The following is a 56,424-nucleotide window of genomic DNA, read 5'->3' as shown; positions in this document are numbered from 1 at the left end:
GCCAAGCGATTAGGGCTTCCAGGCGAGTTGGCAGCCGAGTTCGCCGGAACGATGATCTTGATCTTGTTCGGCGTCGGAGTTGTGGCGCAGGTTGTGTCCGGCGGGAGCGGTGGGGGTCTCGGCGGACACGACAGTATCGCGTGGGCCTGGGGACTCGGCGTCATGTTCGGCATCTATGTCGCAGGCCGGGTGACGGGTGCTCATCTGAACCCCGCAGTGACCTTCGCCTTTGCGATCTTCCGGGGATTCTCCTGGCGCAAGGTCCTGCCCTATACGCTGGCGCAGACCGCTGGAGCCTTTGTCGCGGCCCTGATCGTCCGGTGGAATTACAACGACATGCTCAATGCCATCGATCCCGGACACACAACGGCGACTCAGACGATCTTCTCGACGATGCCCGGAAACGGAACGCTCCCGGTCAGTCTGGGATCAGCGCTGATAGATCAGATCATCGGCACGGCGATCCTGTTGTTCCTCATCGTTGCGGTGACCGATACTCGGGGAACTCCGCCGCTCGCGAATCTTGCGCCCTTCGTCATCGGTTTGATCGTGGTGGCAATCGGATTCGCATGGGCGACCAACGCGGGTTACGCCATCAATCCGGCCCGTGACTTCGGTCCGCGGCTGGCGTCGTATCTCACCGGTTACGGCAGCGCCTGGCGAGATCAGTACGGGAGCCTGTATTTCTGGGTGCCCATCGTGGGGCCGCTGATCGGCGCTCCGATCGGGGTGTTTCTCTACGACAAGCTGATTGGTCGATTCCTGCCTGACGAGTCGGTGGAGAAGGCAGCCGAGGAGCCGGCCACGATACCGGCCTGATGGCGAATCATCATCTCTGACAGTAAATCTTTCGCACTTTCTTCGACACCAAAGGGGTAGCACGATGGCGCAGTTCGTAGCCGCGATAGACCAGGGAACCACCTCCACGCGATGCATGATCTTCGATCACAGTGGGCACGTAGTCGCTGTCGAACAGCACGAGCACACACAGATCTTTCCGCAGGCAGGCTGGGTCGAACACGATCCGATCGAAATTTGGGACAACGTCCGCAACGTCACCGCGGGCGCCTTGGCCAACGCAGATCTGACCGCGGCCGACATCGCATCCGTCGGCATCACCAATCAGCGTGAGACGGCAGTGGTCTGGGAACGAGCAACCGGAAAGCCCGTTTACAACGCCATCGTCTGGCAGGACACACGCACCGATCGAATCTGTACTGCACTCGCCGGCGAAGACGGCCCCAGGAAGTACACCGAAGTCACCGGATTGCCGTTGGCCACGTACTTTTCGGGCCCCAAGGTCAAGTGGATTCTCGACAACGTCGAGGGCGCGCGTGAGAAGGCCGAAGCAGGCGAGTTGTGCTTCGGCACGATGGACACCTGGGTGCTGTGGAACATGACCGGCGGCGTCGACGGCGGAGTGCACGCTACCGACCCCACCAACGCGTCGCGCACTCTGTTGATGGATCTCGACACTCTCGCTTGGGATTCGGCGATCTGCGCCGACATGGGCATCCCCGAATCGATGCTCCCCGAGATTCGCAGCTCGTCCGAAACTTTCGGATTCGTGCGCGAACGCGGAACGTTGTCCGGCGTGCCGATCGCCGGAATCCTCGGCGATCAGCAAGCAGCGACTTTCGGTCAGGCCTGCCTCTCGCCCGGAGAAGCGAAGAACACCTACGGAACCGGCAACTTCGTGCTCCTCAACACCGGCACCGAAAAGGTGATGAGCAAGAACGGCTTGTTGACGACGGTCTGTTACAAGATCGGTGAGCAGCCAACGGTTTACGCACTGGAAGGATCGATCGCCGTGACCGGTTCGCTGGTCCAGTGGCTTCGGGACAACCTCGGCATGATCGACAACGCGGCCGACATCGAGGTGAACGCGCGCTCTGTGGACGACAACGGTGGCGCGTACTTCGTGCCCGCGTTCTCGGGCCTGTTTGCACCGCATTGGCGCGCGGATGCACGCGGTGCGATCGTCGGTCTGACAAGGTTCGTGAACAAGGGGCACCTTGCCCGGGCGGTGCTCGAAGCGACTGCGTACCAGAGTCGTGAGGTGATCGAGGCGATGAACCTCGACTCGGGTGTCGACTTGAAGGTTCTCAAGGTCGACGGCGGAATGGTCGCGAACGAACTCCTCATGCAATTCCAGGCCGATCTGCTCGACGTCGAGGTGATCCGCCCTGTCGTTGCGGAGACCACGGCATTGGGCGCTGCGTACGCCGCTGGTCTCGCGGTCGGGTACTGGGAGAGCGAGGACGACATTCGCAGCAACTGGGCGAAGGACAAGAGCTGGACGCCGTCGATGGATTCGGCCGAGCGTGAGCGCCTGTATGCAGGCTGGCAGAAAGCCGTCACTCGGACACTCGACTGGGTCGACGCAGACTGATCGCGGCGCCCCCATTTCTACCTATTTTCAAGTGAAGGAACAGTTTTCATGAGCACAGCACAAGCATTGAGTCCGTCCTCGCGGGCGGAGTCGCTGAAGAAGTTGGAAGAAACCGAACTCGACGTCCTCGTTATCGGCGGTGGCGTGGTCGGAGCGGGTAGCGCGCTCGACGCCGCAACTCGCGGTCTGAAGGTGGGCTTGGTGGAGGCTCGTGACTTCGCGTCCGGAACCTCGAGCAGGTCGAGCAAGCTGTTCCACGGCGGACTGCGTTACCTCGAGCAGTTCAATTTTGCGCTCGTGTTCGAGGCACTGCGTGAGCGGTCGCTGGTTCTGAATTCGCTGTGCCCGCATCTCGCGAAGCCGGTGCCGTTCATCTACCCACTCGAGAAGTTGATCGACCGGCCTTACGTCGGTCTGGGCATCGGCGTCTACGACGTGATGGGCGCAGGCCGCGGGGTTCCCTCACACCACAAGCATGTGGGCAAGAAGAAGACTCTCGAATCGTTCCCGTCCGGAAAGCGCTCTGCTATCCGGGGTTCGGTCAAGTTCTACGAGGGTCAGGTAGATGACGCCCGCCACACGATGATGCTGGCGCGCACGGCGGCCGAGTACGGCGCGCTGTGCGTCAACAGCACCCGCGTAATCGGCTTTCTCCGTGAGGAGGACCGCGTAGTCGGGGTGAAGGCCGTGGATCTGGAAACAGGTCGCGCGTTCGAGATCCGTGCTCGTCAGGTCATCAACGCCGCCGGTGTGTGGACTGACGAGATTCAGGAAATGGTAGGTGGTCGAGGACAATTCCAGGTTCGCGCTTCGAAAGGTGTGCACCTGGTCGTCCCGCGAAACCGCATCAACTCCTCTACCGGAATCATCACGCGGACCGAGAAGAGTCTGCTGTTCGTGATTCCGTGGGGAAGCCACTGGATCATCGGCACGACGGACACCGACTGGAACCTCGACCTCGCCCATCCGGCAGCGAGCCGAAGCGATATCGACTACATCCTCGGACATGTCAACAAGCTCCTTCAAGACGAGTTGACGCACGAGGACGTCGTCGGTGTGTACGCGGGGTTGCGTCCGTTGCTGTTCGGCGAATCGGATTCGACCAGCACTCTCTCGCGTGAGCATGCGGTGTCGAGTCCGGTCCGAGGTTTGACGGTGGTCGCCGGTGGCAAGTACACCACTTACCGCGTGATGGCCAAGGACGCTGTCGATTCCGCGGTGCACGGATTGGAACAGAAGGTGCCGAAGTCCTGCACCGAGCGTATCCAACTTGTGGGTGCCGACGGCTACTTTGCCGCGCACAACAATCGGCATCTCACCGCTGAGCGCACGGGACTGCACGTTTCGACCATCGAGCACCTACTGGGTCGGTACGGCACTCTGGCTGACGAGTTGTTCGAACTCGTCGCGGCGCGAACGGAACTGGGGCAGCCGTTGGACTCCGCCCCCGAGTACCTCAAGGCGGAGATCCACTACGCTGCGAGCCATGAGGGTGCGCAGCATCTCGACGACATCCTCACCCGTCGTACCCGCATCTCCATCGAGGTTACCGATCGCGGCGATGCGGCAGCTGCCGAAGTGGCGGAACTGGTTGCGCCGGTGCTGGGTTGGACTCCCGAGCACATTGCCGAGGAGATCGAGCACTACCGGTTGCGCGTCGCAGCCGAGCGGGAATCTCAGGAGCAGCCCGATGACCTCACAGCTGATGCGGCGCGCCTCGGTGCACCGGACGTTCGCACCGGAGTCACTGTCGGACAGGTTTGAGTCCGGGACACCAATGATCGGCCGGGACGCTGTGTCCCGGCCGATCGACCGAACTGCCTCGGTGTCAATCGAACTCGTCTGCCGAACATTCAGGGAGGTCGATCGTCACAACCGCGCCCTCGTTCGGATGGTTCGCGAAGTCGATACGAGCGCCGATGACCGCCGCTTGTCCCACTACGATCGTCAAGCCGAGGCCCAGGCCTGAGTTCGGGCCGCGTTCGACGGAGTTGGTCTGAAATCTCTTCGGCCCCTGGCGAAGCCACTCTTCAGTGAACCCGACGCCCCGATCTCGGACCGTGATGCGGGAGTGGTCGACGTGGACATTGATCGGCGACTTTCCGTGATTGCGAGCATTCAAGATCAGGTTGGCGATGATCCGCTCCAGTCTGCGCGCGTCGGTGTACGACACGGGGGTGCCGTGAACACTCACTTCACACTCGACTCCTGTGGTGGAAATCGCGTGACGCACCACCGGCGCCAGTTCCACCGATTGGATGTCTGCCTGCTCGGAGGTGGTGTCGAGGCGTGCCACTTCGATGACGTCCTCGGCGAGCCTCCTGAGTTTATGGACGCCGTCGCGCACCAATTCGGTTGGCCTACCGGGTGGCAGGAGCTCTGCGGCGCCGACCAGTCCGGAGATGGGCGTCCTGAGATCGTGCGCGATGTTGGCTGTCACGCGCTTTTCGGCGTCCAGTTGTCCCCGTAGAGCATCGGACATCGCGTCGACTGCATCCGCCAGTTCGGTGATCTCGTCGTCGAAGAGTGACCAGGTGACCGAGCGGACGCGGATGTTCGCTCCGGTAGACACTTTGCGGGCCGCACGGGCGGCCGAGCGCAATCGATACGACATCGCGAGTCCAAGCAGCACACCCAGGACGGCACCCGCTGCGATCACTGCGACGGTGGCGTTGCGAAGTGTCCGATCGACGCTGGCGATCGATTCCCGCTGCGCGGTGTACGGGACGCGAATCGCCACCACCTGAGTGTTGACGTCGGCAGCAGCCCAGACGAATGGCTGGTCCCCGCTGTCGACAAGGTTGGTGGCACGTTTGCCGCCCGCCACGGCCTCGCGCAACTCTTCCGGAACGTCGAGACCATCTGTGGTGGCGCGGAACAGCGCACGCATGCTGCCCGTTTCGTCCTGCAGCACCAGTTGGAGATTGCGATCAGCTGCCGCCCGCGCTGCATCCTCTTGGTTGTGTGAAAAGGTTTGATGCATCACGGTACTGAGCGTGATCGAGGCGACGGCGATCACGAACGTGATGGCCGCCGCGATCTTCCACTGAAACGACAACCGCCTCCCGGTGGACGGGAGCTTGGCGGCGAGATCCCGCGATCTCACCGATGGTTGTCCATCGTGTAGCCGAACCCCCGGACGGTCCGGATCTGTTCGGAGCCGATCTTCGTGCGCAATCGCTGAACGTGAACGTCGACGATGCGCGTATCGCCGCCCCAGTCGTAATCCCAGACGTCCGAGAGCAGTTCGGAGCGAGACCAGACTTTGCGCGGCACACTCACCATGACCAGGAGCAGCTTCATTTCGGTGGGCGTGAGAGCCACTTCGGCGCCCGAACGCGTGACGGTCACCAACTCGCGATCGATCTCCAGATCGCCGAGAGTCACGATGTCTTTCTCCGTACCGGAATGGGATTCGACCCGCCGGAGCACACTTCGGATACGGGCCACCAGGACACCGCTGTCGAAGGGCTTGGTGACGTAGTCGTCGGCACCGGCTTCCAATCCGAGAACGATGTCGACCGGGTCGTCGCGCGCGGACAGCATGATGACCGGCACCGACAGTTCCTCACGAATGCGCCGGCACAGGCTGATTCCGTTCAGGTCGGGAAGCATCACGTCGAGGACGGCGATATCCGGCTTGGCGTCGAGCGCCATATCCATTCCGGTCAACCCACCCGATGCGGTGATCACCCGAAACCCGTTGCGTTCGAGATTCAATTGCGTTGCTTCGCGGATGACAGCGTCGTCTTCGACCAGCAAAATCAACGGATCGGTCATCGGCCTTCGCTTTCATGGGAACGGAACACTCTCAAACCCTTCACCGGTCCACTTGTATGCAGTCGACGATTGACAGAACTCCGGAATGCCGGGGTCTTTGCACAGGTCGACCATGACCGACAATCCTCCGGTTGAGCCGACGACGTAGCGTCCTGGGTCTTGCACTCCGAAGACTTTGTGAGCGCCCGATTCGTCGATCTGGTAGACGAATCCGGCGACCATGAAGCTGACCGGTGGGGCCGGTCGTCCCCAGATGCCGACAGACTCGCAGGTGAAGACATTGACGACGGCATCTTGCCAAACGGCGCCTGTCACGGGGGAGTACCGGATTTCGTAGGGGAAGTTCGCATCACCGCACAGTCGGAGACTGTCCTTGACCGCATCGGACACTTCCGGGTCTGCTCTGAGGAGGGCAACAGGATCGATGCTCAAGCCCTGTGAGAGATCCGAGGGGTCGAGTGATGCTGCGATATTCGGAGTGGGTTCTGATTCAGGCTCGGTGGAACAGGAGGCGAGAGCAAACGCGACCGGCAGGCAAACACCGGCGAGCATCGCGCGGCGACGGCGATCAATCACGGATGAACTCCATTCCATCCCAGTGGAACTCGGTCCGAAGTGGTGGACGGGGGCAACATTCGAACTCCGGTGGCCGCGGATCCGTTTCCAGGACAGACAAACTCGCGGCGCGTTGACCGCTGACGATGAACTTTCCGCGCTCTTCGACGGAGAACAGGCGCTCACCCAGTTCGGGATCGTCTTCACTCGAACCGGCCTTGCCGCTGCGGTAGACGTAGCCGGCAAGGTTGACCGAAATCGACACTCCGGTCCCGGGTTGGTGGGCCGGTTGGCACGGATACACATTCATGACGACGAGTTCGGTCTCCGGCACGATACGCGGTGCGCCTGGATCGAGAAGGATGGACCCGACCGAGATCGGATACCAGTCAGGGCACGACCGAAGTTCTGTCTTCACTCCCTCGGACACCCCAGGATCGTCGAGGAGCGCCCGGCCCAACCTCGAGTTTTCGGCAACCCGTCTGGCCAGGTCTGCAGGTTGTGTGACGGGCAACCCGGTGGAAGCGACATCGCCTTCGATCACAACGCCCTGGGTGGACGCGCAGCCGGTGATCACGGACGCTCCGAGGGTTGCTGCCGCGAGCGCTGTACCGAACAGGCTGCGAGTACGGTCTGATCGACCGCCGCAGATGTCACTCCGATACAACACGTTCCCCTCCCCGGTCGCTGCGAACCCTCTCATCGGCATGTGCGTTTTCATACGATCACAGGTGATCTCGATATCGGAGTTTTGCCACCCACCGTTACGTAATCGTATGAATGTCAGGACCGTCGAGAGTTGGTACGCGACCGACGGAATTCTGTTACGAAACCGATGGAATCAGGCTCCTAGAGTGAGTCACGTCGGTGTTCACCGCTTGGGCGGAACGAGCTGATCCGCGTATCGAGGAGTGTGAGAGCAAATGCCTGAACTATTGCTGACCAACAAGACTCGGCGTCTGCGAGTGCTGCTCGCCGTACTGACGATCGGGGTGGTGTGCGCGATGACAGGGTGTTCGAGTGATGACAACAGCGCTCCAGGAGACGAACCGACGACTACATCGGTGGTTGCGGCGTCTACGACCCCACCGCCGCTGACCGCAGCGACCACTTCGGAGACAGTCGAAGGCTCGAACTCGGTGGGCGGCGGTACGGACGCATCCACCCCCGGAGTCCCGGCGGGCGGAGCAGCGCCGGCCTGGACCCCGGTCTCGACCAGCGCGGCTGCCCCTGCGACCCCTGGTCCGGCTACCGAGTCGACCAAGTGCACCGATCAGATCAACTATGTGGGTGACCCTCGTTCGAATGCGGAGATCAACAGCATCGCAGAGCAGATGGGTTCATGCCCGGCGCCGCTCCCGCCCGATGCCGTCGAGCCCTCCGAGAAATGCACCGACCAGATCAACTACGGCGCTGACCCTCGTTCCAACGCCGAGATCAACATCATCGGGGAACAAACCGGGATCTGCCCCGAGCCGATACGCCCCTAGCGACTTCAAAACCTGAGCAGTAGTCGGGAATTCGACCAAGAGCCGAAGCAGGGGGAGATCGGAATGACAAGCAGGGCAGGTGGACGTTCGATCGACAGTGTTGCCGACGATGCGTCCCGAGGGGATCGGGACGCGATTGCAGAACTCCTTCAACGCATCGTGCCTCTGGTGACGCGGCGCTGCCGTGCCGAACTGCGACCGCTCGACGCTGATCGTATTGCCGTCGGTATCTGCCGATCCGTCCTGTCCGACATTCGGCGACGTAGACGTGCCGGAGAAGCGTTCCTCGCGCATCTGTACGACGCGATCAGTCGCGAAATCGATTCGCTACCTGCCTCCAGTCGACTCACTCTGCCCTTCGGTGATCTGTCGGCCGCAGAACGCAACGTCTTGGTAGCTCGCATCGTTGTCGGCTTCGACGTGCGCGAGACGGCGCTGTCACTGAGAACGACAACGAGCGCCGTCGAACTCGCCCAACACCGCGCGCTGGCCAAGATCAGACGCGACAGCCTGAGCGGCGCCTGAATCAACGCTCGAAAGTCAACAGCTGCAACCCTTCGCAACTCCCGGCAACCTCACGCAACTCTTTCCCTTCGCCCGTGACCTACACGACACTGCATGGCGACGAGTGATCGAGAACGAGGAGTGTGACTGTGGTTCAACGGACGGCGCAGAAGCCGACAACCCCAGGATCGAAAAGGACCGGCGCCAAGCCTCATTCAGGGCTGGACCGGGATGCATTGCTGAAGGCGTACGAGAAGATGTCGCGCATCCGTGCGTTCGAGGATCGACTGCACGAAGAGAATGCAACCGGTGACATCCCCGGCTTCATTCACCTCTACTCGGGCCAGGAAGCCATCGCGGTGGGAGTGTGCGAGAACCTGAGCGACGCCGATTACATCGGATCCACTCACCGCGGTCACGGGCACTGCATCGCCAAGGGCTGTGATCTGAACGGCATGATGGCCGAGATCTTCGGCAAGGACGACGGCCTGTGTCGCGGTAAGGGCGGCTCGATGCACATCGCCGACCTGTCCGTGGGAATGCTCGGCGCCAACGCGATTGTCGGCGGAGCCCCGTCGTTGGCGATCGGTGCAGCACTGAGTGGTAAGACGCTTCGAAACGGTGTCATCGCAGCGTCGTTCACGGGTGACGGTGGATCCAACCAGGGAACCGTCTTCGAGGCGATGAACATGGCTGTGGTGCTGGACCTTCCGATCGTCTTCGTGATCGAGAACAACGGATTCGGTGAGGCCACCGGAACCGACTACGCAGTTGGTGCACCCGACATCGCCGCGCGCGCCGCATCCTTCGGCATGCCTGCCGTCAAGGTGGACGGCACCGACTTCTTCGCGGTCTACGACGCGATGGCGGAAGCATCGGAGCGCGCCAGGACCGGCGGTGGCCCCACCACGATCGAGGCGGCGGCATTCCGTTGGCACGGCCACTTCGAGGGTGACGCGCAGCTGTACCGCACGGCGGAACAGGTTGCGCAACTACGGGAAACCAAGGATCCGCTCAAGAATTTCCGTAGCAGCGTGGATGTGAAGAAGGTCAGCACCGCTGATCTGGACGCGGTGGACGAGCAGTCGCGAGTGCTGGTGGACGAGGCGGTAGCGAAGGCGCGTGCCGCGGCGTATCCACCCGTCGAGAATCTGCTGACCGATGTCTACGTGTCGTACTGAGGAGCCCGAGATGACAAGCGTGGAAGCCGAGAACGTGTCGAAGAAGACCTACCGCGAGGCCGTCAAAGAGGCCATCGCCCAAGAAATGCAACGCGACCCGAGCGTCGTTCTCATCGGTGAGGACGTACGGGGTGGGCATGCCGGTACCAATCCCGATCTGGAGACGAAGAAGATCGAGGCATTTGGCGGTGTCCTGGGTGTCACCAAGGGATTGTGGACGGAGTTCGGATCGGAGCGTGTAATCGATACCCCGATCACCGAATCCGCGATCATCGGAATGGCTGCCGGAGCCGCACTGACCGGACTGAGGCCGGTCGCCGAGCTGATGTTCATGGACTTCTTCGGAGTCTCCTACGACGCGCTCTACAACCAGGCTGCCAAGTTCCGCTACATGTTCGGTGGCAAGGCCAGAACCCCGCTGGTGGTGCGAGGCATGATCGGCGCAGGGTTCTCCGCCGCTGCGCAGCACTCTCAGTCTCCGTACAACGTGTTCGCGGCGGTGCCTGGCCTGAAGGTAGTCGCTCCGTCCAACGCCTACGACGCCAAAGGCCTTCTCATCCAAGCCATCCGGGACGACGATCCCGTCGTCTTCTGTGAGCACAAGGTTCTCTACGACCTCAAGGACGAAGTGCCGGACGAGCCGTACGCGATTCCGTTCGGCGTCGCCAACTACACCAGGCAGGGCGACGACGTCACGATCATCGCGTTGTCCGCAATGGTGAACCGCGCCAACGACGTAGCAGACAAGCTGGCCGCCGAGGGTATTTCGGTCGAGGTTGTCGATCCTCGTACCGTCTCACCATTGGACGAGGACGGCATCCTCGAATCCGTCGCATCGACCGGACGCGTCGTGATCGTCGACGAATCCGCCGCCCGCTGCGGTTTCGGGCACGACGTAGCCGCGCTGATCGCCACCAAGGGATTCAACTACCTGAAAGCGCCGATCGAACTGATCACTCCGCCGCACACGCCGGTTCCGTTCTCCCCGACCCTCGAAACTGCCTGGCTGCCTGACGCGGCGCGCATCGAAGAGTCGGTTCGCAAGCTGGTGAGAGCCTGATCATGGCTGACATCAAAGCTATCGACATCCCCAAATGGGGGCTCTCCATGGAGGAGGGGTTGGTCAACGCCTGGCTCATCGGGGAAGGTGACTCGTTCACCAAGGGCCAGTTGATCTGTGAGATCGAGACCAGCAAGATCACCAACGAGCTGGAGGCGCCGTTCGACGGTGTTCTCCGCAAGATCGTCGGCACACCGGGGCAGACTCTGCCCGTCGGCGCCGTGATCGGTGTGTCCGCCGATGCGTCCGCGACGGATGCGGAGATCGAGCAGTTCCTCGCCGCCCGCGGCGCAACCGCGCCGGCGGAAGAGCCGGCACCGTCACCAGCTGCTGCGCCGGCGGCTCCCGTGACACCTGCGGCTACACCGGCTGCGAAGGTGGTTGTTGCAGCGAAACCTGCACCAACCGGTTCCACCGTCGTACCGAGTGTTCTGCAGGGCACGACGCAGAGCGACGTGTTTGCGAGTCCTCGCGCACTCCGACGTGCCGAATCGCTCGGAATCGATCTCGCCGCCGTAGTGGGTACCGGTCCCCTCGGGCGGATCAGTGTCCGCGACATCGACGACGCGATTCGTGACGCCGGTGGCACTGTTGCGCCGGTAGTGCCGGCCGCGAGATCCGGCCTCCCGCTGCGATCGACCGCCGACGACAGTGCCGTGCCTGCCACCCCGGTCGCACGCAGAACTGCCCGATCACTGGGCGTCAACCTGCATGACTGTCGTCCGACGGGTTCGCGGGGGCGCGTCTGCGTCGCCGATGTGCACGACGCCGCTCGTTCCGCGCAGCTCCTGCCCGAGGCGGCGGCTGAGACGGGAACCATTGCCGTCGAACCCGAGTACGACACAATTCCGTTCACGCCCATGCGATCGGCAATCGCGGGCAGGTTGCAGGCGTCCAAGCAGCAGGCTCCCCATTTCCGGCTCACGGCGGATCTCGAGCTCGATGCGCTCCTCGCTCTGCGCAAGGAGATCAATTCGACTGTCCCGGCGGTCAAGCTGTCGGTCAACGACTTCATCGTGAAGGCCTGCGCGGCTGCACTGATGAAGGTGCCGGACGTGAACGTCCAGTTCGATGCCGCGAACGACTCGGTTCTTCGATTCGCGTCGGCGGATGTCTCGGTGGCAGTTGCACTTCCGACCGGGCTGATCACGCCCATCGTGCGTAGCGCGAATACCAAGTCGTTGGCGGACATCTCGGGTGAGGTGCTCTCGTTGGCCACCAAGGCGAAGACCGGCAAACTTCGTCCCGAAGAATTCCAGGGCGGAACCTTCACGGTGTCCAACCTCGGCATGTTCGGGATCAAGGCATTCGACGCGATCATCAATCCGCCCCAGGGAGCGATCCTTGCCGTAGGTGCGGGGGAGAAGCGCGCGGTGGTGGTCGGTGACAGTGTTTCTGCCCGGACCGTGATGACCGTGACCCTCTCGTGCGATCACCGGGTTATCGACGGAGCCCTGGGTGCGACCTTCCTTCGGGAGCTCCAGCGCTTTGTCGCTTCTCCCGCGCTGATGTTGGTGTAAGGGGCTGTGGTGGAAAACAATACGTCGCATAAGTACGACGTTCTTGTCATCGGTGGCGGCCCCGGTGGTTACGTGGCGGCGATCCGGGCTGCCCAGTTGGGGTTGAGCGTCGCGCTGGTAGAACGTGATCGCCTCGGAGGTATCTGCCTCAACTGGGGTTGTATCCCCACCAAGGCGATGCTGCACGGCGCGGACGTCGCGCATACCTTGAGTGAACTCGACACATACGGATTCAGTTCGGCGTCTGTCCAGTTCGACATCTCGAAGTTGGTGTCGTTCAGCCGAGGGGTTTCGGAGAGGTTGTCCGGCGGTGTTGCCTATCTGATGAAGAAGAACGGCGTCGACGCCATCTCAGGCGCCGCGAAGTTGGTGGACAAAGGCGTCGTATCCGTGGGAGGACAGACGTATCGAGCCGACCACGTGATCATTGCAACCGGTGCCCGGCCGCGTTCGATTCCCGGCGTTGCCCCCGACGGTGATCGGGTATGGACCTACTTCGACGCGCTCGTCCCGAAGGAACTGCCGAAGTCGCTGCTCGTGATCGGGTCCGGCGCGATCGGAGTCGAATTCGCCAGCCTGTACCGCGATCTCGGAACCGAGGTGACCATCGTCGAGATGGCACCACACATCATGCCGGTCGAGGACGAAGAGATCTCGGCCTTCGTTCGCAAGCAGTTCGAGAAGCGTGGCATCACGATTCACACCGGAGCCTCGGTGTCGGCGGTGACCGTCGGCGACGACGCCGTCCAGGTGAATGTGCAGACGAGCGACGGTGTCGAGTCGTTGACCGTGGACCGGGTGTTGGTGGCGGCCGGAATCACCGGCAACGTCGAGGATCTGGGGTTGGAGGCTCTGGGCGTCGAGATCGAGCGCGGTGCGATCGTCACCGACCAGTGGTGCCGTACCAGCGCTTTCGGGATCTATGCGATCGGTGACGTCGCGGGCGCTCCATGTCTGGCGCACAAGGCAAGCCACGAAGCTGTCCTGTGCGTCGAAAAGTTGGCAGGCGTGCCCGACGTTCATCCGCTCGATCGCGACTACGTTCCGGGGTGCACGTATGCCCGCCCACAGGTGGCGAGCCTGGGTCTGACGGAGAAGCAGTGCGCCGGTACTGGTCGCGCGCTGCGGGTCGGACACTTCGACCTGCAGGCGAACGGCAAGGCACTGGCGATCGGCGAGGCCGAAGGCTTCGTCAAGACGATCTTCGACGCCGATACCGGGGAACTTCTCGGCGCGCACATGGTCGGTCCGGATGTGACCGAGCAGATTCAGGGTTTCGGTATCGCTCGATCCCTCGAAGCCACCGGCGAGGATCTCGCCGAGGTCGTGTTTGCTCATCCGACGCTCTCGGAGGCAATGCACGAGTCTGTGCTCTCGGCGCTGGGGAGACCCCTCAACGCGTGAGCACCGTTCGCGTGCGTGAACGCCGTCCTTTCGTTCACGCACGCGAACAACTCTGCAACCGGGTGCAACGCTCGCTTTCGATGACCCCGTCACATAGGACTGGAGTGTGATCGGCGAAACGAATCGACTCGAACCGGCCCTGGCCAGTGGTGAAGACCCGGCGCAGTACGCACGTGTTCTCGAATCCGTGTACGAAGCAACGATGTCGGGATGCAAGCCGCCTGCGCGTCCGCGCTCCGTCATCGCGAATTCGTGGTCGCGTTTGCGTGCGCTCGGACTCGATCCGGACCGGTGCTCGATCACCGAGACGGGCCGCGAATCCGAGATCGAAGAAGGCAGACGCGCAGCCGGCATGGCGGAGATCTTCGACGAGGCGGTGCACGGTCTGGCACCACTCGTCGGCCCGGACGACGCGAATCTGATCGTGGTGGCGGACCGCTACGGACGTATCCTCTGGCGACACGGGTCCAGTCGAATGTTGGATCGGGCCGAACGGCTCGGGATGATCGAGGGTGCGTCGTGGACCGAGGAAGCTGTTGGTACCAACGGGATCGGCACTTCCTTGGCATCAGGTTCGGCAGTGCAGGTGTTCTCGGCCGAGCACTACTCGCGCTCGCAGCATCCGTGGACCTGCTCCGGGGCGACGGTTCGAGATCCGCGTAGTCGCCGGGCCATCGCCGTCGTGAACGTCGCCGGCGCAGCAGACACGGTCCACCCGTCGACTCTCGCTCTGGTGGACAGTGTGGCCAGGCTGGCGGAATCCGCACTGCGGGAGAAGCATCGAATCGGATTGGATCAGCTCCGGATGATCTCGGCATCGACGCTGGCTCGCGCGAGTCAGCCGACTGTGGTCGTGGACCGCAGTGGCTGGGTCGCGGCGGTGGACTCGATGGCGCCGATCTACAGAATCGCACTGCCGAAAGTGATGAGCAGCGGCGAGCATTGGCTCCCGTCGCTCGGACTATGTGTGTGCGAGCCGCTTCCGGGTGGTTGGCTCATCCGCCCTCAGATGGATCCGGCGTCCGGAACGGTTTGTGCAGAAGTCGAATTGGATGTGCAAGATCCGAATGCGATGGAATTGCGGTACTCCTCGGCAATGGGGAGCTGGAGTATCGACCTCAGCCCGCGCCATTCGCAGATCCTCGTGGCTCTGACACAGGCGCCCGAGGGCCTCACGGCCTCGCAGCTCGCCTCACAGTTGTTCGGCGATCCGCGCAAGACGGTGACCGTCCGGGCCGAGATGTCGAGGTTGCGTAAGCGATTGGCCGGAATCCTGTTGGCTCAGCCCTATCGCTTCGACCCGGCGGTGAGGGTAAAAACCGCCCCTGCTGTGCGCCTTTATTAACCGCGGGGGGTTAATAAAGGCGCACAGCAGAGCGGCGCGAACGCCGCACCTGCGCGTACTCGTAGCCGTTCTGCCAGGACACGGTGGCCACCAGCACCCAGATGATCCACGTGGCGCTCATGTGCGTGCCGACGATGCCCATGACGATGGGGATGGCGGTGCACGGGAGCGCCCAGCCGAGCAGCCACCGTCGGTCCGATCGCGCGAACAGCCCTGCCACCAGGCTGATTCCGAAATAGACTGCGATGCTTCCGCACAACAACCACCGCAGGTTCGCGGGCGTGTGCTCCGCGCCGTGTTCGGTTGCCGCTCCGAGCCCCGCGACCAGAACCGCGATAGCGCCGGTGGTGAAACAGTGCAGCGCCATGTCGATGCGAGCGGGAAACTTCTCGGGCTGCAGGTGCGGAACACCGGCGTGGCCGTAGAGAAGCGAGAGAGCCCACATGCCCGAGAGCAGGACAAACGATCCGACTGCGAGGCTGACCACCGTCGAGTCCCAGGTGAGCTTCGAGGCCGCAGAAATCACGAGGATCACACCCTCGCCCAGCACGATGATGACGTACAGGCCCAAGCGCTCGGCAAGGTGAGCCCGATCGGAGTGCAGGGCTTCGAGTTCGGGCATCCGGTCGTCCTTGAACCCGCGAACCTTGATGATGCGGTCGAGCTTTTCCTGCGCGTCTTCCATGATCGCGCTGCCGGAGACGACGAACATGATCAGCAGGTCGATGGTCACACCGGCGGTCCAGAGCCAGAACCGAGTTTCGCCCTCGAACCAGAACGAGACGATCCACGGGATCACACCGAGAGACATCTGGGCGATCGGCCAGTCCACGACTATCTGGCCGTTGTGCCACACCCGACTCGCCAGCAGACGTACGGCCACGTAGGCGACAGCGAAGGCCAGCGCATGGTTGTCGTGGATGCCGGCCACGGCCGCCATCATGACGGCCAGTCCGAACATGGCGATCAGCATGCTCGGAATTCGGACCCGGTCGCCGGCAACGTTGCCGTACATCGTGAACGTCGCCCACGCGGTCCAGAACGCGAGATAGAGCAACGCGTAGAGCGCGACATCCGACCACGACGGCGAACCGTGGAGCAGGTGAGCCAGCTGACCGATACCGGCAACCACGACGAGGTCGAAGAACAATTCGATCCATGACGCGTGTCGCTCGAGCACCGCCTTCTGCTTCGAGTCTGGTTCATTTCCGAGTTCCGACATACAGCTCAGTATCGGCTATCGGCATCAACAGTGCTGGTAGGCGTCGAAGTTGTCCGTTCTCTCGAAGTAATGCATATGCTGTCCGATGAGTGATCTGGATCATAGTTCGGGTGAGGTGGTCGACGTGCACGGTAGCGGTGACGTCGCTCTGTCCGCTGCGGACTACGACCGTGTCTTCGCTGTCTTCGACTACTGCTCGGCCGCGAGAACGCTCGATCAGCTCAAGGATCTCCTCATGGTCGCGCTCCATGATCACTACCGCTGTCCCAACACCACCTTCCTTGCCGGCCCGACCTTCACGACGGCTTTCGCCGACCCGGATCCGGTGACGACCGGGCGGATCACGCCGATCCTCGACGAGTACCAAGCGCACTGGTACCTCGACGACGTTTTTGCGACGGCGCAATCGCGGGCAACGCTGTTGGCATCTCCCGCCATCACGCACACTCAGTTGGCCGACGTCCCTTCACAGTCGGCGACGTACCTGCGAGATTTCCTCTATCGCAAACGCCTTCACAGCGCGTCGGTGATGCATCTCCAGTTGGCCCACGGCGGTCACGGTCTGGTGGGGATTTTCGATTCAGAAGGCAAGGATCTGTCGGGGCGCGACATCGTGGGCTTGGGCATTCTGGGCAAGCAATTGTCGCTGTTGTGTCAGACGCTGCCCGGGCAACGCGAGCCGGGATGGCGAGAGAAGCTGACGCCCCGGCAGATCGATCTCGCGGAGTTGTTGGCGGACGGCCATACCAACGACGAGATCGCGGTGATCCTGTCGCTGAGTCCGGACACGGTGAAGAAGTATGTAAGCCGCATCCTTGCTCTTCTGCGCGTTCGCAACCGTGCCGAGTTCGTGAAGTTGGTCTACGCGCAGAAACTTGCCGATCAACGCGCTTGAGATTGTCCACTTTCGTGCACTGTGACCGCGGTCACGGCACGGATAGCGTTTTCGGTGCACGGCCAGGAGTTGGCCCACAGCACTAGGAGAACTCATGAGTAGGCTTCGTTTCGGGTATTTCATGGCACCGTTCCACGTCCCCGGACGCAATCCCACCGCCGCACTGCAGCGTGATCTCGAACTGGTCGAGTACCTCGACCGGTTGGGCTACGACGAGGCGTGGTTCGGTGAGCATCACTCTGCCGGAAGCGAGATCATCGCGTCGCCGGAAATCATGATCGCTGCAGCCTCGCAGCGCGCACCTCGGATTCGTTTCGGCACGGGTGTCACGTCGTTGTCGTATCACAACCCGCTGTGGGCAGCGGATCGAATCATGCAGTTGGATCACCTGACTCAGGGGCGCTCCATCTTCGGAGTCGGGCCCGGTTCGTTGCCCACCGACTCGGCGATGATCGGTCTGAACCCGACGGACACCCGAGAGTTGTTGCAGGAGAACCTCGACATCGTCGTGCGCCTTCTTCGTGGCGAGACGGTATCCGCGAAGACACGAACCCACGAGCTGTACGACGCCAAGCTGCAGCTCGCTCCGTACTCGGAGAACGGCATCGAAATCACCGTGGCCGCAGTGGCCTCCCCGACAGGACCTCGCCTGGCCGGTACGCACGGTCTCGGTCTGCTCTCCATCGGAGCAACCTTGTCCGCCGACGGTTTCGACGCCTTGGCGCACCACTGGAATGTGATGGAGGAACGCGCTGAGGTCAACGGGACGACGGTGGATCGTCGGCAGTGGTCTCTTGCCGGACCTTTCCACATCGCCGAAACCGAGGCGGAAGCACGCAAGCAGGTCGAGTACGGCATCGAGGAGTGGTTCGACTATTTCCAGCACGTCGCGGCCTTCCCTCAGATGGCGGTCTCCGGTGCGCGTCTGAGCGAGATGATCGACTTCATCAACGAGGCCGGGATCGGTGTCATCGGCACACCGGAGCAGGCCAGACGTCAGGTACAACGGCTGTGGGACCAGTCCGGTGGTTTCGGCTGCATGCTGCAGATGGGTCACGATTGGGCGAACCCGCAGGACACCCGACGTTCGGCAGAGTTGTTCGCGCAGGAGGTCTTTCCGCACTTCCAAGGGCAGGCGCAGGCGACGCTCGACGCGGCAGCTCACGCGCGCGCTGTCAGGGAAGGGCATGCAAAGGCGCAACTCGACGCCGTCGACCACATGACGAAGAAGTACGCACAAGAGTTGGCAGACAAGGGCTGACATCGTGAATGTCCCACAGGGCAACCGGGCGTTGCGTTTTCGAGAAGCCATGGCGCACGTGTGCTCACCGGTCGCCGTCGTCACGGCAATGGACGGCGACCGGCCGCACGGCACGACGGTCAGCGCATTCATGTCGTTGTCGATGGACCCGCCGATGACCGCGGTGGCTCTGGATCGACAGTCGGAAGTTCTCGGCCTCATCGAAGGAACGCGGAGGTTCGCGATCAATGTCCTCGGGACCGCGCAAAGCTCACTGGCGGTTGCCTTTGCGAGGAAGGGCCGTGCGAAGTTCGACGGTGTCGAGTGGGCGGAGCATCTCGGTGTTCCGAGACTGCCGGACGTATCCATCTGGATCGCGTGCACCGTTGATGCCGTCGTGGACGGTGGTGATCACAAGATCGTGACAGGATCGGTGGACGAGGTCGAGCACCGCGAGTCGAATCCACTGACCTACCACCGGCGTGTATTCGGTACGCACGCACCGACGTCAGTGCTCTAGGAAGGAGAGCCATGTATGTACTGGTGGACGACGGCCGCGTCAGCATCCACGATGTGGACAACCTGAAGGCCTTTCACGTCGAGGTGAGTGCCGACATCTCCGAAGCCGAACTGGACGAACTCTTGCGCCTTCAGGATTACGGATACGTCAGCGGTGGTAGTGCATTCATCTCGGTAGCCCGCGTTCGCGAGAGCACCACGGACGTCGAAGGTGTTGCCGCGATGGTCGACTACGCCCAGAGCAAAGGCTGGGTGGACGAGGACGGCGAAGCACTGCAGGTTCACGTCGTTCGCCAGAAGTAGCGGAACGGCTCAGACCATGTCGTTCTTCTGCAGCCATCGCAGCGTCGGCCAACCGCAGAACACCGGGAGCCAGCAGGTCAGCACTCGGTAGAGCAGGACCGACGGGACCGCGATGCTTGCCGGCAGTCCGAATGCGGACAGACCACCGATGAGGGCGGCCTCGACGGCTCCGACGCCACCCGGTGTCGGAGCCGCCGAGGCGAGCGTCCCACCGATCATCGTCACGATGGTGACGGTGATGAACGTCGTTCCGCCGCCGAATGCTTCGACGCTCGCCCACAGAGCCAGGGCGGCACCGAGAGTTGTTGCGGCGCTGCCGCCCACGATGATGAGGAAGCGCGTGGGATTTCGCGCGAGTTGGCTCAGTTCACCCAACACCTCGGTGATCTGAGGACGCAGGTCGTCGCGCAGCCACCCACGGAGTTTCGGGATGAACATGAATGCACCGAGAACTCCGAGCGCGACGCCGCCCGCCAGGTACAGAACAGTGGATCCCGGGATGAAGTGCGAGAGGTTCGTATCACGTCCGGCGACGATCGAGAAGAAGATCAGCAAGCCGACGTGGGTGACCACCTGGACCGTCTGTTGCAGCGCGACTGCGGCCGTTGCGCGGACGGTACCGAGCCCGCCCTTCTGCAGGAACCGCACGCTCAGCGCGAGCCCGCCGACTCCGGCCGGAGTTGTCGTCGCCGCAAAGGTGTTGGCCACCTGCATGATCAAGAGGTTGCGGTAACTGACCATCGACGACGCACAGGCCCACAGGGCCGCTGCCGCGCCGACGTACGTCAGTGCGGAGACGCCGAGGCCGAGCAGTGCCCACCACCAGTTGGCCGTCTTCAGTTCGGTGATGAACGCGGGGACCTGGCTGATGAAGGGGTAGGCGACGTAGACCAGACCGATGAGCAGAACGAGCTGGATCAGCTGGTTGCGACTGAATCGGGTGACCTGTGCGGGAGCGACCTTTTCGATCCCGTTCTTGGCACCGACCTCGTCTCGGATCTCGGTCATCAGTTTCGCGGAATCCGTGACCGTCCGCCGAATTCGGTTGGGCAATGCAGCGGTGGTCAATCGGCCGGAGGCGGCGAGAATCGTGTCTGCGCCTTGCGCTCGAATCGCGGCGTCCACCGCTGCATCGACCCCGAACAATGATGCGGTGGCGAAGAGAAGTTGTGCGTTGTCGGACTGCATCTGAACTTCGGTGGCGCCGAATTCGGAGTACGCGTACCCGCCGAAGAGGATGGTTCCGCCTTCGACACGAATCTCGGAAGCGCGCAGGTCGCCGTGCGCCATCTGGTGCACGTGAGCGGTATGCAGTGTCTGCCACAGCGCGTCGATCAGTTTGGTGGATTCTTCCTCGCCCGCCTGGTTCTCGACGGCGACGGCAAGGGGGATGCCACGAGGACTCGGGCGCGCGTACATCTCCCACCCGCGATCGAGTACCGAGATTGCGACGGCCTTGGAACTGGCCAGACCGATGTCGGCGAACGCGATGCCCATGAGCGCTCGGTGTTCGACGGCGCGACGAAGTGATCCGTAGGGCGGCGGAGTTTCACGGTTCCGGAACGAGATCCAACGGAACGTCTGTCGAATTGCTCCGCTGCTTCGCTGGTTCTGTCCGTACAACTCGACGACGAGTTCGTCGAAAGGTTCGTCGTCCGGTGCTTGGTCGATGGCTGCGGACATGACAAGAGGCCCGATTCCCGAGGGACTCACGACGCGGAATGCGGTGACGCGGTAACCGCGCCGCGCGAGTACGCGTACTGCCGAGTCCAATGGCACTTCGAGGGCAGGGGTGCCGACGGCGAGAACGATCACCGCGCCGATCAGGTAACCGACGGCGAGACCCAGCATCGATCGTGCGGGAACGATCGAGCTGACGATCAGATGGATGGGAGCGAAGAGCAGAAGCAGCGTCCACCAGGCTCGTCGCCACTTCTTCGGAAGCCACGGGCCCGAGACGGTGAGCACCGCCGCGAGCATCGCGATCCATCGCGGATCGTCGAGGAATTGAGACAGGAAGGTGGCGTCGAGTCGGTCCGGCACGTCGAGGTGCCATTTCGGTGCCGCCAGGCCTGTTCCGGTGAAGGACAGCGCGACACCGGCGCACAGTCCGGCGGCGGCGTATCCGGCCAGCAACTTCCACCGGCGCCCGACGATCAGGCCGATCAGGATGGCGAACGGTAGCGCCAGAATTGCGATGCCGTAGAGCAGGTACACAGTGTCGGACAGGCTCGGCGAGAGAACACCGACGATGTTGGACACCGACGTTTCGAGGGCGTCCCACTGACTTCGAGTGATCAGAGATCCCGCGATCACGCCGCCGAGCAGCACAGCAGCGATCGCAACCCGCATGATGTCGCTCGTACGGCGGTGCAGTGGTGGCAGGAGGCTTCCCGTTACCGGGATCTCCCGTCCGTCTACTCGCATCTCGCCAGAACTCTCTTCTCTCGGGGTTACCGACCGTCTCAGTTACCTCGATCAAGGTACCGCGTGAGGGTTCGGCGACTGGGAAGCCGGACCTGTCGTTACCTCCTCGATGCCAAGCAACATTCTCTTCGGACCCGCGGGAGCGGGCTTCGGCGCGTAAAATTCACTTTCCGGACGTTCGTTCATTTCGACGACAGGGAGTGCGGATTCATGAGCCCCGACGCCAGCGGTGTGGACGGTCGGGTTCCTGACCTGCCGACCCCGTCGACCAGAATTTCCGTCACCGAGGATTACGCGGCCGAGATCGACGAGCTGTCGAGTCTCAAGCACAAGCTCGGAGTGCTGGAGCCTTCGGAGTTCGCGGATGCCTGGAAGCAGGGCTATCCGTACGAGAAGAAGATGTCGCGCCGCGAGTACGAGCGGAAGAAGCGGCGTCTGCAGATCGAGTTGCTCAAGCTGCAGCTGTGGGTCAAGGAAACCGGTCAGAAGGTGCTCATCATCTTCGAAGGTCGCGATGCTGCCGGTAAGGGCGGGTCGATCAAGAGATTCACCGAGCATCTCAATCCCCGTGGAGCCCGCGTGGTCGCGCTCGAGAAGCCCACCGACATCGAGCGGACGCAGTGGTATTTCCAACGCTATGTCGCACACCTACCCAGCGGCGGCGAGATAGTGATGATGGACCGGTCCTGGTACAACCGCGCCGGCGTCGAACGAGTGATGGGTTACTGCACGCCGACGCAGTATCTCGAGTTCATGAGAGAGACCCCGGACTTCGAGCGGATGCTCGTCAACTCCGGGATTCATCTGCACAAGCTGTGGTTCTCGGTCAGCCGCGAAGAGCAGTTGGCGCGGTTCGCGGCCCGCCGAACGGACCCGGTGCGTCAGTGGAAGCTCTCACCGACCGATCTGGCTTCGCTCGACAAGTGGGACGACTACACCCAGGCCAAGGAAGCCATGTTCTTCTACACCGATACCGGGGATGCGCCCTGGACGGTGATCAAGAGCAACGACAAGAAGCGCGCTCGCCTCGAGGCGATGCGTCACGTGCTCGCCAGCTTCGACTATCCCAACAAGGATCACCGGGCTGTCGGTACTCCGGATCCCTTGATCGTCGGGCCGGCGTCGGCCGTATTCGAAGAGGGCGAGCACGTGAACGTGGAGTTGCCTCAGCTCTAGCGCAGGTGATCGCTCAGATCGAACTGGCCTCTGCCCACAGATTGATGCCGCTGTCCTTGGCGTGCTGATCTATGGAGGCCAGTTCGGCTGCGCTGAATTCGAGATTGTCGAGCGCGCCGACGTTGGCTTCGAGTTGGGCGACACTGGACGCACCGATCAGTACCGAGGTGACCCGCGAATCGCGGAGTGCCCAGCTCAGTGCCAGCTGAGCCAGCGACTGGCCGCGGTCTGCCGCGATGTCGTTGAGCGCGCGGATGTGGGTGAGAGCGTCGTCGGTCAACCACGACGGATCCAGTGACTTACCTTGAGCTGCACGGGAATCCTCGGGGACACCGTTCAGATAGCGATCGGTGAGCATGCCTTGAGCGAGTGGTGAGAACGCGATGACGCCGACGCCGAGATCGTCGACAGCCGACAGCAGGTCCTGCTCTATCCAGCGGTTCAGCATCGAATAGCTCGGCTGGTGGATCAAGAGCGGAACCCCCGCAGCGGCGAGCAGTGCGGCGATTTCACGGGTGCGCTCCGGCGAGTACGAACTGATACCCGCGTACAGGGCCTTGCCCTGCTGGACAGCGCTGATCAGGGCGCCTGCGGTCTCGTCGATCGGAGTTTCGGCGTCAGGGCGATGGCTGTAGAAGATGTCGACATAGTCGACGCCGAGTCGTCCGAGCGACTGATCGAGGGAAGACAGCAAATACTTGCGGGAACCACCGAATCCGTAGGGGCCGGGCCACATGTCCCAGCCGGCTTTGGACGAGATGACCAATTCCTCGCGGTACGAAGAGAAATCCTCACGCAGGATCCTGCCGAAGTTCGTCTCGGCGCTTCCGTACGGGGGACCGTAGTTGTTCGCAAGATCGAAGTGGGTGATTCCGAGATCGAATGCCCGCCGCAGAACTGCGCGCTGGTTCTCGATCGGTACGTCGTCGCCGAAGTTGTGCCAGAGGCCCAGCGAGATGGCCGGGAGTTTGAGACCGCTCCGACCGGTTCGGCGGTACGGCATGGCTTCGTAGCGGTCCTGCGTGGCGACGTACTGATCGGACATGGTGCCTGCCTTCACATCGTTGTGTCTGCGGTTGAGCGTTCACTCCCGACCATTATCGCCGACGGCGCTCAGGTGTGCCGGCCGCTGGAGGTGTGTCAGTCAAAATGCTTGCGGTTTAAAGCAATTCGATCGATCTTTTGGACCGATGTTCAGGTTCGAGTCACAGTGCCGGGCGGCGGTGACGTCGACCACGTCTGGGCTCGCATCTAAGGGAACGGTAAGGAATCGCGGTTACCATGGTCACAGTCGATCGGCGATACCGATCGCCGATTCGCTTCGAACATGTTGCCCAGCAGCCGGATCCGGGGTCCGGCGAGGAGATCTATGTCGACGCAGTCCGTAGTGCACGCACAATCATCCGCAGACGAGAGCGTCGTGGGGGATTCGTCTCCGCCGGGTGGTGGAAGCCGGCGATATCTCGAGCAACTGATCAGATACGACGTGCCGGCGTCGCTGGTCGTATTCCTGGTGGCGCTTCCCCTGTCATTGGGAATTGCGATCGCCTCCGGGGCGCCGATCATGGCAGGTCTGATCGCCGCAATCGTCGGCGGAGTGGTGGCCGGAGCTGTGGGAGGTTCACCGCTGCAAGTCAGTGGTCCCGCAGCCGGCCTGACCGTGGTGGTCGCCGAACTGATCGGCAAGTTCGGGTGGAAAGTCACCTGCCTGATCACCGTCGGCGCCGGAATTCTGCAGATCGTGTTCGGGCTCAGCCGAATTGCCCGTGCGGCGCTGGCTATTGCTCCAGTGGTGGTGCATGCGATGCTCGCCGGTATCGGCATCACCATTGCGCTACAACAGGTTCACGTGTTGTTGGGTGGAAGCTCGGCCAGCTCGGCGCTGGACAATCTACGGCAGTTGCCCGCACAGATCGGTGCCTTGCATGTCGAGGACCTGATGATCGGACTCGTCGTCATCGCCACCCTTCTCGGGTGGCGCTATCTCCCTGCCGGTGTCCGCAAGGTTCCGGCGGCGTTGGTGGGCATCGTATTGGCAACTCTCGCTTCGCTGGCGCTGCCGATCGACGTCGATCGTATTGCTCTCGACGGATCTTTGCTGGACTCGATCGGACTCCCCGCTCTGCCCGACGGCCAGTGGCTCGGCGTCGCAACCGGCATCCTGACCATTGCCCTGATCGCCAGTGTGGAGAGTCTGCTCTCGGCCGTGGCCGTGGACAAGATGCACTCGGGCCCGCGGTCGAACTTCGATCGCGAGATGCTCGGCCAGGGCACCGCGAACATGGTGTCCGGGGCCATCGGCGGCCTTCCGGTCACCGGGGTGATCGTGCGCAGTGCGACCAATGTCGAGGCCGGGGCGAAGTCCCGCGCGTCGTCGATCATGCACGGCCTGTGGATTCTGCTGTTCTCGGCTGCGCTCGCCGGGTTGGTCCAGCAGATTCCGAAGTCTGCACTGGCCGGACTGTTGATTGTCATCGGTATTCAACTGGTCAAGCTGGCGCACATTCGGTTGGCGCGACGGACCGGTGATCTGTGGGTGTACGGCATCACGGTGGTCGGCGTCGTGTTCTTGAATCTGCTCGAGGGCGTCCTGATCGGGTTGGCGCTGGCCATCGCCCTCCTGGTGTGGCGTGTCATCCGCGCAACTGTCACCGCAGAAGAGTTGGGCGACAACGATTCCGGGAAGTGGCGCGTCCTGGTCGAAGGCTCGTGCACCTTCCTGGTGCTGCCCAAGCTGACGTCGGTGCTCGCCGGACTCCCACCGCGGTCGGACGTCACCGTCGAGCTGTCTGTCGACTTCCTCGACCATGCCGTCTTCGACGTCATCGAAGAGTGGGCGAGGCAGTACGAGTTGGCAGGTGGTTCGGTGGTCATCGACGAAGTCGGCTCGGTGAGTATGGAGAGCGCGACCACCGGTCCGCCGAAGCGCGGCGCCGCAGTCACCGACCTGCGCGGCTTGCTCGCGCCGTGGGGCAGTTGGCAACCACAGGCTTCGGGGAGGAATCTGAGCAGCCCGCCGGCCTTGCGGCCCATTCTCGACGGGGTGTCCAACTATCATCGCCATCGCGCCGAAGCGATACGGCCGCACATGGATCAGTTGCGCGACGGGCAGAACCCCGACTCTCTTTTCCTTACCTGCGCAGATTCGCGAGTGGTGCCGAACATCATCACGAGCAGTGGCCCCGGCGACCTGTTCACCGTGCGCAATGTCGGAAACCTGGTTCCTGCCGGCGGCCGCGATACGTCGGTGGAAGCGGCACTGGCCTTCGGGATCGACGAGTTGGGTGTCAGCTCGGTGGTCGTGTGCGGACATTCGGGCTGCGGCGCGATGCAAGCACTCCTGACGAACGGTTCGTCGGAATCGGGAGTCGTCGGGGAATGGCTGCGGCATGCGGAGACGAGCTTGCAGGCCTATACGAGTGGCCATCCGGTCGCGCGTGCTGCGGCCGAGGCAGGTTTCTCGGAGGTCGATCAGCTCGGAATGGTCAATGTCGCAGTCCAATTGCAGACTCTCGAACGCCATCCTCTCGTCGGTCAGGCCCGTGTGGATGGTCGCCTGCGTATCGCCGGACTGTTCTTCGACATCGGCTCGGCTCGGGTCATCGAAGTGACAGCGTCAGGGATCGGCCAGTTGATCGAGACCTGAAGGGGCTATTCGGGTCCGGGCTGATCCCTGAGTTCGACCAGCAGGCGAGCCCCGCCGAGTGGACTGTCGTGAAATGTCGTCCGTCCGCCGTGCAGGGCCGCCTGCTGCGCCACCAGCGCCAGGCCCAAACCGGAGCCTGTCTTGCCTGCCGTCGATCCGCGAGTGAAGCGCTCGAACACGCTCGAGCGTTCCTCGGCCGGTATTCCGCAACCGTTGTCGTCGATCGTGATCGTGACGGTGTCCGGTGAATCTGCCGGGCGAGCGAGGGTGATGCGCACCGCGCTCGCGCCGCCGTGGCGGACTGCATTGGTGATCGCGTTGTCGAGGATCAACCGGATTCCGCCGGGAAGGGCCCGGATGCAATAGGGGAGTGGGGAATCCACCGTGACGACGCCGACGTCGAGCCCAGGATGATGTCGGCGTGCGTCGTCGGCAGCGATGTCGCAGACCTCGGTCAAATCGGTGTCCTTGAAATCCTCGGCCGTCGAGAGTTCACCCTTCGCCAGGCGCTCGAGGTCTCTCAGAGTTGACTCGACGCGGCCCTGCGCGCGGGCCAGATCTGTGAGGATCTCGCGTCTTTGTTCGTGATCGAGGTCGTGAATGGACAACACTTCGATGTCGGTTCGCATTGCTGTCAACGGAGTTCGGAGTTCGTGAGCCGAGGCGGACGCAAAATCTCGGGCGGCGGCAAGGGCGGAGTTGGTTGCGGCTTGCGCTCGAGCGACGTCGCTGAGCATCGATTCTGCTGCTGCGGCAAGCTCGTCCGCTTCACGGATTCCGGAAACCTCGGTGGCGAGATCGGGATCGCGCCTGGCGATCCGGCGGGTCAACTCCACGAGGGGGCGCACCGCCGGGCCACCGAACAACCATCCCAACGCAGCTGCGGCCGCTACGGCCCCGACGCCGAAGAACGCAACCTGTCGCTGTTGGTCGACTGTGATGTCTCGCGCTTCGGCATAGGGAACCGCCAGCGAGACAAGGGCATTGATCCCGTCGGCCTCGGCGGTATATGCCCGGTACTTCGTACCGTCCACGTCGACGGTCGCCGAGCCGACCGGTAGTTCGGGCAGTCGCGTCGGGGTACTGGATTTGACGGTTCCGTCGGTGTCGGAGCGGATGGTCACGGAAAAGGCGCCGCCGTCTCCGAACGCGCCGAGAAAAGGTCCCGCTGTAGCCGCATTGGCCACGATGACCGTCGATGCCGTCTCCAATCGACGGTCCAACTGCGCCAAATTGTTTCGTGCGATAGCCAGTGCAACGACCACACCGAGTGCGATGACGATGAACGTCGCCCCCAGTGCCGCGGCCGCGGCAACGCGAGTTCGTAGTGAGAAGCGGCGACGCTTCACGGGTTCTCCCGAAGCACGAACCCGACGCCGCGAACGGTATGCAGCAGACGAGGTGAACCGCCGGATTCGAACTTTCGACGCAGATAGCCGATGAAGACGTCCACGACGTTCGTGTCGGCGACGAAGTCGTAGCCCCACACCAGTTCGAGGAGACGTTCGCGAGTGAGCACGATGCCGGAATTGTGTGCGAGCACTTCGAGTAGCTCGAATTCGCGTTTGGTGAGCGGTACTTCCTTGCCGTCGACACGAACCCGGCGACCGGAGAGATCGATGTCGAGGTTTCCGACCCGCAGGGTATTCGTACCCTCGGAATGATCGCCGGCCGGAGTGTTGCTGCGACGGAGCATTGCGCGGATCCGGGCAACCAGTTCGGCAAGAACAAACGGTTTGACCATGTAGTCGTCTGCACCGGATTCGAGCCCGGCGATGCGATCGTCGACCGAGTTGCGCGCACTGAGCACGCAGATCGGGATTTCGTTGCCGGCGGCACGAAGCGCCGTCACCACACCGGTGCCGTCGAGCACCGGCATGTTGATGTCGAGGACTACCGCGTCCGGTCGCTTGTCGGAGATCACTCGGAGCGCGTCGGCGCCGTCCACCGCCGTCAGTACGGTGAATCCCGAGAGCCGCAATCCGCGTTCGAGTGAGGTCAGGACGTCTGCGTCGTCGTCGACTACGAGGATTTTCGGTATCTCGGTCACAGCCCCATTGTGCCTTGCCTGGTACGTCGGGTTTCGCCGATCAGACCGGCAAGTCGGTACCGTCCGGACGCAGACCGGCCATGAACACCGCGACCAACCGCGGGACCAGGTTCGGCATGGCCTCGTCGGACAACTCGATTTGCGGGCGCGTCAGTTTGGCCAGAGCCATGACGAATTCGAGCGGTTGCAGATCGGCGCGAACCAGTCCGGCGCTCTGAGCGGCGCCGATCGTCGCGGTCATCTTCGTTTTCGTCACCTCACGCACCGCCAGAACTTCGGGCGCCAGCTCGGTGAAACTGCGTTCCACCAGTGCAGGAATGAGCGCACCCAGGCGCAGTTCCACGAGGCGGTCCACCAGCGTGTGCCACGCGTTTATCGGATCGGTGGACATTGCCGTGAGTGCGATGTCGGCAGCCTCGCGGACATCGGTCAGTGTTGCGACGGCGACGGCGGTCACGAGGTCCTCGCGCGTCGGAAAGTTTCGATACAGCGTGGCGATGCCCACTTTCGCGAGTTCTGCGACTGCATCGAGCGGCGCGTCGTGCCCGCGTTCGGTGAACACCGCTCGTGCGGCGTCGACTATTGCGTTTCTGCGTTCACGTGCATCGGCTCGCACATCCACCTCCGGTATTGACAGTTCATCATAACCGGAGGAATATCTTCCACAAATAGTGGAGGAAAAACTTCCACTTAGGGAAGGTAGTTATGAACGCCGAAGTCGAAGCACGGGACCGCAAGAAGTTGGTGGCTGTGGTGTTGGGCTTGTCCGCCGTGATCGGGCTGATGCTGCTTGCCTTCGTGCTGCCCTCGGTCAACAGTGGCCCGCACGAACTGAAGTTGGGCATCACCGGTCCAGCTGCGGCAACCGAACAGATCAGCACCTCGCTCGAGGCGAGTAAGCAAGGCGCCTTCGATACTCGAGAATTCGCCGACGCCGACGCCCTGCGTGACGCGATTCGGAATCGCGACGTGGTCGGCGGAATCGCCGTTGATGCCAACGGTCCTCACGTGTTGATCGCGACTGCAGGCGGAACCCCGATCGCCCAGACCCTGACCGGGGTGGCCAACGGCCTCTCGGAGGCCTCGGGGGCAAAGGTTCCCGTCGAAGACGTTGTGCCGTTGACGGCGGACGACCCGACCGGTGCTGGGCTCACGGCATTGGCCTTGCCCTTGGTGTTCGGCGGAATCATGCCCGCTGTTGTTCTCGTGCAACTGTTTCCGCGCAGCATCGTCAGGCGAGTGTTGGGCGCTGCCGGCGTCGCGGTGGTCGCGGGTTTTGCACTGACTGCCATTCTGCAGTTCGGCACCAACAGTCTTGACGGAAACTACCTGCTCACCGCGCTCGCACTCACCATGGGCATGTCGGCCATCTCGCTTCCCATTTTGGGGCTCGAATCCCTGCTCGGGATGAAGGGGTTCGCGTTGGGCGCCGTCACGATGATGTTCATCGGAAACCCACTCTCGGGGATGGCGACAACTGCCGCGTGGTTGCCCGCAGGCTGGGGCGCATTGGGGCAGCTGCTCCCACCTGGCGCCGCAGGAGCATCCGTCCGTTCGATGGCGTTCTTCGACGGCCATGGCGCCACCACGCCACTTCTGGTGCTGGTGTGCTGGATTGCCGTCGGGATCGCGCTGTGCGTGGCTGCCGGCCGGAAGAAGGCGTCGGCGCCGGTTATCGAACCGGAGGCTGCGCTGGTCTAGCCGGCGCAGCTTGCGTACGGGGTCAGGTCGGGAATCGGCCAGACCCCGTCAACGCGTTCCACGGCCAGTTCGGCGACCACGGTGTCCTCGTCCATCGGTAGAGGTCGGAGGATTCGGGGCTTTTCCGCCTCCCATTCGACGTCGATGCCCGCGGAGGTCAGGGCGTCCTGATCGATGACGGCGACGACCAGCGGCAATGTGAGGTCGCCGAACACCAGATCGAGCACCGAAGTGAGTGCGTCCGGGGTCGTTGCGCGAATGAATCCTGCCTCGTCGTAACTGATTCCGCGCGTCGAGACCTCGTACTCACCGAAACGCTTGCATGCTTCCCAGTCGTCGGCGATAGCGACGTGGACGAGTCGTTGTCCGGTCATGCAGTGCTCCTGTAGTATTCGAATTAATGAAACGTCAACGTAGCATTAATTTACCGGCACGGTAACAGGGGACTTTATGGAGCAACCGCGCAGACGTGGGAGAACCAGTGACGCCGAGCGCGCCGAACGACGCAACGAGATTCTCGACGTCGCTGTCGACTCGTTTCGAGATGTCGGGTTCGCCCGAACGACCATCGAGGGCATTGCCACGGTGGCCGGCGTGGCCAAGCGCACCGTGTACAGCTACTTCGGCGACAAGTCTGCGGTCTTTGCAGCTGCGGTTGCGCGTCAGCACGCGTACGTCGACAATGCCGGCGAGGGCCAGTCCGACCTGCTCGCCGCTGCAGTGGACATCGTCATCGCCCTGCACAGCGACAACTCGATTGCGCTGCACCGCATGATGATCGGCGAGGCCGTGCAGTTCCCTGAATTGGCCGCAGCGTTCTACGAATCCGGCCCGGCCAAGTCGATTGCCTTTCTGGAGAAGATTTTGATCGATCAGCACGGCCAGAAGGCTGCGCTGTGCGCGGATCAGTTGTACACCTTGCTGCTCGGGGAGGAGCACCGGCGGCGACTGCTCGGGCTCACCTCCGAACCGACTGCCGAAAGAGCGGCGCAACTGGCGGCCCGTGCGGTGGGATGCGTTCTGAGATCTGATCGGTAGGCTCGACTGGGTGAGTAACTCTGTGATCTGGTTTCGACGCGATCTGAGGGTCGGTGATCTTCCGACTCTGACTGCAGCGGCGGATGCCGGCGGACAGACGTTGGGTTTGTTCGTCCTCGACGAGAAGTTGCTCGGACCGGCAGGCTCACCCCGCCAGAATCAACTGTTCGCCAACTTGTCGGCACTCGACAACCAGCTCGACGGACGATTGATGGTTGTTCGAGGTGATCCGGTAGACGTGGTGCCCCGCGTGGCGGAATCCGTTGGCGCCGAAGAAGTTCACATCAGTGCCGACTACGGGCCCTACGGCCGACGGCGCGACGCGGCCGTGGCCGAGAAGGTGGAGTTGATCGCCACCGGGTCACCATATGCCGTGGCGCCCGGACGCGTCACCAAGGCGGACGGTGATCCGTACAAGGTGTTCACGCCGTACTTCCGTCAGTGGATGGAACATGGTTGGCGGGGCCCCGCGTCGACCGATGCGGGGACGGTCCGTTGGTTCGATCCGAGCGAGAAGGACGGTGGCCCGCGCCGGGTGAGTATCCCCGCGCCGTCCGGCACCGTCAGCGATGTCGTCGGTGAGGCCGGTGCGCTCGAACAGTGGAAAGAATACTGCGAGAACGATCTTGACCGGTACGACGACGAACGAAATCGACCCGACCTCGACACCACGAGTCGGATGTCGATCCCGCTCAAGTACGGCACGATTCATCCGAGAACCATGTTGGCAGATCTCTCCAAGCGACTCGGAGACGGCGCTCAGGCGTACCGTCGCCAGCTTGCTTGGCGAGACTTCTACGCAGACATCCTGTTTCAGCGCCCCGACAGCGCGCGGAAGAACTACGACGACAAGTTCGACCGTTTACGTCACGACGGGGGAGTCGACGCAGACGCCGCCTTCACGGCCTGGTGTGAAGGCAAGACCGGCTTCCCGATCGTGGATGCCGGCATGCGGCAACTCGCCGCCGAGAACTGGATGCACAATCGGGTCCGAATGATCGTCGCGTCATTCCTGGTGAAGGACCTGCACATTCCGTGGTGGCGCGGCGCGCGGTACTTCATGTCGCAACTGGTGGACGGTGACTTGGCCTCCAATCAGCACGGGTGGCAGTGGACTGCCGGGTCGGGTACGGATGCTTCGCCTTTCTTCCGCGTCTTCAACCCGATCACGCAAGGGGAGAAGTTCGATCCCGACGGCACATACGTCCGTCGGTGGGTCCCCGAACTTCGCGATGTTCCCGGGAAGGCCGTCCACTCGTTGAAGGCGATGCGCCCAGTCGGCTACCCGGACCCGATCGTCGATCACGCGCACGAGCGTGAGGAGGCCTTGCGCCGGTACGGCGAGATCAAAGGCTGAGTGCTCAGTGATCTGCGGGCGCTACGCGGACGCGGTTTCCGTCCAGATCTGAAATGACGAACGTCAGACCGAAGACATCTTCGTTGGGTTCTTCGACGACCTCGACTCCCTTGGCCACCCACTCGTCGTGGATCGCCCGAATTTCGTTGCTCCCGCCGTCGACCAAGATGCCGACTTCGAAATTGCGCGGTGTCGCGGGATCGAGGTCGCGGGACTTGCCGCTCCACAGTGCAAGGACCACACCGCCGCCGAGGTCGAAGGTCATGTACCGAGGGCTGAGGACCTCAGGCTTCGCGTCGAACAATTCGCCGTAGAACGCTGCTGCGGAGGCGGCATCGCTGACGTAGATCAGAAACTGGTTGGGTAGTCGCACTGTGGTTTTCCCTCTCCCGTTGATGTTCGGGCCACCGGCAACGGGGCGTGTGCCTGGTCGTTCGGGGCTGCGTTCAACAATCCCCGCGCGCCGGACGAATGTCCAAGAACAAGTGCGTCTGAGAGGCAGATGGATTACTTATGACGACTGCTGCAGTCACACCGCACTGAGGTGGTACCCGACGCTCAGGTTCGGGTAGTAGCCGTCGATGTAGCTTGAGATGAAGTAGTGATCAGGGTCGGTGGTGCGAGTTCCGTCGGTGTCGAACTGCGGATAGTCGTTGGCCATGAAGACGGCTTGTCCGCCGTCGGGAGTGGAATAGACGACGTCGACCGTCAGGCCGCGCGGGTCCTGGTTGTATGCCGTGACGATCTCGGTCTCGTGAGGCGCGAGCGACTGGCGTGGGCTCTGCATCCACTGTCCGTAGGGGTTGTCGGCGCCTTCGAGATGAATTGTCTGTTCGGTGTCGTTGCTGATCGTCATCGTGATGCTGTTGCCGGTTGTGGGAAGGGTTCCGGCACTGGCGATTCCGCTCAATCCCAAAGTGAGGGCGCCGGCGGCCAGAGCTGTGATTGCGGCAACTACGTAGCGTGGGTTCGTCATCGTCGGTGTCCTTTGTCCGGGTGAGCGTTCGGTTGGCTCTCTCGAAGACAACTATGTCGGAGCAGATCGATGTCGTATGTCCACTCCCCGGACCCTGTGCAGGCGGAACGGTGTGTCCACCGATCGGGGGACACCTACTCCGACACCGAGACGGCTTCGACCTTTCGCTCGCCGGTGACCAGCAGTCCGATCAGTGCGGCCGCCGCGAGCACCATGACGAGTGCTCCGTAGCCACGCGTCGTATCCACCAATCCGACCTTGCCGACCAGGTAGCCGGCCAGCAAGGCGGGAAGACTGTTGGCCAGATATGCGATGACGTAGACGGTGGACAACAAACCCGCGCGTTCGTGGTTCTCGGCCAGCGGCATGACGGTGAGGATAGTTCCTTGGAATCCTGCTCCGAAGCCGATACCTGCAACAGCCGTACCGACCAGAATCAATACGGCAGAGGATGTTTCAGCACCGATGAGTGTGACGGCCACCCCGAGCACCAAGGCGGTGGTTCCGATCAGCATCACGGTCCGGCCGCCGAGTTTGCGGAAGGTGAGTACTGCTGCCGCTCCGAATCCTGTCAGTGTTGCGACCATGATGGCACCGATGAGGGAGCTGTGAACGTCAAGTGCGTTGCGCGCCAATGCAGGTCCGAGTGAGAGGTAGAAACCTCCCAGCGCCCAGACCGCGATCAGGCACGGTGCGGTCAGGGCAATCATCGTGCGCGCCTGACGAGGAACGGCCAGTGTGGGGCGCAGGGACTGCCAGGCTCCGGGGCGTCCGCCCGAAGTCTCGGGAGCGGCCCATACTCCGAGGATCTCGAGAATGACAAGCACGAGAAGGACCAGGTAGACAGTGCTGGTGGGACGGGGCAGGTGCTCGCTGATGAGGCTCGAACCCACTGCTCCGACTGCAAGCCCCATCGTCGGAGCGACGCTGTTGATGATCGATCCTCGGCCCGGAGTGCGTTCGAGGTCGATCAATGCCGAACCCAGAGCACTGATTGCAGCGCCGGTGGCAACACCCTGTACGACCCGGGCGATGAGCAGGATGGTCAAACCGTCGGCCGAGGCGAACAGCGCGAGCGAGACTGCCTCGAGCGCGAGTGCTTCGAGCAGGACCGGGCGCCTGCCGATGTGATCGGACAGGGATCCGGCGGTCAGGAGCGTGGCGAGCAATGCGAGAGCGTAGATGCCGAACACGAGCGTCGACGCCAGCGAGGAGAATCCCCACAACTGTTGATAGTGCTCGTACAACGGTGTCGGGGTCGCGGATGCGCCCAGGAACGTGGCGATGATGACGGCGATGAGTGTGAAAGCGACGCCTCGCCCAAGGCGTGGGCGTGAAGTGCTCTCGGTCTGTGGTGAAACGGTCGTTGTCATTGTCGTAGCGCTTCCCGTGCGGGTGGTGAAGACTTCAAACGCAAATACTTTGCGTTTGGGACGCTACGCCTGGCCGTAGCCTAATGCAACATCTTTGCGTTAGTATTGGATTTATGAGTCCGTCCGCAGGTCCGCGCCCCGGTGGCCGTAGTGCGCGCATCCAACAGGCCGTGCATGCGTCGGCGCGCAAGTTGTTGGAACAGCGTGATCGAGCCGAGATCACGGTGCCGATGATCGCGACCGATGCGGGAGTGACCCCGTCGACCATCTATCGGCGGTGGGGTGACATCAACGAAGTCTTTGCCGACGTCTCGATCGAGAGATTGCGCCCGGACGCCGACCCGCGTGAAACGGGCTCGCTCCGAGGGGATCTGACGGTTTGGGCGCAGGAGTACCTCGAGGAGATGTCTGCGCCTGTCGGTCGTGCTTCGTTGCGTGACGTGTTGATGAGCGACGATCAGACGCATGCACCGGATGGTACGAAGAAGTTCAAGTGTGCCTTCTTCTGTCGGACGCAGATCGACGTGATCCTCGCGCGTTGGCCGGAAGCTGCCGGCGTGGATGGTGATTCGGTCGTCGACCATGTGGTGGCGCCGATCATCTACCGAATTCTGTTCGACCTCGAACCGGTCGCGCCGCAGCGAGTTGCGGAATTGGTGGATCAGACACTTGCGCTCGCGGCGCGGGTCGGTGCCGAAGGCTGATCGCTACGTAGTCGGGCGTGGACATGCATGTCGTGCCAGCCGTCGGCGTGCCTGGCGGAGCCTCGTCGAACACCTTCTTCGCTGAACCCTGCTTTGGTGGCGACTCGGCACGATCGTGGGTTGTGGATCGAGTGTGCGAGTTCCAATCGATGAAACCCTACTTCGCGGAATGCCCACTCGGACAGTGCGGTTACAGCCTGGGTGCACAGTCCGCGGCCGCGCGCCGCTGGGGTCACCCAATACGCGAGCTCGGCAGTGCCGTCCCACAAATTCACCCCCTTTGCTGCGATTCGGCCGAGGAGTTCATTTGTCTCGGGAGCGGCGATCGCCCAATGGCATTCGGATTCGCTTGCCCACCCGTCTCTCCACTGGGTGAGCCAACCCCGTGCTTCGTCGATCGAGTCGGCGCGGCGGATGTGCCAACGCTGAATCGACGGATCGCGAAAGGCTTCCATGACGGCCGGTGCGTCGTCGCGGGTCCAGGGTCGGAGAATCGCGGAAGTCCCGACGTGGATCGAGGGTTGGTCCATTCCCCGGAGATATCCAGCGGCGATAGCGGGCGTGGTCAACTTGGGCACGTGAAGCATCATCGCCTACCCGCCTGATGGCGGGCAATGGCGTGAGCTTTCCGGTCATTATCCCTGCCACTCTGCGTTCAGTCGGCGCGCAGATTCCAGAGTTGCGATGGCCTCTTCGGTGTCAACTCGTGCGAGTACCAATGCACTTACCGTGCAGGAGAGAAGGATTCGAGCGCGATCTGAGAGCGTGGCGTCTGTCTCGGTTGGAAACGCGGCGTGTAATCCACTGTTGATCGCGTCGGCGAGCTCTCGGCGGTAAGCGCGGATCACTGCGGCCACCGCATCGTCGTGCGCGCCGAGTCCGGCAGCCGTATTGAGAAGTAGGCAACCGCGCCGAGGTGAGTCGGCGGTCATGGTGCCGATCGCGTGCGCAAGCGAGGAAAGGTAGTCGTCGACGGCGTCTGCCCCGGGATTTGTCGTGAGGCTGCGCAGACGTGGCCGGATGACATGTTCGAGGTACAGCTGCACGGCGGCGTCGAACAATCCGCGCTTGTTGGTGAACGAGTTGTAGAGACTCGACCGACTCAGCCCCGTCGCGGATTCGAGGTCGCCGAGTGAGGCACCTTCGTATCCACGTGCCCAGAAAACGTCCAAAGCGGCAGCGACCACGGCTGTTGTGTCGAATTCTTGTGATCTGCCCATCAAAGCCTCGCTTTTTCTGTATCGTTCGGTCCAGTATATATTGTACCGAACGATACAGAATTCACTCGAAGCAACAGGAGTTCACCGATGAACGTCGCCGGCTACATCTTCGCGGGACTGGCCGCAGCAGTGCACGTGTACATTTTTGTCCTCGAATCGATTCTCTGGACGGCCCCGAAGACCCGCGCCACGTTCGGCGTGAAGTCCGAGGAAGAGGCGATCACCACGCAGCCGCTCGCCTTCAACCAGGGCTTTTACAACCTTTTCTTGGCGATCGTATCGGCGGTCGGCATCGTGATTGCGGCGACCGGCTCCGCGTCGGTCGGAATTGCCCTCGTCCTGGCAGGCACAGGATCGATGGTTGCCGCGGGATTGGTGCTGATTCTCTCGTCTCGCGACAAAGCCCGCGCAGCCGTCGTACAGATGCTTTTCCCAGCTATTGCCGTTGTTCTGCTGGTAATCCACCTGCTCTGAGTGGTCTCTATCCGCCGCCGAGCACCAGTGATTCGATCAACGCAAAAGCACCGTTGAGTGCTCCGCAATCGAAGGCTTCGGCCAGGGCGTAACCGATGACAAGTTCGTCGGTGCTCGGCGTGCTCGACCAGACTGCGTCGGTCTGTCTGGGATCGGATTCCTCGTTCTTGGAGAAGTGCCCGATCCGCAATCCGTCGCGGGTGAATGCACTGTTCGCGTCGTCGACTGGGGCGAAGTTCAAACTCACGCCGTCGACGAGTGCCGAGACAGAGTACGAGCGACGGGACAGAAACCCTTTGCCGACAGTGAGTTCGACTTCGTCGCCACCGACAGTGAAGAACAAGTCGGCGGCGGCGCGCGTTCCGATGGGTGTGCCTTCACGGCGCGGGGCATCGACTCGACGCGTCAACAGAGCGTGTGAGTTGCCGTTTCGGACGTCGACGACCCCCGTGTCGACATCGAACGAGATCTCGACTTTTCCGTGAATCGGGTCCATTACGGCGTATTTGACCGTCACTGTGCCTGCCCCCTGTAAGTGTGAACTCGGGTCCATAATACGTGGTGGGAGCGTTGTCCAGTATGCCCGAATCCAAAAAAATAGTGCCGAATGACGCGCGTTTGCGGCCAAATGCTTCTACGCTGGGTCTTGGGTTTGTTGCGCATCCCACAACGGTTTTTCCCACGCCAGACGAGGAGCGCCTATGAGGTTGTCGACTACTTGTTCTGTTGCTACGAAGGCTTGATCAAGCCGGAATTGCCTCTGCCGGATGGTGCTCGAGACCCATCCGGCAGAGGCAATTCTGCATCAGTTCGGGCCTTCAGCCGCCGGCGAATTTTTCCGAGGTGCCGAGATCGATCGGCAACGCGATGCCGGTGATCCCGCGCCCGGCCGGCCCCACCAGATAGAACACCGCATCCGCAATCACTTCGGGGTCGACCCACGGGTGGGGCAGCAGATTCAGCTTCGACATGATCGGAGCGGTATCGGCGAGGACAGGATTCTCCAAGTCTGGACGGAACGCACGAACCATCGGTTCGTTGTCGATCATCGTCGTACGCACATTGCCCGGGTGTACGGAGTTGACTCGGATGTCTGCCCAGCCGAGTTCGTTGGCCAGAGACTTCGCCAACCCCCGAACGGCGTGTTTGGACGCGGAGTAATGGGCAATCCCCGGCACGCCTCGAAGCCCGGCCATCGAGCTGATCAACACAATGGATCCACCTCGATTGCCGTTCATGATGTGCGGAATCGACACCTTGGTCGTCAACCAGACGCCGGTGACGTTGATGTCCATCAGCTCGCGGAACTCTTCGGCGCTCAGGTCCCAGGACAATTTCGCCGACGCCGCGATTCCCGCGTTGGCGATCACGATGTCCAGTCGGCCGAGTTTCTCGACTCCGGCGTCGACCGCTGATTTCAGGGCATCAAGGTCGCGAGTGTCCGCGACGGACGCGACGATACGCCGGCCCTGAGCTTCGACCAGGGCGACGGTCTGGGCGAGGTCGGCTTCGGTGGCCATGTCGTACCCCGCCGTTGCGACCGGCGCGCAGAGATCCACCGCGATGATGTCCGCGCCCTCGGACGCGAGCTTGACGGCATGCGCGCGCCCTTGACCACGCGCCGCTCCGGTGATGAATGCGACCTGACCGTCCAAATTGCCCATCGAACTTCCCCTGCCCGTGTGAATCGCCGAAACTGGAACGTGTTCATACTGCTACGTCCGGAGGCAGACAGACAGGGGAATTCGCTGAATCCTTATCCGCGAAGGAGTTTGGACAACTCGTCCAATACGCTCGCGTCCTCGATGGTCGACGGGACCGTGTACTCCTCGTTGTCGGCGATCTGCCGCATGGTCTTGCGGAGGATCTTGCCGGAACGAGTCTTCGGTAGTGCGGCGACGACGGTGACGTCCCGGAACGTGGCGACGGCACCGATCTGGTCTCGCACCCGCGCGACCAGTTCTTGTCGGAGTGTTTCGGGATCGATGTCGACGCCGGACTTGAGCACGACATAACCGCTCGGCCGTTGCCCCTTGAGTTCGTCGTGAATGCCGATGACCGCGCATTCGGCGACAGCCGGGTGGCCGGCGACGACGGCCTCCATGCTTCCGGTCGAAAGGCGATGTCCGGCAACGTTGATCACGTCGTCACTTCGTCCGAGCACGAAGACGTAGTTGTCCTCGTCGATGTACCCGGAGTCGCCGGTGAGGTAATAGCCTTCGAAAGTCGACAGGTAGGACTTCACGTACCGGTCCTCGTCACGCCACAGTCCGGCGAGTGTTCCGGGAGGAAGCGGCAGGCCGATCACGATGTTGCCCTCGGTGCCCGGACCCACGAGTTCGCCCTTGCCGTCGACGATTTCGACGCGGTATCCGGGGCAGGCGACGGTGGGTGAGCCCGCTTTGATCTCCATGGGTTCGAGGCCGCGCAGATTCGCGCAGATGGCCCAACCGGTTTCTGTCTGCCACCAGTGATCGACCACCGGGCGATCGAGAATCCGAGTAGCCCACTCGTAGGTGTCGGGATCCAAGCGCTCGCCGGCCGCGAACAGTGTGTCGAGCGACGAGATGTCGTACTTGGCAAGCTCTTTTGCGTCCGGGTCGGCCTTGCGGACCGCGCGGATCGCTGTCGGAGCGGTGAAGAGTGCCGACACGTTGTATTCGGAAATGATGCGCCAGAACGCACCGGCGTCGGGGGTGCCGACGGGCTTGCCTTCGTACATGACCGTCGTGGCTCCGGCGAGCAACGGTCCGTAGACGATGTAGGAGTGGCCGACCACCCAGCCGACGTCGGAGGCGGTCCACCACACCTGTCCTGGGCTGATGTCGTACAGATTCTTCATGGTCCACGTCAGCGCAACGGCATGGCCACCGTTGTCCCGGACGACGCCCTTGGGCTTACCGGTCGTTCCCGAGGTGTAGAGGATGTAGAGCGGATCCGTCGCGGCGACCGACACCGGGTCGGCCGGGGTGGCGTCGGCGATCAGCTCGTCCCAGTCGAACCAGGCTGCGGCACTTGACTTGTAGTCGGAAGCTGCACCGGGAATCTGCTCGCGATTCTTCACGATCACGGTGTGCGCGGGAGTGGCGGACAGTTGCAGAGCCTTCTCGACCATCGGCAGGTACTCGATTGTTCGTCCGGGTTCGAGGCCGCCGGACGCCGTCACGAGCACCACTGGACCGGCGTCGTCGATACGGGTTGCGAGCTCCTTGGCCGCAAAGCCGCCGAACACCACCGAATGCACCGCGCCGATTCGCGCACACGCGAGCATCGCGATCGCAGCCTCGGGGATCATCGGCATGTAGATGATCACGCGGTCGCCCGCCACCACACCCTGATCTTTCAAGACGCCGGCGAAGAGTGAGACCTGCTCGAGCAATTCGGCGTAGGTGTACGTGGCCTTGGTGGGGACCATCGCGGAGTCGAAGATCAACGCGGTCTGATCGCCGCGGCCGTCGCGGACGTGCCGATCGAGGGCATTGAAGCTGGTGTTGAGCGAAGCATCCGGGAACCAGCGATAGATCGGCGCGGCAGAGTCGTCGAGAGCCTTGGTGGGCGCGACATCCCAGTCGACGGCCCGCGCAGCGTCGAGCCAGAACTTCTCCGGCTGATCCATGCTCTCGCGATATGCGTCGGCATACGTGGTGTGGGACGCCTGCTCGGAAGAGCTCATCGACGTGTGTCCTCTCGTGAACTTCGTTTACCGGTGACCTGAAACACCTTAGGTCACCGTCAGTGCGGTGCGCCTCAGTAGCGGTGGGGGTACCGTCCCTTTGCGCCGGGCGGGCCTGTCCCGTCGGCCAGTGGCGCGCAGGGGTGGGATAGGGCAGGGACTGAAAGGGGGGGATCGATGTGACAGGTGCAGCGCAACGCGCAGGCTTCTGGGGAGTCCTCGCTCTGCGTGACTTCCGACTTCTGTGGACCGGCGACGCAGTCAGCGGTATCGGAAACGGTGTCACGACCGTCGTACTGCCGCTGATCGCGCTTCGCGAACTGGACGCGAGTAGCTTCCAGATCGGTGTGCTGGCATCGGCAGTGTGGTTGCCGTGGTTGATCGTCGGACTACCAGCCGGTGCCTGGATCGACCGGCTGCCTCGGCGCCCGATCATGATGATCGCGAACGCTGCGTGCGCGCTGTTCTTCGCGAGCATCGCGATCGCCGGCTTCCTGGAGGCGATGACATACGGCCACCTGCTCCTGGTCGCGCTGCTCACCGGTACAGCCACCGTCTTCTTCCAGGCGGCCTATCACTCGTATCTCCCCACGGTGCTCGCCGAAGCGGATCTTGTCGAAGGGAACTCGAAGATTCAGGGCGCCGAGGCCGCAACTCGGGTGATCGGCCCAAGCGTCGGTGGGCTGGTGGTTGCAACTGTCGGGCTCGCGGCCGGTCTGGTTGTCGACGCGTTCACGTTCGCCTTCTGCTTCGTATGCATCTGGCTGATTCGTGTGCAGGAGACCGTCCATCGCGGACAGAATCAGCGAGAACCGTTGCGACGCCAGATTGCGCTCGGACTGCGATTCGTCGCCGGTGATCCGTATCTGCGGTCGATCGTCGTCTACGGCACTCTGCTCAATTTCGGTCTCACCGGGTACTCCACGATCCAGATCGTGTTCCTGGAAAAGACGGTTGGCGTGGGGGAGTTCGGACTCGGGCTTCTCCTGGCGATTGCCGGGGTGGGCGGAATTGTCGGATCGATGATCGCGCGCCCGCTCGGCCGCAGATTCGGCACTGCCCGAAGCGTTCTCACCTGTCAGTTGGTGACGGGACCGTTCATCCTGTTAGCACCTCTGACGACGTACGGTGCCGGCCTGTTCTGGTTCTGCATCGGCGGCATGGTGATGGTTGCGGGCGTCGTGTCGTGCAACGTGGTGCTCGGCAGTTTCCGTCAAAGTTACTGTTCGCCGGACCGCCTCGGACGAGTGGTGGCAACGAGTATGTTCCTGCTGCACAGCAGCATTCCGCTCGGTGCTCTGACGGCAGGCTACCTCGGCGACGCAGTGGGACCGCGCGGGACGATGTGGATCATGGCCTGCCTGATCGCGCCGTGCGGATTGGTCCTGCTCTTCAGCCCGCTCCGCGGGATCCGCGATCTACCGAGTCGGCCTGCAGTCCCACTGCGGTAGAGGATTACTGCGGTAGAGCCGCGGCGGCCTCTTCGCTACGAATCGCGATGCGAAGAGTCGCGAGCATGAACAGCGACACTGCGAAACCGAAAAGCGCGCCGAACTGGTCCTGCGTGAACAGATAAACCTGCGTCACCAGGAGGCTCACGATGAGGGATGCACGCAGGAGCCTTAATGCTCGCAGGTACGGACCTCGGAAGAGGAACCACACTCCCAGAACCACAAGAACTCCGGTTGTGACGGTGGAGATCTGGACCACCAGGTCGGAGACGTCGTCGGCCTCGACGACGTTCTCGGAAACCAACGCGTACATCACCTGGACAATCGCCAGAAGAGCCTGCAGTACGAACAGGGTCAGTACCAGTCGGCGGACGACCCGGTGCCGGAGCAGTTCCTCGGCACGGTGGAAGAACGCGTTGCGGCCACGAGTGATCTTCGATTCGATACCGCCGGTCGGCGGAGTCTGTGAATGCAGGCCGGCTTTGATCGAATCGACGAGGTCGGTGAGGCTGCGGTCTTCGACGCCGTCGAGTACGCGGAGGGCGTGGTTGTACTGAATCTCGTCGAGCTGACCGAGAGCGAGGTCCGAGAGCGCTCGCGCCCCGATGGCGAGCCGATGACGATCATTCATTCCGCGCCGAATCACCACCTCGCGCGCGGCAAGATAGAAGAGAACGAAGACGACGTACATGATCGCGATGGCAGGCTGGTAGAAGTAATCGACGTCGGCGGTGACGAATTTTCCGACCTCGTCAATGAAGAGACCGAACCCGATTCCGCCGACGAGCGTGGCCAGGTCACGCGTGCGAGAGCCTTCGGTGATGGCGGTCGCCACGATGGCTACGGCCATCAGCAATCCGCCCCAGAGAACGTGTGCGATGTGGAGGGCGCCGCCCCCGATCTGGGGATAGCCCGTTGCCGCCAGATAAGCGCGGGTGATCAGCACGGTGGCGATGCCCGCGAACAGGAACAATTCGAAACGAGCGAGTGCCGCGCGGTCGTAACTGTGCGGCAGCGTCAGCGCATTCCGGTCCTTCGTCGTCATTGCGGAACTCCCAGGTTTCGATAGCGCGCGATACGGGAGGACTGGCGATCGGTGTCCGACTCTTCGGCAAGCACGAAGAGTTCGTGCGCTATCGCAGCCCCTACCCTCTTGGAGAATTCCACGGGTTCGTCGGCCGCGTCAGGCGTTTCGGGAATGATCGCGTCGATCACGCCGTCTCGAAGCAGATCCAACGAACGAATGCCCTGCGCTGCCGCCATCTCCGGTGCGTGACTGATGTCGCGATGGACGATCGCGCTTGCGCCTTCCGGCGGCAGGGGAGCGAGCCACCCGTTCTGTGCCGCGAGTACCCGATCGGCGGGCAGCAGCGCGAGCGCCCCGCCGCCTGTTCCCTGGCCGAGCAACACCGACACTGTCGGGGTCTTCAGCGTCACGAGGTCGGCGATGCAACGGGCGATCTCAGGGGCCAGTCCACGTTCTTCAGCTTCTTTGGACAGCGACGCGCCCAAAGTGTCGATCACGAGGACAAGCGGGAGTTGTAGTTCTTCGGCAAGTTTCATGCCCCGTCGCGCTTCCCTGAGCGCGGCCGGTCCCATCGTGGTGAGCGCGGATTGGCCACTGCGGTCTTGGCCGAGCAGGATGCACGGAAAGCCTCGGAAGCGGGCGAGCGAGAGCAAGATCGTCTTGTCGGTTTCACCCTGCCCGGTGCCGCTGAGCGGTACCTGTTCAGTTGCGGCATGGCGGAGCAACTGCCGGATGCCGGGTCGATCGGCCCGGCGCGAGAGCATCACCGACTGCCAGGCGGGAACATCGGGAATCTCGGGTGAGGGAATCGGGTCCGTGGCCGCCGGGGCCGGGGGATCGGTGAGCACGCACAACGCTCGGTTGACCAGCAGACGGAGGCGGTCGACGGGGACGACGCCGTCGATCACGCCGTTGCGATACAAGTTTTCGGACGTCTGGATACCGTCGGGAAACTTTTCGCCGTACAGCGATTCGTAGACACGGGGTCCGAGGAATCCCACCAGAGCACCGGGTTCCGCGACGGTGATGTGGCCGAGGGATCCCCACGAGGCAAAGACCCCGCCGGTGGTGGGATTGCGCAGGTAAACCAGGTAGGGCAGGTGTGCCGCTTTGTGAACAGCCACTGCCGCAGCGATCTTCACCATCTGAACGAAGGCGACGGTGCCCTCCTGCATCCGCGTTCCGCCGGAGGTGGGCGAGGCGAGCAGCGGGAGTTGTTCTGCCGTAGCACGTTCGACGGCGGTCACGATCCGCTCGGCCGCGGCGACTCCGATGGAACCGGCGAGAAAGCTGAATTCACAGGCAATTACCGCGACCCGACGGCCCCGAACCGTACCCACACCGGTGACGACGGACTCGTCAACTCCGCTCTTCTCGCGGGCCTTCGCCAGGTCTTCCGCGTATTTCGCGCCAGGTCCGACGTCGACGGGCGGGGAGTCCCAAGAGGCGAAGCTCTCGGGATCGAGTACCGCAGTGAGTAGTTCTTCGGCCGAGATTCGCACAACGTCCTCCAAGTAAGCAGCACCCCGTCCAGGATGAACCTACCTGGACGGGGTGCTGCCGGGATCGTGTGGCGTCAGTTGTGTGCCGGATAAATCAGCGTCCGAACGCCTCTTTCCACGAAACGACCTTGCCGATGCGAAGGATGGAGCGCTGGTAGATCTTTGCCGCGATCATCGACAGCGCAGCGGTCACCACCAGCATCAGCAGAATCGTTCCCACGATCTGGAACGGAGAAGCAACACCGGCGGAAATGCGCAGGGGCATGAGGATTGCCGAGAACGGCGGAATCCAACTCAACACGTTGCTCAGGGTTCCTTCTGGATTGCTCACCGAAACGAAAGCCACGCTGACCATTGCCATGACGAGCAGCGCGAGAGGCATCGCGGTGGCGTTGACGTCCTCCTGTCGCGAGACCATGGACCCGGCGGCGGCGTACAGCACGGCGAAGAAGAGGAAGCCGAGAATGAACCACCCGAGAGTGCCGAACAGAACGCCGATTGCGGTGCCCGTCACGGTCAGGACGCCCGTCGCCAGTCCGGTGGCGACGCCCGCGACGGCATAGGCAGCCATCTGCATCAGGCCGACAGCACCGATTCCGAGAACCTTGCCCCACAACAACTGCAGTGGACGGAGAGTGGAGAGCAGCAACTCGACGACACGGCTGGACTTCTCCTCGACGACGCCCATCGCCACGTACGTTCCGAACAACAGGATCTGCATGTACAGGAGCACCACAGCAGCGATCGACATCGCTATACGTTGGCCCTGTTCGGGATCCGGGGGATCGATGGCATCGATGGTGACCACTGCGGTGGACGTGGCTTCGGCGAGCTGAGCCGGGTCGATCCCCGCAGCGGACAGCGCATTCGATTGTGCCTGCTGTGCAACGGAACTCTCGATGACGGCCCGCAGATTCGTGGCTACTTCCTTCTTGGTCACGACAGTGACGCCGCCGCCCGATCCAGCGATCACGGCCACGTCGAGGTCGCCGTCCTTGACTTGATCACGCGCGGTGCCGTCGTCGGAAACCTCCGTTACCGTCACGGGATTTCCGAGGGTGTCGCCGATGGACACCATCGTGGCACTGAGTGATTGGTTGCCGACCAAGCCGATCTTCGACTTGTCCTCGTCGCCGCCGGAGAAGAGCGAGAAGGCGATGATGCCGCCGATGATCGCGACCAGAATGATGACGTTGCTGATCACAAAACTCTTCTTCGAGATCTGCGTCATGAATTCGCGTCGGGCGACCAACCCGATGGCTCGACCTCCGCTCAACTGGTTGCTCATGCGGCTACTACCTCTCGGAACAGATCGGTCAGTGACGGACGTCGTAGCGTGAACTCGTGCACCGGTCCGGTTTTCAACGCTGCATGCAGGATCTGCTGATCGTCGGCGGTTCCGTCGACGCTCAGGAGCGTTCGACCGTCGAGGTGGCTCAGTGTGGTGACACCGATCAGATGGTGTGCCCAACCGACCGGCGCGTCAGGGGCGAAGACTTCGATTCGGCCGTCGCCCTTGCCTCGTAGTTCGTCGACGGTTCCGATCTCCCGCATGCTGCCGCGGCTGATGATGCCCACGCGATCGCACAAGCGCTCCACCAGATCCAGCTGATGGCTGGAGAAGATTACGGGAACACCGGTGCGAGCCTTCTCGACCAACACGTCACTCATGACATCGACCGCTACGGGGTCAAGGCCCGAAAACGGTTCGTCCAGAACGAGTACCGATGGGTCGTGAACCAGCGCCGCCGCGAGCTGCACACGTTGCTGATTACCGAGGGACAGGGAATCGACGGTGTCCTTGACGCGTTCGGCGATGCCCAGACGTTCGGTCCACCGCTCGGTGGCCGCGTGCGCGTCGGCCTTCGAGAGTCCGTGTAGCTCGGCCAGATAGGAAAGTTGCGCTCCCACCTTCATCTTGGGGTAGAGGCCGCGTTCCTCCGGCATGTATCCGATAGTGCGACGCACGTCGAGGTCGACGGGTTTGCCGCCGAGGCGAACTTCTCCCGAATCTGCTCCGAGCACACCCAGCGCAATGCGCATCGTGGTCGTCTTGCCGGCGCCGTTGCTGCCGACGAATCCGAAGATCTCGCCTGGGCGCACTTCGAAACTCAGGTTGTCGAGTGCGACGACGTCGCCGTAGCGTTTCGAGATGCCGTCGATCGTGAGGGTGGCTGACATGGGTCCTTCCCATCGGTCGAGTGGTGCGCTTCGGTAATACGGGTCAGAGATCGAACTCTTCCGAATCAATCGGATCCGGGTCTGGATTGGTCCACGAGAGAATCATCGCGGGCGTGCACGCGCCGATCAGCATTGCAGTCAGTGCCAATAAACCTCCCGTGTAAGGCAGCCTCTCTACATTCCACTGCACCGACGAGGTGAAAATGAGGAAAATGGCGACAATGAAGACCAACGTTTGGGTCACGCTGAGCCCGACGGAGCGAGCGTCGTTGCGTTGCTGGATCTCCCATTCGTCCAACGCCTGCCGCGGAGCATCCCCTTGCCGGCCCGACACGATTTGAAGTGAGGACCACGTCGGCAGGAACAGCAGGGTGAGGACCGGCCATGCCACGGCGAAGAGCGGATTGAACAGGCACGCTGTGCTGACGGCAACCATCGTGGTGAACAGGACCGCCAGGGCGACGACGAGTACGCGCCGACGTCGACGGGTTCGCCAATTCGGGAGCCAATGTCGGAACGTCTCCTCGTTCTGCAGGAACCGCCGAGTGCGGTGGGCCTGGTAGCGGTCGATCAGATTTGATTCAGGCACTTGGCTTTTCACTCCCCTCGGTAGTGCGGTCAGATCGGTAGACCTCCGTCGACGGTGCATTCCGGTAGACCTCCGTCGACGGTGCATTCCGGTAGACCTCCGTCGACAGCGGCCCGAACTCCGTCCGGGAGAACACCGCCTCCACCGGGAGGTCGAACACCCAGCAGATTCGGAATGCAAGATCCAGGCTGGGGTAGTGGTCACCGCGTTCGAGTGCCCCCACCGTCTGCGGATTCACGTCGACGAGTTGCGCAAGCTGTGCCCGGCTCATCTTCCGCTCGGCGCGAAGCACTCCGATGCGATTGAAGATGGGGAGCGCGTCTCCCCGCCGGACTGGGCTCATGCATCAAAGTGTTGTAAAAACCCAACAGTTTGTCAACACGAACCGCGATTGTTCCGCTTCTGGGGCGTGCCGGCGGATAAGGTTCGGGCAACGGAAGGGGCTTGGCATGGTGGTCGAACAGTTGGTGCTCGAAGAGTCCGGCCTGGTCGTGCAGGTGCGCGAGGATGGTAGCTACTGCGTGGGACCGCAAGGGCGCGAAGCGGTCTGGCGCGATCCGATGGAGAAGGGTGCAGTCATCGGTATCGGGCAGCACACTCCGGGGGATGTGGAAGGCGAATCGTGGTGGGTCGTGTACGGCCAGTCGGACATCGGGGCGGACGTCACCGTTCGACTCGAGGACGGGTCGCACGTGCCGGTTTCGCGCCTCGGTGAGATCTTCGCCAGTGAATGGGTGAGTACCCCGCAGCAGGCGTTGCTGTACCGGTCCGATCGCCCGGTGGAGTCGCAGCCCACTAAACTGTCTGTGCTGTTCGCCAGGCCGAAGTTCATGCCCAAGGCGGCGTTTCCGGAGAATGATCGCTTGTAGTTGCAGCGAGCTGCCGTCGGGAGGCTGGCAGCCATCTTCTCGAAACATTACGGTACGTACTGTACTGTTTTGGAATGACAACTTGGCCGAACGACCTCGCAGTAGTGCAAGTGCGCGTAGCGCGACCCACCGACAGGCTCGACGACGTGATTGCGTTCTATCGCGACTGTCTGGGATTGCCAGAGCTCTACCGGTTCTCCGGTCATGCCGGGTACGACGGAATCATGCTGGGTCTGCCGGATTCGAACTATCACCTCGAATTCACGACCCACGAAGACGGAAGCCCGTGCCCGGCGCCGACGCAGGACAACCTGTTGGTGCTCTACTTCGCCGGCGAGTCGGCGATGTACGAGGTAGTTCAGAGGTTGGGGGAAGCAGGGCACGAACCCGTCGGCGCCGAGAATCCGTACTGGGAGGAGAATGCGGGGATGACTTTCGAAGATCCCGACGGCTGGCGTCTGGTGCTCATGCCGCGGCCGGTGCTGTAGATGGTGCGCGCCCGCGACGAGCGGATCGACGACGCCGTTCTGGCGGCAACCCTGGAGTTGTTGGGGGAGAACGGATATGCGGAGCTGTCGATCGGTTCGGTGGCGACGAGAGCGGGCGTGCATCGACCCGCCATCTACCGGAGATGGCCGTCGAAGCGGCATCTGGTGGTCGACGTTGTCGTGGCGCACATCGGTACTGATCCAACGCCGGACACCGGCGATCTCAGGGCAGACCTGATCGCCGGCATCACGACATTGGTTGTGGGACTGAGTGAAACGGTAGTCGGTCGGATCTTGCCCGCGTTGGTCGCGGATCTGGCGGCGGACCCGGAATTGGCGCGGGATTTCCAGTCGGCATTCTTTCAGCCTCGACGCGATTCCACTGCGGCAGTGCTGGAATCGGCGCGGCTACGCGGCGACATACGGAGCGACTTCGACCTGGACTTCGTCCTGGACGCGCTGGCGTCGCCGATCTATTACCGAGCGTTGTTCCGTCACCTACCGCTGGACGCGCTCCTGGCCGAGCAGTCCGTCGATTCTGTGCTGCTGACGTTGACTCCCCACGAAAATTCTTGAAGCCGTTTCGATTCAGTTCAATTCGACTGGATCGGGTCCGACACGGCTGTCGGTGTTCAGCGCTGCGATGGCAGCTGACTCGTCGGTATCGAGTGCGAAGTCGAAGATTGCGGCGTTGTCGCGCATACGGGCAGGCGTGACCGACTTCGACAGAACGGTGTGGCCCTGTTCGAGATGCCAACGCAGAATGATCTGTGCCGGGCTCTTGCCGTGTGCTGCAGCAATTTTCCCGATGGCCGGGTCGTCGAGGATAGTTCCCTGTCCCAATGGGCTCCAAGCCTCGATTTCGATGCTGCGACTTCGCGCGTACTCCCGTGACGCGTGCTGTTGCAGTCTGGGGTGCAATTCGATCTGGTTGACGGCCGGGGTGGTCGCGCTGTGCTGGGCCAGCAGTTCGAGGTGCTCGGGCAGGAAGTTGGACACGCCGATCGCACGGGTGCGGCCGGAGGCGAGAATTTGCTCGAATGCCGCCCAGGTCTCGACGAACAGGCCCTTTGCCGGCGCGGGCCAGTGAATCAGATAGAGGTCGACGTAGTCGAGTCCGAGCTTGTCGAGGCTGGTGTCGAAAGCGGCGAGTGTTCGGTCGTGGCCCTGATCGTCATTCCACAGCTTGGTGGTGACGAACAGCTCTGACCTAGGGATATCCGAACCTGCGATGGCGCGGCCGACTCCGGCTTCATTTCCGTAGATCGCGGCCGTGTCGATGTGGCGGTAGCCGATCTCGAGAGCTGCGGCAGTGACCTCTTCGGTCTGTGCGTCCGGTACCTGGAAAACGCCGTACCCGAGTTGCGGGATGGTGATCGGCTCGCCGGTGGTTCCGTGAGTCAGTGTGCGGTCGGGGATCGACAACATTGAAGAGTGCCTTTCGGGACTGGGATGTGGCAGCTCGACGGGGGATCATGTCATCCGCGGGCCACCTATGCCGCGCATGCAACTATTGCGTGCGCCTGATAAATAGTTGCACACGCGGGTTGTCTGCGCAAGCAGAGTCGATCGGCTACTCCTCGAAGAGCTGTCCGTTCTCCATTCGCCACCGGCGCGTGCTTCGGGTGGACTGCAGCATGCGTCGATCGTGAGTGACCAGAAGGAGGGTTCCCTCGAACGACTCCATTGCCTGCTCGAGCTGTTCGATCGCCGGAAGGTCGAGATGGTTCGTCGGCTCGTCCAGTACCAGTAGGTTCACGCCGCGAGCCTGGAGCAAAGCAAGTGCAGCCCTTGTTCTCTCGCCGGGGGACAGGGAAGCGGCAGATCTGAGTACGTGGTGTCCGCGCAGGCCGAACTTGGCGAGGAGAGTGCGGACATCGGCATCGGGCCAGTCCGGAACCTGCGCACCGAAGGCCTCCACGACTGGTTGATCACCTTCGAACAATCCACGCGCCTGATCGATCTCACCGATCGCGACACCGGAACCCAGCGACGCGATGCCCTCGTCCGGGACGAGTTTGCCGAGCAGGACGTTCAGGAGGGTGGTCTTGCCTGCCCCGTTCGCGCCCGTGACGAGAATCCGATCGCCCCAGTCGATCTGCGTCGTGACCGGACCGAACGTGAACTGACCGCGAGTTACCTTGGCGCCGTTCGTGGTTGCGACAACGGAACCGGACCGCGGCGCCGCCGCGATCTCCATGCGAAGTTCCCACTCCTTGCGCGGTTCCTCGACCACTTCGAGTCGCTCGATGCGGCGTTGAGTCTGGCGGGCCTTCGCGGCTTGCTTCTCCGTCGACTCGGTCCGCAATCCGCGTCCGATCTTGTCGTTGTCCTTGGCTTTACGACGCGCGTTGCGGACGCCGTGTTCCATCCAGTTGCGCTGCATCTGTGCGCGATCTTCGAGATCGGAGCGGGTGCCTGCGTATTCCTCGAACGCCTCGCGTGCGTGCTGGCGGGCGATCTCGCGTTCGGCGAGGTACGACTCGTAGCCGCCGTCGTACACGGCGATGTCCTGTTGTGCCAGATCGAGTTCCACGATTCCGGTGACGGTGCGCGAGAGGAACTCGCGATCGTGGCTCACGACAACCAGTGCTGCGCGCGTCTCGGCGACAAATCGCTCCAACTGCTCGAGACCGCGTAGGTCGAGATCGTTGGTGGGCTCGTCCAACAAGAGAATGTCGTAGCGCGAAAGCAACAGTGACGCGAGGCCGGCGCGCGCGGCCTGACCGCCGGACAATGCCGTCATATGTGCATCGAGTGGAACTCCGAGACCGAGTTCTTCGACCACCTTCTCGGCGCGCTCGAGCAGGTCGGCGCCGCCGAGAGCGAGCCAGCGTTCCAGTGCCGGGGAGTACAGATCCTCTTCGGCTTCGGCCAGGGTTTCGGCTGCGGCGTTCATGACTTCCTCGGCGTGGGCGACGCCGGTGCGGCGGCCGAGGAACTCGAGGACGGTCTCACCCTCGATGCGATCGGGTTCCTGCGCGAGGTAACCGACCGCAGCATCCGGCGGGCTGAGGATGATCGAACCTTCGACGTCGGCAGTTCCGATTCCGGCCAGTGCGGTGAGAAGCGTCGACTTGCCGGCGCCGTTCGCGCCGACGAGGCCGATGACGTCGCCGGGGGCAACGGTGAGATCGAGGTCGGAGAACAGGGTGCGTTCTCCCCGGGAAGCAGAGAGGCCGCTGATGCGCAGTGTTGCAGTCACCTGAGAAGTATCCCCGGTGCTGTGCGCCTTTATTAACCGCGGGCGGTTAATAAAGGCGCACAGCAGTCAGCCACGGACCAGGTGATACCAGCACGGATGTGCCGCACGGACCGGAAGTGGCGATTCACTCACGTCCGCGGCCATGCTCGAGGCCATCGACCAACCGTCGAATGCTCGCATGACGTCCTCCTCCGAGACGCCGTGTGGCATCGGCCAACGGTGCCCCGGTCCGAATGCGAACATCACCATGGACGCCCCGGGTGCGGTGATCGCGTTTACGGATCTCCCGTAGTCCCGTCGTTGATGATCGGTGAGCCCGTGAAAACAGCCGATGTCGAGCACCAGCATGTGCCCGCCGTCGACAGCAATGTGCAGGTCTGCCGCGTCCTCGTGGAGGAACCGGACGTCGACGTGTGCTTCACGCGCGTGTATGCGCGCTTTGTCCAGCGGTTCCTGTTCGGCGTCGACGCCGGTGACGTGCCACCCGCGTTGCGCCAGCTCGATGGAATGGCGTCCGGTGCCGCAACCGATATCGAGTGCACGGCCACCTTCCGGGACGGGAATCGCATCCAGAAGGCCGGACAGTTGAGCGTCGAACCCGTGCCCGGTGTGCTCCCACGGAGTGACACCGACCTTGTAGGCGAGACGATATGAAAGATTCATCGCTCTCTCTTTTCTCGAGGCGATTCCAATACTTGTCTTCCAAGGTAGACCGGCATTTCGGGCGGTACAAGGGCACTGCCCGGAGGTTCGGCGGGGAATGCCTCCCGGCCCTCGCGCGTTGGATCCATATATGACCGAGACCAACGATGTGACCTCTGTACCGACCATTGTTCTGAACGACGGTAAGACGATCCCCGCACTCGGATTCGGTGTGTTCCAGGTTCCGGACGACGAGACGCAGGAGGCCGTCTCCACAGCCCTGAAGACCGGCTACCGCAGTATCGACACCGCCAAGATCTACGGCAACGAGGTGGGCGTCGGCCGCGCGATCGCCGAATCCGGCATCGCCCGCGAAGACCTCTACATCACGACAAAACTGTGGAACGACGACCAAGGCTACGACTCGACGCTTGCGGCATTCGACGCCAGCCTCGACAAGTTGGGTCTCGAGTACCTCGACCTGTACCTGATCCACTGGCCGGTTCCGTCCAAGGACCTGTACGTCGAGACGTTCAAGGCATTCCAGAAGCTCAAGGCCGACGGACGGGTTCGATCCATCGGTGTCTCCAACTTCACCATCGAGAACCTCGAGCGTGTCATCGGTGAAACCGGTGAGGTGCCGGTCCTCAACCAGATCGAGCTTCACCCCAAGTTCAACCAAGCCGAACTGCGCGCCTTTCACACCGGCAAGGGAATCGCGACGGAAGCGTGGAGCCCGCTCGGACAGGGAACCGTTCTCGGCGACCCCGTCATCACCGCTATCGCCGACGCTCATGGCGTCACCGCGGCTCAGGTGATCATTCGCTGGCACCTGCAGATCGGAAACGTGGTGATTCCGAAGTCGGTGACCCCCGAACGTATCGCCGCCAACTTCGATGTCTTCGGATTCGAACTGACACCGGAACAGATCAACGCAATCGGTGCTCTCGACGACCCGGCCGGCCGCATCGGCCCCGACCCGGTCACGCTCGGCAGCTAGTACTTCCGGCAGACCCACAAACGGCACTCCCACAATTGCGGGAGTGCCGTTTTGTCGTGCGAGGTCAGTTCAGGTGTGTGCGATGTTCTGCGGTGAATGCGATGTGCTCGTCCGCGCGTCCGGTGCGGAGCTTCTCGACCCACTCGGGATCGGCGAGCAGCGCGCGCCCGATGGCAACCATGTCGAATTCACCCCTCTCGTACTGAGCTTCGAGACGCTCCAGTCCGGTGACAGCAGATGCAGCTTCGCCGGTGAATGCCGTCGTGAACACGGAATCGAGTCCGACCGAACCGACGGTGATGGTCGGCAACCCGGTCAGCTTCTTCGTCCAACCGGCGAGGCCGAGTGTGCCGTCTTCACCGTCGAGTTCAGCGAATGCCGGTTCCCAATGACGCCTCGTGGACGGATGCAGAACGTCGACGCCGGCGTCGACCAGGGGAGTGAGGATGCGGCCGAGTTCTGCCGGGCTCTGGGCGATACGAGCGTCGTAATGGCCGGACTTCCACTGCGAGAATCGGTAGACGATCGCGAACTCGTCCCCGACGGCCTCTCGGATTGCGGCGACGACCTCGGCCGGGAAACGGGTGCGGGCCTCGAGTGATCCGCCGTAGCCGTCGGTTCGGACATTGGTTCCCGCCCAGAGAAATTCGTCGAGCAGGTAGCCATGTGCTCCGTGCAACTCGAGACCGTCGAACCCGGTGTTCTTCGCGTTGAGTGCGGCGTCGACCCACGACTGCTTCAAGTTGTCGAGGTCAGAGGTGGTGAATTCTCGTCCCAGGCGGGTGCCGTCCAGTGCCAGGCCGGAGGGGCTGACGGTTTCGACCTCGGGGTTCAGGCGCGAGTTCTCGCCGCGTTCGACTCCGAGGTGCCACAGCTGAGGAATGATCGATCCGCCTTCGGCGTGGACGGCGTCGACAACCGACTTCCAGCCACCCAGGCTCGAATCGCCGTAGATGCGCGGTACGCGGGTGTGCGGGCCGGCTGCCGGGTCCGGGATGTACGTGCCTTCGGTGATGATCAAGCCGACACCCCCTGCTGCGCGACGACGGTAGTACTCGGCTACGTCGGCGCCGGGGATTCCGTCCGGCGAGAAGGCGCGCGTCATCGGGGCCATGGCGAAACGGTTACGCAACGAGAGTGATTTGACCTCGAAAGGCTCGAAGAGGCCGCGCAACGCGGAGGCCTCGGGTGCTGTCGATGTGTCGGGAAGAGTCACGGGTTTGTTCAACGCGGCGGACCCTCGACCTATTCCGCCGCCTGACTTTATCTCACCGAAATCTGCAAAAGGTTGCGTACGTTCGGTTTTCGATAGTTGCTCACGTCGACCACACTTAGTTTGTGCATTAACTATTAACATGCGATATGGTCGTGCGGAAAGTTCTTGAGGCGGTATCGAGCACGAAAGAGGACGCGCGAGCATGACGACAACGGTGCCGGACGAGCGGACCGGAGAGTTGGAGCCGATTCCGGAGCGGCCGTACCCGAAGCGCCGTGATCCCAAGGGGTCGTGGATGTTCGACATGATCAAGACCACCGATCACAAGAAGATCGGGATCATGTACATGATCACGGCTTTCGTGTTCTTCCTGATCGGCGGCCTGATGGCCCTGTTCATGCGTGCGGAACTGGCTGTCCCCGGGATGCAGTTCCTCTCGAACGAGCAGTTCAACCAGTTGTTCACCATGCACGGCACGATCATGTTGCTGCTGTACGCGACGCCCGTCGTTTTCGGCTTCGCGAACTACATACTTCCGCTGCAGATCGGTGCCCCGGACGTGGCGTTCCCGCGTCTGAACGCATTCGGATTCTGGCTCTTCACTTTTGGTGGTCTCATCGTTCTCGGCGGATTCCTCACGCCGGGCGGCGCTGCCGACTTCGGTTGGACCGCGTACACCCCGTTGTCGGGCGCGGTGCACAGTCCCGGCGTCGGCGCCGACCTGTGGGTCTTCGGTCTGACGGTCGGTGGCCTCGGCACCATTCTCGGTGCGGTCAACATGATCACCACCGTGATCTGCCTGCGCGCACCAGGTATGACGATGTTTCGGATGTCCATCTTCACGTGGAACATCTTCATCACCAGCATTCTGATCTTGATGGCGTTCCCGCTCTTGACCGCTGCGTTCATGGGTCTGTTCGTCGACCGTCATCTCGGTGGGCACATCTTTGACCCGGCGTCGGGTGGAGTTCTGTTGTGGCAGCACCTGTTCTGGTTCTTCGGTCACCCCGAGGTGTACATCATCGCGCT

At 62.5% G+C, this 56,424-nt stretch carries 56 protein-coding genes (1 of these 56 only partly in view); 27 read left to right on the top strand and 29 right to left on the bottom strand.

The window, feature by feature from the left end; all coding sequences use genetic code 11:
- The 3 genes from QRN54_RS10440 to QRN54_RS10430 form a co-directional block, all read left to right on the top strand.
- Positions 1 to 819 carry the 3' portion of an MIP/aquaporin family protein gene (locus QRN54_RS10440; RefSeq protein ID WP_285182224.1) on the top strand. Its footprint begins 9 nt before the window's first position, so 819 of the gene's 828 nt are visible here — the last part of the coding sequence; the start codon falls outside the window, past its left edge; it ends in the stop codon at positions 817 to 819.
- A gap of 64 nt (positions 820 to 883) precedes the next feature.
- Positions 884 to 2,392 (top strand): glycerol kinase GlpK, encoded by a 1,509-nt coding sequence (glpK, locus tag QRN54_RS10435; RefSeq protein WP_003939742.1) that lies wholly within the window; start codon positions 884 to 886, stop codon positions 2,390 to 2,392.
- A 48-nt stretch (positions 2,393 to 2,440) separates the two neighbouring features.
- The gene (locus QRN54_RS10430) at positions 2,441 to 4,156 is read left to right on the top strand and encodes a glycerol-3-phosphate dehydrogenase/oxidase (protein ID WP_285181963.1); all 1,716 of its coding nucleotides are present in this window, start codon (positions 2,441 to 2,443) and stop codon (positions 4,154 to 4,156) included.
- Between the two features lie 64 nt (positions 4,157 to 4,220).
- Here the strand turns inward: QRN54_RS10430 and QRN54_RS10425 are convergent, their stop codons facing one another.
- The 4 genes from QRN54_RS10425 to QRN54_RS10410 are packed head-to-tail and all read right to left on the bottom strand — an operon-like array spanning position 4,221 to position 7,397.
- The gene (locus QRN54_RS10425; protein WP_285181962.1) at positions 4,221 to 5,498 is read right to left on the bottom strand and encodes a sensor histidine kinase; all 1,278 of its coding nucleotides are present in this window, start codon (positions 5,496 to 5,498) and stop codon (positions 4,221 to 4,223) included.
- Positions 5,495 to 6,172 (bottom strand): response regulator, encoded by a 678-nt coding sequence (locus QRN54_RS10420; protein ID WP_042451205.1) that lies wholly within the window; start codon positions 6,170 to 6,172, stop codon positions 5,495 to 5,497. Before QRN54_RS10420 ends, QRN54_RS10425 begins: the two co-directional genes overlap by 4 nt.
- Before the next feature lie 12 nt (positions 6,173 to 6,184).
- A complete protein-coding gene (locus QRN54_RS10415; RefSeq protein WP_054781865.1) occupies positions 6,185 to 6,748 on the bottom strand; it encodes a hypothetical protein in 564 nt (187 codons plus the stop codon).
- On the bottom strand, positions 6,741 to 7,397 hold the full coding sequence (locus tag QRN54_RS10410; protein WP_003939689.1) for a hypothetical protein: 657 nt from the start codon (positions 7,395 to 7,397) through the stop codon (positions 6,741 to 6,743). The genes QRN54_RS10415 and QRN54_RS10410 overlap by 8 nt, the downstream gene beginning before the upstream one ends.
- 253 nt (positions 7,398 to 7,650) lie before the next feature.
- On the opposite strand from QRN54_RS10410, the gene QRN54_RS10405 reads away from it, so the two are divergent.
- From QRN54_RS10405 to QRN54_RS10375, 7 genes are all read left to right on the top strand, one after another.
- Complete coding sequence (locus tag QRN54_RS10405) at positions 7,651 to 8,217, top strand: hypothetical protein (protein WP_063315911.1); 567 nt, start codon at positions 7,651 to 7,653, stop codon at positions 8,215 to 8,217.
- Positions 8,218 to 8,280: 63 nt separating this feature from the next.
- Positions 8,281 to 8,742, top strand: coding sequence for an RNA polymerase sigma factor SigD (locus QRN54_RS10400; RefSeq protein WP_007733468.1), 462 nt, complete (start codon positions 8,281 to 8,283; stop codon positions 8,740 to 8,742).
- Positions 8,743 to 8,978: 236 nt separating this feature from the next.
- A complete protein-coding gene (locus tag QRN54_RS10395; RefSeq protein ID WP_051649553.1) occupies positions 8,979 to 9,902 on the top strand; it encodes a thiamine pyrophosphate-dependent dehydrogenase E1 component subunit alpha in 924 nt (307 codons plus the stop codon).
- Between the two features lie 10 nt (positions 9,903 to 9,912).
- The gene (locus QRN54_RS10390; protein ID WP_007733466.1) at positions 9,913 to 10,962 is read left to right on the top strand and encodes an alpha-ketoacid dehydrogenase subunit beta; all 1,050 of its coding nucleotides are present in this window, start codon (positions 9,913 to 9,915) and stop codon (positions 10,960 to 10,962) included.
- Positions 10,963 to 10,964: 2 nt separating this feature from the next.
- Positions 10,965 to 12,482 carry a dihydrolipoamide acetyltransferase family protein gene (locus QRN54_RS10385; protein ID WP_283552182.1) on the top strand — a complete coding sequence of 506 codons (1,518 nt, stop codon included), beginning with the start codon at positions 10,965 to 10,967 and terminating at the stop codon, positions 12,480 to 12,482.
- A 6-nt stretch (positions 12,483 to 12,488) separates the two neighbouring features.
- Positions 12,489 to 13,886: a dihydrolipoyl dehydrogenase gene (lpdA, locus tag QRN54_RS10380; protein ID WP_151098121.1), complete on the top strand. Its 1,398-nt coding sequence runs from the start codon at positions 12,489 to 12,491 to the stop codon at positions 13,884 to 13,886.
- Between the two features lie 106 nt (positions 13,887 to 13,992).
- The gene (locus tag QRN54_RS10375; RefSeq protein WP_285181958.1) at positions 13,993 to 15,231 is read left to right on the top strand and encodes a helix-turn-helix domain-containing protein; all 1,239 of its coding nucleotides are present in this window, start codon (positions 13,993 to 13,995) and stop codon (positions 15,229 to 15,231) included.
- A 10-nt stretch (positions 15,232 to 15,241) separates the two neighbouring features.
- On the opposite strand, the gene QRN54_RS10370 is transcribed toward QRN54_RS10375, so the two are convergent.
- Complete coding sequence (locus QRN54_RS10370) at positions 15,242 to 16,453, bottom strand: low temperature requirement protein A (RefSeq protein ID WP_285181957.1); 1,212 nt, start codon at positions 16,451 to 16,453, stop codon at positions 15,242 to 15,244.
- Positions 16,454 to 16,538: 85 nt separating this feature from the next.
- Between QRN54_RS10370 and QRN54_RS10365 the strand changes: the two genes are divergently transcribed.
- The 4 genes from QRN54_RS10365 (at position 16,539) to QRN54_RS10350 (ending at position 19,410) form a co-directional block, all read left to right on the top strand.
- Positions 16,539 to 17,348: a helix-turn-helix transcriptional regulator gene (locus QRN54_RS10365; RefSeq protein WP_007733461.1), complete on the top strand. Its 810-nt coding sequence runs from the start codon at positions 16,539 to 16,541 to the stop codon at positions 17,346 to 17,348.
- A gap of 94 nt (positions 17,349 to 17,442) precedes the next feature.
- Complete coding sequence (locus tag QRN54_RS10360) at positions 17,443 to 18,609, top strand: LLM class flavin-dependent oxidoreductase (RefSeq protein WP_204855469.1); 1,167 nt, start codon at positions 17,443 to 17,445, stop codon at positions 18,607 to 18,609.
- 49 nt (positions 18,610 to 18,658) lie between these two features.
- Complete coding sequence (locus QRN54_RS10355) at positions 18,659 to 19,108, top strand: flavin reductase family protein (RefSeq protein ID WP_007733458.1); 450 nt, start codon at positions 18,659 to 18,661, stop codon at positions 19,106 to 19,108.
- 11 nt (positions 19,109 to 19,119) lie between these two features.
- A complete protein-coding gene (locus QRN54_RS10350) occupies positions 19,120 to 19,410 on the top strand; it encodes a hypothetical protein (RefSeq protein ID WP_277377489.1) in 291 nt (96 codons plus the stop codon).
- 9 nt (positions 19,411 to 19,419) lie between these two features.
- On the opposite strand, the gene QRN54_RS10345 is transcribed toward QRN54_RS10350, so the two are convergent.
- Positions 19,420 to 21,837, bottom strand: a complete 2,418-nt coding sequence (locus tag QRN54_RS10345; protein WP_007733454.1) for a lysylphosphatidylglycerol synthase transmembrane domain-containing protein — start codon at positions 21,835 to 21,837, stop codon at positions 19,420 to 19,422.
- A 210-nt stretch (positions 21,838 to 22,047) separates the two neighbouring features.
- Here QRN54_RS10345 and ppk2 point away from each other — a divergent pair, with 210 nt between their 5' ends.
- Positions 22,048 to 23,013, top strand: coding sequence for a polyphosphate kinase 2 (gene ppk2, locus QRN54_RS10340; protein ID WP_003940295.1), 966 nt, complete (start codon positions 22,048 to 22,050; stop codon positions 23,011 to 23,013).
- Between the two features lie 13 nt (positions 23,014 to 23,026).
- Here ppk2 and mgrA read toward each other — a convergent pair whose 3' ends face one another.
- Entirely contained in the window at positions 23,027 to 24,058 is a 1,032-nt protein-coding gene (gene mgrA, locus QRN54_RS10335) for an L-glyceraldehyde 3-phosphate reductase (RefSeq protein ID WP_042451484.1), read from the bottom strand.
- Positions 24,059 to 24,382: 324 nt separating this feature from the next.
- On the opposite strand from mgrA, the gene QRN54_RS10330 reads away from it, so the two are divergent.
- Complete coding sequence (locus tag QRN54_RS10330) at positions 24,383 to 26,659, top strand: SulP family inorganic anion transporter (protein WP_285181954.1); 2,277 nt, start codon at positions 24,383 to 24,385, stop codon at positions 26,657 to 26,659.
- Positions 26,660 to 26,664: 5 nt separating this feature from the next.
- On the opposite strand, the gene QRN54_RS10325 is transcribed toward QRN54_RS10330, so the two are convergent.
- The 3 genes from QRN54_RS10325 to QRN54_RS10315 are packed head-to-tail and all read right to left on the bottom strand — an operon-like array spanning position 26,665 to position 29,325.
- Entirely contained in the window at positions 26,665 to 28,008 is a 1,344-nt protein-coding gene (locus QRN54_RS10325; protein ID WP_003939972.1) for a sensor histidine kinase, read from the bottom strand.
- Positions 28,005 to 28,709 carry a response regulator transcription factor gene (locus tag QRN54_RS10320; RefSeq protein ID WP_003939853.1) on the bottom strand — a complete coding sequence of 235 codons (705 nt, stop codon included), beginning with the start codon at positions 28,707 to 28,709 and terminating at the stop codon, positions 28,005 to 28,007. Before QRN54_RS10320 ends, QRN54_RS10325 begins: the two co-directional genes overlap by 4 nt.
- A gap of 40 nt (positions 28,710 to 28,749) precedes the next feature.
- A complete protein-coding gene (locus QRN54_RS10315; protein WP_007733449.1) occupies positions 28,750 to 29,325 on the bottom strand; it encodes a TetR/AcrR family transcriptional regulator in 576 nt (191 codons plus the stop codon).
- An 89-nt stretch (positions 29,326 to 29,414) separates the two neighbouring features.
- On the opposite strand from QRN54_RS10315, the gene QRN54_RS10310 reads away from it, so the two are divergent.
- Positions 29,415 to 30,410, top strand: coding sequence for an ABC transporter permease (locus tag QRN54_RS10310; protein WP_285181952.1), 996 nt, complete (start codon positions 29,415 to 29,417; stop codon positions 30,408 to 30,410).
- Here QRN54_RS10310 and QRN54_RS10305 read toward each other — a convergent pair.
- The gene (locus QRN54_RS10305) at positions 30,407 to 30,784 is read right to left on the bottom strand and encodes a DUF952 domain-containing protein (protein ID WP_030535385.1); all 378 of its coding nucleotides are present in this window, start codon (positions 30,782 to 30,784) and stop codon (positions 30,407 to 30,409) included. The genes QRN54_RS10310 and QRN54_RS10305 overlap by 4 nt on opposite strands.
- A gap of 76 nt (positions 30,785 to 30,860) precedes the next feature.
- Between QRN54_RS10305 and QRN54_RS10300 the strand changes: the two genes are divergently transcribed.
- Both QRN54_RS10300 and QRN54_RS10295 read left to right on the top strand, forming a co-directional pair.
- Positions 30,861 to 31,448, top strand: a complete 588-nt coding sequence (locus QRN54_RS10300; RefSeq protein WP_047270920.1) for a TetR/AcrR family transcriptional regulator — start codon at positions 30,861 to 30,863, stop codon at positions 31,446 to 31,448.
- 10 nt (positions 31,449 to 31,458) lie between these two features.
- Entirely contained in the window at positions 31,459 to 32,805 is a 1,347-nt protein-coding gene (locus QRN54_RS10295; RefSeq protein ID WP_285181951.1) for a cryptochrome/photolyase family protein, read from the top strand.
- Between the two features lie 4 nt (positions 32,806 to 32,809).
- Here the strand turns inward: QRN54_RS10295 and QRN54_RS10290 are convergent, their stop codons facing one another.
- From QRN54_RS10290 to QRN54_RS10280, 3 genes are all read right to left on the bottom strand, one after another.
- Positions 32,810 to 33,178 carry a VOC family protein gene (locus QRN54_RS10290; protein ID WP_003939994.1) on the bottom strand — a complete coding sequence of 123 codons (369 nt, stop codon included), beginning with the start codon at positions 33,176 to 33,178 and terminating at the stop codon, positions 32,810 to 32,812.
- A gap of 156 nt (positions 33,179 to 33,334) precedes the next feature.
- Positions 33,335 to 33,781, bottom strand: a complete 447-nt coding sequence (locus tag QRN54_RS10285) for a hypothetical protein (RefSeq protein ID WP_003939681.1) — start codon at positions 33,779 to 33,781, stop codon at positions 33,335 to 33,337.
- Positions 33,782 to 33,915: 134 nt separating this feature from the next.
- The gene (locus tag QRN54_RS10280; protein WP_285181949.1) at positions 33,916 to 35,154 is read right to left on the bottom strand and encodes an MFS transporter; all 1,239 of its coding nucleotides are present in this window, start codon (positions 35,152 to 35,154) and stop codon (positions 33,916 to 33,918) included.
- A gap of 113 nt (positions 35,155 to 35,267) precedes the next feature.
- Between QRN54_RS10280 and QRN54_RS10275 the strand changes: the two genes are divergently transcribed.
- Entirely contained in the window at positions 35,268 to 35,858 is a 591-nt protein-coding gene (locus tag QRN54_RS10275) for a TetR/AcrR family transcriptional regulator (RefSeq protein ID WP_037128509.1), read from the top strand.
- Here QRN54_RS10275 and QRN54_RS10270 read toward each other — a convergent pair.
- A complete protein-coding gene (locus QRN54_RS10270; RefSeq protein ID WP_050793951.1) occupies positions 35,816 to 36,436 on the bottom strand; it encodes a GNAT family N-acetyltransferase in 621 nt (206 codons plus the stop codon). The genes QRN54_RS10275 and QRN54_RS10270 overlap by 43 nt on opposite strands.
- A gap of 57 nt (positions 36,437 to 36,493) precedes the next feature.
- Positions 36,494 to 37,078, bottom strand: coding sequence for a TetR/AcrR family transcriptional regulator (locus QRN54_RS10265; protein ID WP_285181947.1), 585 nt, complete (start codon positions 37,076 to 37,078; stop codon positions 36,494 to 36,496).
- A gap of 87 nt (positions 37,079 to 37,165) precedes the next feature.
- On the opposite strand from QRN54_RS10265, the gene QRN54_RS10260 reads away from it, so the two are divergent.
- The gene (locus QRN54_RS10260; RefSeq protein WP_054781221.1) at positions 37,166 to 37,552 is read left to right on the top strand and encodes a DUF1304 domain-containing protein; all 387 of its coding nucleotides are present in this window, start codon (positions 37,166 to 37,168) and stop codon (positions 37,550 to 37,552) included.
- A 7-nt stretch (positions 37,553 to 37,559) separates the two neighbouring features.
- Here the strand turns inward: QRN54_RS10260 and QRN54_RS10255 are convergent, their stop codons facing one another.
- From QRN54_RS10255 to QRN54_RS10245, 3 genes are all read right to left on the bottom strand, one after another.
- Positions 37,560 to 38,069 carry a hypothetical protein gene (locus QRN54_RS10255; RefSeq protein WP_223304422.1) on the bottom strand — a complete coding sequence of 170 codons (510 nt, stop codon included), beginning with the start codon at positions 38,067 to 38,069 and terminating at the stop codon, positions 37,560 to 37,562.
- A 301-nt stretch (positions 38,070 to 38,370) separates the two neighbouring features.
- The gene (locus QRN54_RS10250) at positions 38,371 to 39,216 is read right to left on the bottom strand and encodes a mycofactocin-coupled SDR family oxidoreductase (protein WP_020970454.1); all 846 of its coding nucleotides are present in this window, start codon (positions 39,214 to 39,216) and stop codon (positions 38,371 to 38,373) included.
- A gap of 92 nt (positions 39,217 to 39,308) precedes the next feature.
- Positions 39,309 to 41,225 (bottom strand): propionyl-CoA synthetase, encoded by a 1,917-nt coding sequence (locus QRN54_RS10245; RefSeq protein WP_003940009.1) that lies wholly within the window; start codon positions 41,223 to 41,225, stop codon positions 39,309 to 39,311.
- A gap of 179 nt (positions 41,226 to 41,404) precedes the next feature.
- Between QRN54_RS10245 and QRN54_RS10240 the strand changes: the two genes are divergently transcribed.
- Positions 41,405 to 42,676, top strand: a complete 1,272-nt coding sequence (locus QRN54_RS10240; protein ID WP_285181944.1) for an MFS transporter — start codon at positions 41,405 to 41,407, stop codon at positions 42,674 to 42,676.
- Between the two features lie 4 nt (positions 42,677 to 42,680).
- Here QRN54_RS10240 and QRN54_RS10235 read toward each other — a convergent pair whose 3' ends face one another.
- From QRN54_RS10235 to QRN54_RS10210, 6 genes are all read right to left on the bottom strand, one after another.
- Entirely contained in the window at positions 42,681 to 43,721 is a 1,041-nt protein-coding gene (locus tag QRN54_RS10235) for a hypothetical protein (protein ID WP_285181942.1), read from the bottom strand.
- A complete protein-coding gene (locus tag QRN54_RS10230; RefSeq protein WP_285181940.1) occupies positions 43,718 to 45,205 on the bottom strand; it encodes an acetyl-coenzyme A carboxylase carboxyl transferase subunits beta/alpha in 1,488 nt (495 codons plus the stop codon). Before QRN54_RS10230 ends, QRN54_RS10235 begins: the two co-directional genes overlap by 4 nt.
- Before the next feature lie 94 nt (positions 45,206 to 45,299).
- Entirely contained in the window at positions 45,300 to 46,493 is a 1,194-nt protein-coding gene (locus tag QRN54_RS10225; RefSeq protein WP_007733417.1) for an ABC transporter permease, read from the bottom strand.
- A complete protein-coding gene (locus tag QRN54_RS10220) occupies positions 46,490 to 47,386 on the bottom strand; it encodes an ABC transporter ATP-binding protein (protein WP_003939757.1) in 897 nt (298 codons plus the stop codon). Before QRN54_RS10220 ends, QRN54_RS10225 begins: the two co-directional genes overlap by 4 nt.
- A 43-nt stretch (positions 47,387 to 47,429) precedes the next feature.
- Positions 47,430 to 47,975: a hypothetical protein gene (locus tag QRN54_RS10215; RefSeq protein ID WP_003939943.1), complete on the bottom strand. Its 546-nt coding sequence runs from the start codon at positions 47,973 to 47,975 to the stop codon at positions 47,430 to 47,432.
- Positions 47,968 to 48,318 carry a helix-turn-helix transcriptional regulator gene (locus QRN54_RS10210; RefSeq protein ID WP_042952669.1) on the bottom strand — a complete coding sequence of 117 codons (351 nt, stop codon included), beginning with the start codon at positions 48,316 to 48,318 and terminating at the stop codon, positions 47,968 to 47,970. The genes QRN54_RS10215 and QRN54_RS10210 overlap by 8 nt, the downstream gene beginning before the upstream one ends.
- Before the next feature lie 106 nt (positions 48,319 to 48,424).
- On the opposite strand from QRN54_RS10210, the gene QRN54_RS10205 reads away from it, so the two are divergent.
- From QRN54_RS10205 to QRN54_RS10195, 3 genes are all read left to right on the top strand, one after another.
- Entirely contained in the window at positions 48,425 to 48,844 is a 420-nt protein-coding gene (locus QRN54_RS10205; RefSeq protein WP_007733415.1) for a hypothetical protein, read from the top strand.
- 74 nt (positions 48,845 to 48,918) lie between these two features.
- Entirely contained in the window at positions 48,919 to 49,332 is a 414-nt protein-coding gene (locus QRN54_RS10200; protein WP_021332241.1) for a VOC family protein, read from the top strand.
- Entirely contained in the window at positions 49,333 to 49,908 is a 576-nt protein-coding gene (locus QRN54_RS10195) for a TetR/AcrR family transcriptional regulator (RefSeq protein WP_054827331.1), read from the top strand. It begins immediately after the preceding gene.
- Between the two features lie 12 nt (positions 49,909 to 49,920).
- On the opposite strand, the gene QRN54_RS10190 is transcribed toward QRN54_RS10195, so the two are convergent.
- The 3 genes from QRN54_RS10190 to QRN54_RS10180 form a co-directional block, all read right to left on the bottom strand.
- On the bottom strand, positions 49,921 to 50,760 hold the full coding sequence (locus tag QRN54_RS10190; RefSeq protein WP_054827330.1) for an aldo/keto reductase: 840 nt from the start codon (positions 50,758 to 50,760) through the stop codon (positions 49,921 to 49,923).
- 145 nt (positions 50,761 to 50,905) lie between these two features.
- Positions 50,906 to 52,537, bottom strand: coding sequence for an ABC-F family ATP-binding cassette domain-containing protein (locus tag QRN54_RS10185; RefSeq protein WP_030535395.1), 1,632 nt, complete (start codon positions 52,535 to 52,537; stop codon positions 50,906 to 50,908).
- A 66-nt stretch (positions 52,538 to 52,603) separates the two neighbouring features.
- Positions 52,604 to 53,200 (bottom strand): class I SAM-dependent methyltransferase, encoded by a 597-nt coding sequence (locus tag QRN54_RS10180; protein WP_030535396.1) that lies wholly within the window; start codon positions 53,198 to 53,200, stop codon positions 52,604 to 52,606.
- Positions 53,201 to 53,330: 130 nt separating this feature from the next.
- On the opposite strand from QRN54_RS10180, the gene QRN54_RS10175 reads away from it, so the two are divergent.
- A complete protein-coding gene (locus QRN54_RS10175; protein ID WP_037128502.1) occupies positions 53,331 to 54,179 on the top strand; it encodes an aldo/keto reductase in 849 nt (282 codons plus the stop codon).
- Between the two features lie 64 nt (positions 54,180 to 54,243).
- Here QRN54_RS10175 and QRN54_RS10170 read toward each other — a convergent pair whose 3' ends face one another.
- Positions 54,244 to 55,395: an NADH:flavin oxidoreductase gene (locus QRN54_RS10170; RefSeq protein ID WP_054188856.1), complete on the bottom strand. Its 1,152-nt coding sequence runs from the start codon at positions 55,393 to 55,395 to the stop codon at positions 54,244 to 54,246.
- 202 nt (positions 55,396 to 55,597) lie between these two features.
- Between QRN54_RS10170 and QRN54_RS10165 the strand changes: the two genes are divergently transcribed.
- Positions 55,598 to 56,424: cbb3-type cytochrome c oxidase subunit I (locus QRN54_RS10165; protein WP_285181929.1), on the top strand; the 827-nt coding region annotated here is incomplete at its 3' end.

This window comes from Rhodococcus sp. MEB032 (genome assembly GCF_030208925.1).
GTDB classification, from domain to species: domain Bacteria; phylum Actinomycetota; class Actinomycetes; order Mycobacteriales; family Mycobacteriaceae; genus Rhodococcus_F; species Rhodococcus_F qingshengii.
The sequence above is the reverse complement of the archived record's forward strand: the minus strand, read 5'-3'. Positions and strand labels throughout refer to the sequence as shown.

What these genes read in the sequence shown, in the direction of transcription:
- glpK (WP_003939742.1), top strand. Translation starts at nt 884, where the DNA reads ATGGCGCAGTTCGTAGCCGCGATAGACCAGGGAACCACCTCCACGCGA.
- QRN54_RS10430 (WP_285181963.1), top strand. Translation starts at nt 2,441, where the DNA reads ATGAGCACAGCACAAGCATTGAGTCCGTCCTCGCGGGCGGAGTCGCTG.
- QRN54_RS10420 (WP_042451205.1), bottom strand. Translation starts at nt 6,172, where the DNA reads ATGACCGATCCGTTGATTTTGCTGGTCGAAGACGACGCTGTCATCCGC.
- QRN54_RS10405 (WP_063315911.1), top strand. Translation starts at nt 7,651, where the DNA reads ATGCCTGAACTATTGCTGACCAACAAGACTCGGCGTCTGCGAGTGCTG.
- QRN54_RS10400 (WP_007733468.1), top strand. Translation starts at nt 8,281, where the DNA reads ATGACAAGCAGGGCAGGTGGACGTTCGATCGACAGTGTTGCCGACGAT.
- QRN54_RS10395 (WP_051649553.1), top strand. Translation starts at nt 8,979, where the DNA reads ATGTCGCGCATCCGTGCGTTCGAGGATCGACTGCACGAAGAGAATGCA.
- QRN54_RS10390 (WP_007733466.1), top strand. Translation starts at nt 9,913, where the DNA reads ATGACAAGCGTGGAAGCCGAGAACGTGTCGAAGAAGACCTACCGCGAG.
- QRN54_RS10385 (WP_283552182.1), top strand. Translation starts at nt 10,965, where the DNA reads ATGGCTGACATCAAAGCTATCGACATCCCCAAATGGGGGCTCTCCATG.
- QRN54_RS10370 (WP_285181957.1), bottom strand. Translation starts at nt 16,453, where the DNA reads ATGTCGGAACTCGGAAATGAACCAGACTCGAAGCAGAAGGCGGTGCTC.
- QRN54_RS10365 (WP_007733461.1), top strand. Translation starts at nt 16,539, where the DNA reads ATGAGTGATCTGGATCATAGTTCGGGTGAGGTGGTCGACGTGCACGGT.
- QRN54_RS10360 (WP_204855469.1), top strand. Translation starts at nt 17,443, where the DNA reads ATGAGTAGGCTTCGTTTCGGGTATTTCATGGCACCGTTCCACGTCCCC.
- QRN54_RS10355 (WP_007733458.1), top strand. Translation starts at nt 18,659, where the DNA reads ATGGCGCACGTGTGCTCACCGGTCGCCGTCGTCACGGCAATGGACGGC.
- QRN54_RS10350 (WP_277377489.1), top strand. Translation starts at nt 19,120, where the DNA reads ATGTATGTACTGGTGGACGACGGCCGCGTCAGCATCCACGATGTGGAC.
- QRN54_RS10345 (WP_007733454.1), bottom strand. Translation starts at nt 21,837, where the DNA reads ATGCGAGTAGACGGACGGGAGATCCCGGTAACGGGAAGCCTCCTGCCA.
- ppk2 (WP_003940295.1), top strand. Translation starts at nt 22,048, where the DNA reads ATGAGCCCCGACGCCAGCGGTGTGGACGGTCGGGTTCCTGACCTGCCG.
- mgrA (WP_042451484.1), bottom strand. Translation starts at nt 24,058, where the DNA reads ATGTCCGATCAGTACGTCGCCACGCAGGACCGCTACGAAGCCATGCCG.
- QRN54_RS10330 (WP_285181954.1), top strand. Translation starts at nt 24,383, where the DNA reads ATGTCGACGCAGTCCGTAGTGCACGCACAATCATCCGCAGACGAGAGC.
- QRN54_RS10310 (WP_285181952.1), top strand. Translation starts at nt 29,415, where the DNA reads ATGAACGCCGAAGTCGAAGCACGGGACCGCAAGAAGTTGGTGGCTGTG.
- QRN54_RS10305 (WP_030535385.1), bottom strand. Translation starts at nt 30,784, where the DNA reads ATGACCGGACAACGACTCGTCCACGTCGCTATCGCCGACGACTGGGAA.
- QRN54_RS10300 (WP_047270920.1), top strand. Translation starts at nt 30,861, where the DNA reads ATGGAGCAACCGCGCAGACGTGGGAGAACCAGTGACGCCGAGCGCGCC.
- QRN54_RS10285 (WP_003939681.1), bottom strand. Translation starts at nt 33,781, where the DNA reads ATGACGAACCCACGCTACGTAGTTGCCGCAATCACAGCTCTGGCCGCC.
- QRN54_RS10280 (WP_285181949.1), bottom strand. Translation starts at nt 35,154, where the DNA reads ATGACAACGACCGTTTCACCACAGACCGAGAGCACTTCACGCCCACGC.
- QRN54_RS10275 (WP_037128509.1), top strand. Translation starts at nt 35,268, where the DNA reads ATGAGTCCGTCCGCAGGTCCGCGCCCCGGTGGCCGTAGTGCGCGCATC.
- QRN54_RS10265 (WP_285181947.1), bottom strand. Translation starts at nt 37,078, where the DNA reads ATGGGCAGATCACAAGAATTCGACACAACAGCCGTGGTCGCTGCCGCT.
- QRN54_RS10260 (WP_054781221.1), top strand. Translation starts at nt 37,166, where the DNA reads ATGAACGTCGCCGGCTACATCTTCGCGGGACTGGCCGCAGCAGTGCAC.
- QRN54_RS10250 (WP_020970454.1), bottom strand. Translation starts at nt 39,216, where the DNA reads ATGGGCAATTTGGACGGTCAGGTCGCATTCATCACCGGAGCGGCGCGT.
- QRN54_RS10245 (WP_003940009.1), bottom strand. Translation starts at nt 41,225, where the DNA reads ATGAGCTCTTCCGAGCAGGCGTCCCACACCACGTATGCCGACGCATAT.
- QRN54_RS10235 (WP_285181942.1), bottom strand. Translation starts at nt 43,721, where the DNA reads ATGACGACGAAGGACCGGAATGCGCTGACGCTGCCGCACAGTTACGAC.
- QRN54_RS10225 (WP_007733417.1), bottom strand. Translation starts at nt 46,493, where the DNA reads ATGAGCAACCAGTTGAGCGGAGGTCGAGCCATCGGGTTGGTCGCCCGA.
- QRN54_RS10220 (WP_003939757.1), bottom strand. Translation starts at nt 47,386, where the DNA reads ATGTCAGCCACCCTCACGATCGACGGCATCTCGAAACGCTACGGCGAC.
- QRN54_RS10210 (WP_042952669.1), bottom strand. Translation starts at nt 48,318, where the DNA reads ATGAGCCCAGTCCGGCGGGGAGACGCGCTCCCCATCTTCAATCGCATC.
- QRN54_RS10205 (WP_007733415.1), top strand. Translation starts at nt 48,425, where the DNA reads ATGGTGGTCGAACAGTTGGTGCTCGAAGAGTCCGGCCTGGTCGTGCAG.
- QRN54_RS10200 (WP_021332241.1), top strand. Translation starts at nt 48,919, where the DNA reads ATGACAACTTGGCCGAACGACCTCGCAGTAGTGCAAGTGCGCGTAGCG.
- QRN54_RS10195 (WP_054827331.1), top strand. Translation starts at nt 49,333, where the DNA reads ATGGTGCGCGCCCGCGACGAGCGGATCGACGACGCCGTTCTGGCGGCA.
- QRN54_RS10190 (WP_054827330.1), bottom strand. Translation starts at nt 50,760, where the DNA reads ATGTTGTCGATCCCCGACCGCACACTGACTCACGGAACCACCGGCGAG.
- QRN54_RS10180 (WP_030535396.1), bottom strand. Translation starts at nt 53,200, where the DNA reads ATGAATCTTTCATATCGTCTCGCCTACAAGGTCGGTGTCACTCCGTGG.
- QRN54_RS10175 (WP_037128502.1), top strand. Translation starts at nt 53,331, where the DNA reads ATGACCGAGACCAACGATGTGACCTCTGTACCGACCATTGTTCTGAAC.